Source organism: Micromonospora sp. Mcm103, from assembly GCF_024519755.1.
Taxonomy (GTDB): domain Bacteria; phylum Actinomycetota; class Actinomycetes; order Mycobacteriales; family Micromonosporaceae; genus Micromonospora; species Micromonospora aurantiaca.
Map to the genome: position 1 here is coordinate 1 of NZ_JALJRJ010000019.1, position 52,000 is coordinate 52,000.

The window sequence follows — 52,000 nt, forward strand, 5'->3', positions numbered from 1 at the left end:
CGCCGATGGTACTGCACTCGGGAGGGTGTGGGAGAGTAGGACACCGCCGGACAATATTTCAAATTCAGGGCCACCCCCACCGGGGTGGCCCTGAATTGCGTTGCCGGCCCCGATGCGGGTGATGGGCGCATCGGTCACTTCGCCGAGCTGGCGAATCGGCCACCACTACGCCGAAGTGGCGGCAACGAACTGCCCCGGATCCAGCCACCTCGCCGAACTGGCGAATCGTCCCGCCACCTCCCCGAAGTGGCGGCACGGCCTGCGCGGCATCCACCCACCCCGAACAGGCGGCTGGGCAGCCCCTACCCCGGAACCGGTGGCATGGAGGGGAAGGGACCGCCGGCACGGCGACGTGGCGGGGACGGGGCAAGGCGTTTGTGGTCACCTCGCCCGTACCGGCGCGGACGAGTGAGCGCCGAGGTCGCGGGTCAGCGGCGCTGGACGGACTCGCGGATGTCCCGGAACAGGGCCGCTGCGTCGTCGACCCGGCGGCCCGGGAACATGCCCATCACCACGCTGCCGTGGTCGGCCCACCCGCACACCGCGAAGTCGCCGCCGTCGCCGCTCGTCGTACCGCACTTCATCACGCCGCCTAGGCGACCCGCGTCCACCTCGCGCAGCCCTGCCACCCGGCCGGTCTCGTCGGCCATCAGGCCGAACAGGGTGTCCAGGTCACGTTCGGGCTGCCAGAGCAGCGTGGTGCCGCCGAACAGCAGCACCGAACGCTTGGCGTCCCCGGGGTCGGAGTAGACGGCGCCGTAGCCGCGGTCCAGCTCGATGTCGGCGGCCAGTCCGTCGCGCAGGTAGTCGGCGGTGCTGCGGGCCCGTTCGCTGTCGTCGCGTACCAGCCCGGCCACCTCGGCCGGCTGACCGAGCGTGGTGTCCTTCTGCTGGATCACCCGCCAGCCGCCCAGCCCGAGCGCGCCGGCACCGGCCAGGCCGGCCGCCAGCAGGGAGGCGAGGACGATCTTCCGGCGCCGGGACATGGGACGGCGTTCGGGCTCCTGCGCGGGATCGCGGCGGCTCAGCTCGATCGGCTCATCGGTCAGCTCGACCGGATCGGAACCCCCGTCGACCGGGCGCTCGGTGAGATGCGCGTCGGACATGACCGCCACCGTACGCGAATCACAGGTGGTGCACGTCGGGTCCCCGAAAGCGCTCCGTAGACTTTCAGGGTGACCGAGAGACTGGATGCCCGACGCCCCGACGCCCCGACCCTCGCCGGCCAGTACCAGCCCGGCGAGGTAGAGCAGCGACGGTACGAGCAGTGGGTAGCCGGCGGGCACTTCCGGGCGTCGGCGGACAGCGAGAAGCCGCCGTTCACCATCGTCATCCCGCCGCCGAACGTCACCGGCTCGCTGCACATGGGGCACGCGTTCGAGCACACGCTCATGGATGCGCTCACCCGGCGGAAGAAGATGCAGGGGTACGAGGCGCTCTGGCTGCCGGGCATGGACCACGCCGGCATCGCCACCCAGAACCTGGTCGAGCGGCAGCTCGCCGGTGAGGGGCTGTCCCGGCACGACCTCGGGCGGGAGAAGTTCGTCGAGCGGGTCTGGCAGTGGAAGGCCGAGTCCGGCGGCGCGATCCTCGGCCAGATGCGCCGGCTCGGCGACGCGGTCGACTGGGACCGTGAGCGCTTCACCATGGACGAGGGCCTGTCCCGGGCCGTGCAGACCATGTTCAAGAAGCTCTTCGACGACGGGCTCATCTACCGGGCCAACCGGATCATCAACTGGTGCCCGCGCTGCCTCACCGCGTTGTCCGACATCGAGGTGGAGCACACCGACGACGAGGGCGAGCTGGTCTCGATCCGCTACGGCGACGAGGTCGTGGTGGCGACCACCCGCGCGGAGACCATGCTCGGCGACACCGCGGTGGCGGTGCACCCGGACGACGAGCGCTACAAGCACCTGATCGGCACCGAGGTGGAGCTGCCGCTCACCGACCGGCGGATCCCGATCGTGGCCGACGAGCACGTCGACCCGAGCTTCGGCACCGGCATGGTCAAGGTGACCCCGGCGCACGACCCGAACGACTTCGAGATCGGCCAGCGGCACGACCTGCCCTCGCTGACGATCATGGACGAGCGCGGCGTCATCACCGCGCCCGGCCCGTTCCAGGGCCTGGACCGGTACGAGGCCCGCCCGGCCATCGTCGCGGCACTTCGCGAGCAGGGCCGGATCGTGGCCGAGAAGCGGCCGTACCTGCACGCGGTCGGCCACTGCTCGCGGTGCAAGACGACTGTCGAGCCGCGCCTGTCGTTGCAGTGGTTCGTCAACACCGCGCCGCTCGCCAAGGCCGCCGGTGACGCGGTGCGCGACGGCCGGGTGAAGATCGAGCCGGCCGAGCTGGCCAAGCGCTACTTCGCCTGGGTCGACAACATGCACGACTGGTGCATCTCCCGCCAGCTGTGGTGGGGCCACCGCATTCCCGTCTGGTACGGCCCGGACGGCGAGATCGTCTGCGTCGGCCCGGACGAGGAGCCGCCGTCCGGCGAGGGCTGGCGGCGGGACGAGGACGTCCTGGACACCTGGTTCTCCAGCGGGCTGTGGCCGTTCTCCACGCTCGGCTGGCCGGAACAGACTCCGGACCTGGCGAAGTTCTACCCGACCAGCGTGCTGGTCACCGGCTACGACATCCTGTTCTTCTGGGTCGCCCGGATGATGATGTTCGGCCTGTACGCGATGGACGGCGTACAGCCGTTCGACGTGGTGGCGCTGCACGGCATGGTCCGCGACGAGCACGGCAAGAAGATGTCGAAGTCGTTCGGCAACGTGGTCGACCCGCTGGACTGGATCGACCGGTTCGGCGCCGACGCCACCCGGTTCACGCTGGCCCGGGGCGCCAACCCCGGCCAGGACGTGCCGGTCAGCGAGGAGTGGTGCCAGGGCTCCCGCAACTTCTGCAACAAGCTCTGGAACGCCACCCGGTTCGCGCTCCTCAACGGCGCGCACACCGACGGGCCGCTGCCGGCCGCCGCCGACCTCTCCACCGTCGACAGGTGGATCCTGTCCCGGCTGGCGCACGTCACCGCCGAGGTCGACGAGCAGTTCGAGGCGTACGAGTTCGCGAAGGTCTGCGACCTGCTCTACCACTTCGCGTGGGACGACGTCTGCGACTGGTACGTGGAGCTGAGCAAGCCCGTGCTGGCCGAGGGCGGCCCCGCCGCCGACGCCACCCGCCGCGTGCTGGGCCACGTGCTGGACCAGCTCCTGCGGCTGCTGCACCCGGTCATCCCGTTCGTCACCGACGAGCTGTGGGCCGCGCTCAGCGGCGGCGAGACCGTACTGTCGGCGTCCTGGCCGGTCGCCGACCGTACCCTGATCGACGACGCCGCGGAGGGCGAGGTCGGCACCCTCCAGCGGGTGGTGACCGAGGTCCGGCGGTTCCGGTCGGACCAGGGGCTGCGGCCGACCCAGCGGGTCGCCGCGCGGCTCGACGGCCTGGCCGGCGCGGGCATCGCGGCGCACGAGCCGCTGGTGCGCTCGCTGGCCCGGCTGGACGCGCCGGGCGTCGACTTCCAGGCGAGCGCCACGCTGGCCATGCCCGGCGCGGTGAGCGTCGCGCTCGACACCCGCGGCTCGATCGACGTGGCCGCCGAGCGCGCCCGGCTCACCAAGGACCGGGCGGCAGCCGAGAAGGAGGCCACCCAGGCGCGGGCGAAGCTGGACAATCCGGCGTTCGTCGGCAAGGCGCCCGAGCCGGTGGTGGCGAAGATCCGCGAACGGCTGGCGGTGGCCGAGGCGGACCTGGTCCGGATCGACGCCGCCTTGGAGGCGCTACCCTCGTGAACGACCGCACCGAGTTCGCCGAGGTGGAGGCCGCGCTCAACGCGCGCGGCTTCACCCGGATGCACTTCGAGCTGGAGAAGATCGAGACCCTGCTCGACCTGCTGGGCAGCCCGCAGCGGGCGTACCCGTCGATCCACCTGACCGGCACCAACGGCAAGACCTCGACGGCCCGGATGATCGACTCGCTGCTGCGGGCGTTCGGGCTGCACACCGGCCGCTACACCAGCCCGCACCTGGAGACCGTCCGGGAGCGGATCAGCCTGGACGGCGAGGCGGTGAGCGAGGAGCGGTTCGTGTCCACGTACCGTGAGATCGCGCCGCTGGCCGAGCTGGTCGACCAGCGGTTCGCCGAGCCGCTGACGTACTTCGACATGACCACGGCGCTGGCGTTCGCCACGTTCGCCGACGCCCCGGTCGACGTGGCGGTGGTGGAGGTCGGGCTCGGCGGCGCGGAGGACGCGACGAACGTGATCCAGGCCGGCGTCGCCGTGATCACCCCGATCGGGCTGGACCACACCGAGTGGCTCGGCGACACGATCGAGGACATCGCGCTGCACAAGGCCGGCATCATCCATCCTGGCGCCACAGTGATCGCGGCGGCGCAGGAGGAGGAGGCTGCTCGTCCGATCCTGGAACGCTGCGCCGAGGTCAACGCCACCGTCGCCCGCGAGGGCGCCGAGTTCGGCGTGCTGCGCCGCGCGGTCGCGGTCGGCGGCCAGGTGCTGACCATCCAGGGCCTGGGCGGAGTGTACGAGGAGATCTTCATCCCGCTGCACGGCGCGCACCAGGCGCAGAACGCGGCGGTCGCGCTGGCCGCCGTGGAAGCGTTCCTCGGTGCCGGCGCCCGGCGGCAGCTCGACATCGAGGCGGTCCGTGAGGGATTCGCCGCGACCAGCTCGCCGGGCCGGCTGGAGCGGGTGCGTAGCGCCCCGACGGTGCTGCTCGACGGCGCGCACAACCCGCACGGGATGGCCGCGACGGTCGCCGCCGTGCAGGAGGAGTTCGCGTTCAGCAAGCTCGTCGGCGTGCTGGCGGTGCTCGGTGACAAGGACGCGGCGAGCCTGCTGGAACTGCTCGAACCGGTGCTCGACTCGATCGTGGTGGCGGAGAACAGCTCGGCCCGGGCGATGCCGGTGGACGAGCTGGCCGCGCTGGCGCGGGAGATCTTCGGGCCGGAGCGGGTGCAGGTGACCCGGGAGATGCCTGACGCCATCGAGGCGGCGGTGGCGGAGGCCGAGGCGGACGTGCCGGGCGAGCTGTCTGGGGTGGGCGTGCTGATCACCGGATCGGTGGTGACAGTGGCCGACGCCCGCCGGCTGCTCAAGCGATGACCGGCCCGCAGCAGCGCCCGACCGGCGCTGAGCAGCCGACGGACCCGGAGCAGGCGGCCGGTTCGGAGCAGGCGGGTGGCTCGGAGCCGGTGGGCGGCGTCCGCCGGTCCGGGCTGCGGAACCCGGACAAGGCGGTACGCGGACTCGGCGCCGGCACGATGTCGCTGGAGGCGCTGGTGCTGCTGCTCGCCATCCAGCCGATCCGGGTGGTCGGCGGTGACCTGAGCGGCGCGGCGATCGGCGCGATCGTGACGCTGGCGGTCGCCTGTGTGGTGCTCGCCGGGATGATGCGCCGCCCGTGGGCATGGCACGCCGGCACCGTCATCCAGGGACTGCTGCTGCTCTCCGGGCTGCTGCACTGGTCGCTGTTCGCGCTCGGCGTGATGTTCGCGCTGGTGTGGGCGTACGCACTGCACGTGCGGCGGGTCATCCTCGGCTGAGCGCCGTCGCGCTGTCGCGGGTGTTGAGAAGGGGGCCTTCCTTACACCTGGGCGAGGGTGCGCCACTGAGTCAGCGCGACGCCGTGGCCGTCGGGGTCGCGGAAGGCAGCCGCCCACACCTCCAGCTTGGTGCCCCGGTTGACCACGCGCGGGGCGTACGTGAACCGGACGCCGGAGTCGCGCAGCCGCTCGTACGCACCCTGGATGTCGTCCACCTCCAGGTTGACGTGCACCAGGCGGCGGCTGATCGGGGCGGCGCCGGTCACCCGGCGCAGCACCAGCCGGGTCGGCCCGGAGACGAGCACGGCGTTGCCCTCGCCCCGGTCCAGCTCCTCGAAGCCGAGCTCCCGGTAGAAGTCGAGGGACCGGTCCAGGTCGGTGACGAGCAGCGTGATGCCGACGCCGCTGATCGGGCTGGCCAGCTCGTCCGGCTCGGTCGCGCCGGACGGGCCGAAGATCGCCTCGTCCAGTTCCTCGGGCGTCGGCGGCGCGTCGGAGCGCCGAGGGGCGTCCGCGGGGTCGTCCAGCGCCACGTCGATCGGGTCGGTCTCGGTGTCGGCCGGCCCGATGTCGGCCCGTCCGGCGTCGGCCGGCCCCGAGCCGGCCGGCCCGGAGTCGACGAGCACTGTCTCGACCGGCACGGTGTCGACCGGCTCCTCGGCCGGCGAGCGGGGCGCCGGGGCGCGGCGGGGGAGCGGGTCAGGGCCGGCCGTGCGTTCGGCCCGCTCGACGAGCTGGCCCTCCAGCACCACCGGGCCGCCGGGGCTCTGGTGCAGCACCACCGGCTCGCGGTCCTCGGCCCGGGGCGGGACGTCGTCCAGGTACGGGTCCGGCGCGGGCGGGTAGTCGTCGCGGAAGTCGTCCTCCGGCGCGCGCCCGGCCCACGGCGGTGCCTCCTGCGCGATCAGCGGCTCGTCCAGCGGGTCCGGCTCGGTGGCGTACTCGGGTGGCAGGTCGGCGACCGCGGCGGCGCTCTCCGCGTGCGTGGGCACCTCGTCCCAGAGCACGCGGACGTGCCGCTGGTCGTCGAGCGCCACCCGGACCGGCAGCGCCTGGCCCAGCGAGGGCCACTTGGCGACCGGCACCCGAGGCTCGATGATCTTCTTGGAGCGGGGCGGCAGCCCCGGTGCGTCGATCACCAGTTGCAGCTCGCACCGGCCGAACGCGTACTGGGTGGGCGGCTCGGATGCGCTGTGCACGTGCCCGAGGCCGATCACCCAGGTGCGGCCGCCGCCGCGTACCGTGGCCAGGGCGATCGCCAGCACCAGCAGCGCGACGCCGAGCGCCACGATGGCCCAGCTGGTCATGCCGAGCCCGAACACGGTCACGAAGGTGGCGACGGTGCCCAGCACCGCGCCGATCAGTTTGCGTACCGGCGCGATCGTGCGGTTCCCGCCATTCGCCACAGTGGACCTCCCAGGGGTTCCAGGGCCAGGCTAGGCCGCCGCGGCGGGCCAGGGAAGACGCAGCCGCCGCGCCGGCGCCGGGACCGGGTCGCTACGCTGACCGTACCCAGCCGAACCCCGTTTGAGTGCGCAGGAGGAACCCAGCGTGTCCAGCAGCAGCCCGGACGAGCGGTCGCTCGTACTGATCAAGCCCGACGCGGTGCGCCGCGGTCTGGTGGGCGAGATCCTGTCCCGTTTCGAGCGCAAGGGCCTGCGGATCGACGCGATGGTGAGCCGGACCATGGACGGCGGCTTCGCCGACCAGCACTACGCCGAGCACGTCGACAAGCCGTTCTACCCGCCGCTGAAGACGTTCATGACCAGCGGCCCGCTGGTGGCGCTGGTGCTCTCCGGCGACCAGGTGGTCGAGGTCGTGCGCGCGATGATCGGCAGCACGGACGGCCGCAAGGCCGCCGCCGGCACCATCCGCGGTGACCTGTCGCTGTCGAACCGGGAGAACCTGGTGCACGCCTCCGACTCGGCGGACAGCGCCAAGCGCGAGATCGCGCTCTGGTTCCCCGAGCTGGCCTGACCGACGCGCCGACGGCCCCGGCCCGCTCCTGGCGGGACCGGGGCCGTCGTGTGTCAGCGATCAGACCTGCGCCGGCGGCTGCGTCTGGCAGGTCACCGCGACCCGGTTCCACACGTTGATGGTGGCGATCGCCATCACCAGGTCCGCCAGCTCCTTCTCCGACCACACCTTCGCCGCGGCGTCCCAGACGTCGTCCGGCACGCCGTGCTCGCCGAGCCGGGTCACCGCGTCGGTGAGGGCCAGCGCGGCCCGCTCCCGCTCGTCGAAGAACGGCGCCTCGCGCCACGCCGCGACCGCGAACAGCCGGCGGCTGTCCTCACCGGCCGCCAGCGCCTCGCGGCTGTGCATGTCGACGCAGAACGCGCAGCCGTTGCGCATCGACGCCCGCAGCTTCACCAGCTCCAGCACGGTGTGGTCCACGTTCGCCCGGACGTACTTCTCCAGGCCCAGCACGGCCTGGTACGCCTCCGGTGCCACCGCCGCCATGTCCATCCGGCTCATCGCCGCCTCCTTGAGGTTCGGGTACGCGCACAGGACGGGGCACGGCGGGTGCGGTGTGACGGCCCGGCGGTGTGACGGTGGTCATGCCGGGGCACCGGACAGCAGTCGTTGACGTGCCGGTCACCTCGACCGGAGTCCCCGGCCACCTGCGGCCGGTAGACCGGGCTGGCGACACTGCCGAGACCGGGAGAACCCATGACGCACTTCGATCGACGTACCCTGCTCCGCGCCGGCCTGGTCGCCGGTGCCGGAGTCGCCGGCGGCGCGCTGCTCGGCGCGCCCGGCGCGCCCGCCGCACCCGGCCTGCGGCGCAACGGCCGGCCGCTGCTCACCCACGGCGTGCAGAGCGGCGACGTGACCGCCGACTCGGCGCTGGTCTGGACCCGCGCGGACCGGCCCGGCCGGATGCTGGTCGAGGTCAGCCGCCGGCCGGACCTGCGCGGCGCCCGCCTGGTGCGCGGCCCGGTGGTCGACCCCACCGGCGACCTCACCGGCAAGGTCCGCCTGCGCGGCCTGCCCGCAGGGGAGCGGCTGCACTACCGGGTACGGGTGGAGAGCCTGGACCGGCACGGCCTGTGCAGCGAGCCGCTGACCGGTTCGTTCGCCACCGCCCCCGGCCGGCACCAGCGGCGTGACGTGCGGTTCGTGTGGACCGGCGACATCGTCGGGCAGGGCTGGGGGATCAGCACCGACTTCGACGGCCTGGCGATCTTCCGGGCCATGCGGGAGCGCCGCCCGGACTTCTTCCTGTGCAGCGGTGACACCGTCTACGCCGACGGACCGCTGGCCGAGAGCGTCGTCCTGCCGGACGGCCGCACCTGGCGCAACGTGGTGACGCCGGAGAAGAGCAAGGTGGCCGAGACGCTCACCGAGTACCGGGGGCAGTTCGCGTACAACCTGCTCGACGAGCACCTGCGGGCGTTCGCCGCCGAGGTGCCGCAGATCAACCAGTGGGACGACCACGAGGTGGTGAACAACTGGTACCCGGGGGAGATCCTGACCGACGAGCGGTACGGCGAGAAGCGGGTGGACGTGCTCGCCGCCCGGGCCCGGCAGGCGTTCCACGAGTGGCTGCCGGTGCCGTCGGGCGGGCCGATGTACCGCAAGCTGTCGTACGGGCCGCTGCTGGACGTGTTCGTGCTGGACATGCGCACCTACAAGGACCCGAACGACGGCAACACGTACGCCGACCGCAACCGCGGCCTGCTCGGCCGGGCGCAGCGGGAGTGGCTGATCCGGGAGCTGAGCGCGTCCCGCGCCACCTGGAAGGTGATCGCCAACGACCTGCCGATCGGCGTGGTGGTGCCGGACGGGTCCGCCGCGCAGGAGGGCGTGGCGCAGGGCGATCCCGGCGCGCCGGCCGGCCGGGAGCTGGAGTTCGCCGAGGTGCTGCGCGTCTCGCACCGGGCCGGGGTGACCGGGCTGGTGTTCCTCACCGCCGACGTGCACTACACCGCCGCCCACCACTACGACCCGGCGCGCGCCGCGGTGCGGGACTTCAGCCCGTTCTGGGAGTTCGTCTCCGGCCCGGCGCACGCCGGCGCGTTCGGCCCGAACGCGCTGGACGGCACGTTCGGCCCGAAGGCGGTCTTCGTGCACGCGCCGCCGCGCGCCAACACCTCCCCGGCCGAGGGCTTCCAGCACTTCGGCGAGGTGACGATCGACGGCCCGTCGGCGGCCCTCACGGTCCACCTGCGTGACCGCGCCGGCACCTCCCTCTGGACCACCACCCTCCCGGCCCCCACCTCCCGCTGACCCCTCGGGCCTTCACCCAGGCTCTCGTTGATCATGAAGTTGGCGGCGATGTGGATCTCGGATTCCGCCGTCAACCTCATGATCGGCGGGGCGGAGGCGGGGCGGAGGCGGGGCGGAGACGGGCGGGAGATACTCGGCGGCGCGGTGGGCGGGGGGTCGAGTACGCTTGACGGGCACAGGCGACGACCCGGCCATCACCGGCGAGCCTCCGGAAGAACGGCCGGGTGACCGGCTCAGTAGAACCGGACGGGACGGCCCGTCACAGCCGGCCAACGAGCGGGCGGTCGCACCTCGGCCGCCAAGCGGGGTGGTACCGCGGGCCACGCCCGGGACGCCGGTCACGGCGTACCGGATTCGGCTCGTCCTCGCAGACCACAGACGAGTGAGCTGCTGAGGGAGAGCGACAGGCGATGGCCTATCCGTTGCACGACCCGACCGGCGCCGGTGTCCCGGCGAGCCCGGACCTGCCCGCGGTCGAGCGCCGGGTGCTGGAGCACTGGACGGCCGACAAGACCTTCGAGGCCTCGGTCGAGGCCCGCGACGCGGGCCGGAACGGCGAGAACGAGTACGTCTTCTACGACGGCCCGCCGTTCGCCAACGGCCTGCCGCACTACGGCCACCTGTTCACCGGCTACGTCAAGGACGTGGTGCCGCGCTACCAGACCATGCGTGGCAAGCACGTCGAGCGCCGGTTCGGCTGGGACTGCCACGGCCTGCCCGCCGAGGTGGTGGCCGAGAAGCAGCTCGGCATCACCACCAAGGCGGAGATCCTCGACCTCGGCGTGGCCCGGTTCAACGACGCCTGCCGCACCTCGGTGCTGGAGTTCACCCACGACTGGGAGCGGTACGTCACCCGGCAGGCCCGCTGGGTCGACTTCGCCAACGACTACAAGACGCTCGACCTGGACTACATGGAAAGCGTCATGTGGGCCTTCAAGACCCTGCACGACAAGGGTCTGGTCTACGAGGGCTTCCGGGTGCTCGCGTACTGCTGGCGGTGCGAGACGCCGCTGTCGAACACCGAGACCCGGATGGACGACGTCTACCGGGACCGGCACGACCCGACGCTCACCGTCTGGTTCGAGCTGACCGCCGACGAGACCGCGCCGGAACCGCTGCGCGGGCCGGTCAAGCTGGGCGTCTGGACCACCACGCCGTGGACGCTGCCGTCGAACCTGGCGCTCGCCGTCGGCCCCGACATCGAGTACGCGCTGCTGGAACGCGACGGCGAGCGCTACGTCGTCGGCGCCGCGCGCCTCGGCGCGTACGCCAAGGAGCTGGAGGGGTACGAGCAGGTCGGCACCGTGTACGGCCGCGACCTGGTCGGACGCCGCTACACGCCGCTGTACGACTTCCTCGTCGAGCCGGCCGGCCCGAACGCCTACCAGGTGCTCGGCGCGGACTTCGTGACCACCGAGGACGGCACCGGGATCGTCCACCTGGCGCCCGCCTTCGGTGAGGACGACCAGAACACCTGCAACGCCGCCGGTATCCCCACCGTCGTGACGGTCGACGACCACACCCGGTTCACCGCGCTGGTGCCGCCGTACCAGGGCGAGCAGGTCTTCGACGTGAACAAGCCGGTGATCCGGGAGCTGAAGGAGCGGGGGGTGGTGCTGCGGCAGGACACCTACACCCACTCCTACCCGCACTGCTGGCGCTGCGACACCCCGCTGGTCTACAAGGCGGTGTCGTCGTGGTTCGTCGCGGTGTCGACGTTCAAGGACCGGATGGTCGAGCTGAACCAGCAGATCAACTGGACGCCCGGCCACATCAAGGACGGCTCGTTCGGCAAGTGGCTGGCGAACGCCCGGGACTGGTCGATCAGCCGGAACCGGTTCTGGGGCTCGCCGATCCCGGTGTGGAAGTCCGACGACCCGAACTACCCGCGGGTGGACGTCTACGGTTCGCTGGAGCAGATCGAGCGGGACTTCGGCGTACGCCTGACCGACCTGCACCGGCCGGCGGTGGACGACCTGGTCCGCCCCAACCCGGACGACCCGACGGGCAAGTCGATGATGCGCCGGGTGCCGGAGGTGCTGGACTGCTGGTTCGAGTCCGGCTCGATGCCGTTCGCCCAGGTGCACTACCCGTTCGAGAACCGCGAGTGGTTCGAGCACCACTACCCGGGTGACTTCATCGTCGAGTACATCGGGCAGACCCGCGGCTGGTTCTACACCATGCACGTGCTGGCCACCGCGCTGTTCGACAGGCCGGCGTTCCGCAACTGCCTGAGCCACGGCATCCTGCTCGGCTCGGACGGCCGCAAGATGTCCAAGAGCCTGCGCAACTACCCGGACGTCTACCACGTGTTCGACTCGTACGGGTCGGACGCGATGCGGTGGATGCTGATGTCCTCGCCGGTGCTGCGCGGCGGCGACATGGCGGTCACCGAGTCGGGCATCCGGGACGCGGTGCGCCAGGTGCTGCTGCCGCTGTGGAACGTCTGGTACTTCTTCTCGCTCTACGCCAACGCCGACGGCTACACCGCGCGTCGTCGTACCGACTCGGCGAACGTGCTCGACCGGTACGTGCTGGCGAAGACGAACGAGCTGGTCGCGACCGTCGGCGCGCAGATGGACGCGTACGACATCTCCGGCGCCTGCGCCACCGTGCGGTCCTACCTGGACGCGCTGACCAACTGGTACGTGCGCCGGTCCCGGGACCGGTTCTGGGCCGGCGACGCGGACGCGTTCGACACGCTGTGGACCGTGCTGGAGACGCTCTGCCGGGTGGTGGCACCGCTGGCGCCGCTGACCGCCGAGGAGATCTGGCGCGGGCTGACCGGCGAGCGGTCGGTGCACCTCACCGACTGGCCGCAGGCGGACGAGTTCCCGGCCGACCACGAGCTGGTCTCCGCGATGGACAACGTCCGGGCGGTCGCCTCGGCGGCGCTGTCGCTGCGCAAGGCCAAGGGCCTGCGGGTACGGCTGCCGCTGGCGACGCTCACCGTGGCGTCGCCCGTCGCCGCCCAGCTGCGGCCCTTCGCCGACCTGGTCGCCGACGAGGTCAACGTCAAGGAGGTCGTGCTCACCGACGAGGTGTCCGCGTACTGCCAGCAGGTGCTCACCGTGGTGCCGCGGGCGCTCGGCCCGCGCGTCGGCAAGGCCGTCCAGCAGGTCATCAAGGCGGTCAAGGCGGGGGAGTGGGAGCTGCGCGACGGCGCCCCGGTCGCCGCCGGGGTCACGCTGGCCGAGGGCGAGTACGAGCTGCGCCTGGTCGCCGCCGACGCCGAGCACTCCGCGCCGCTACCAGGCGGTGAGGGAGTGGTCGTGCTGGACACCGAGGTCACGCCGGAACTCGCCGCCGAGGGGCTGGCCCGGGACGTGGTCCGGGTCGTGCAGCAGGCCCGCCGCGACGCCGATCTGGACATCTCCGACCGGATCACGGTGGCGGTCTCGGCGTCCGAGGAGGTGCGCGCGGCGGTCGCCGCGTACACCGGGTTCGTGGCCCGGGAGGTGCTCGCCGACAGCATCGACTTCGCCGAGGGCCTCGACGGCTTCTCCGGCGAGGCCGGCGAGGGCGAGCGCGTGACGGTGACGGTCCGCAAGGTGTGAGCGGACCGGGCCCTCCTGCACCCTCTCGGGTGGAGGAGGGCCCGCACCCAGCGAGTGGACTGCGGGCCACCCGCTCGGTGGCGGACGGCCGCGTCGGCTACCGTGACAGCGCCTGTTTCACGTACGACCGCCGGAGGACCCGTGCCCCTGCTCTACACCATCGGCAAGCTCACCGTGGCGCCCGCGCTCCGGTTGGCCTTCCGTCCGCACGTGGAGGGTTTGGAGCACATCCCGGCGACCGGCGGCGCGATCTTCGCCAGCAACCACCTCTCCGTCGCCGACGAACTGCTCCTCGGCACCGTGGTGCCCCGGCACCTGGCGTTCTGGGCCAAGTCGGAGTACTTCAAGGGCACCGGCCTCAAGGGCGGCTTCTCCAAGTTCGTGCTCACCGGCCTGGGCGCGATCCCGGTCGAGCGGGCCGGTGGCCGGGCGGCGCTGACCGCGTTCGACGCGGCGATCCCGGTGCTCAAGGCCGGCGACCTGGTCGCCGTCTACCCGGAGGGCACCCGCTCCCCGGATGGGCGGCTCTACCGCGGGCGTACCGGCACCGTCCGGCTGGCCATCGCCGCCGGTGTGCCGATCATCCCGGTCGGCGTGACCGGCACCGACAAGGCCCAGCCCATCGGTACGCGGATCCCGCGACCGGGCCGCGCCAAGATCACTATGAAGTTCGGCAAGCCGCTGGACTTCACCGGCCGTCCCGACGACCGCACGTCGCTGCGCACGATGACCGACGAGATGATGGCCGAGATCCAGAAGCTCAGCGGCCAGGAGTACGTGCCGCGCTACGCCCCGAAGCGCGCCGACCAGGCCGGCGGCGAGCAGACCGCCTGAGCGGTCAGGACTTCGGCACCACCACGCGCTGGCGCAGGTCGTTCAGCAGCCGCCCGCTGTCGTCCACCGACAGCCGGGTGAACACGCCGGTGGTGAGGCTGCCGTGGTCGGCCGAGACGCAGACCACCACCGAGTCGCCGTCCGCGCGGCCGACGGCGCAGCGCTCGTGGCGTCCCCGTACACCGGTGTCCACCACCACCGACTCCTGCAGGGCGTAGTCCCCGGCGAGACGTTCGATCTCCGACTTGGCGTCCGACTCCGGGCTGAACCGCAGCCCGGTGGTGCCGAACAACGTCACCCGCTTGCCGTCGCTCGTGCTGTAGATGCCGGCGAACGTGTCCTCGGCCAGCAGGTTCGACTCGCGTACCCGGGACTTCAGCTCCTCGGCGGCGGCCCGGCTGCTGTCGTCCTGACGTAGCCGCATCGAGTCGATCTGGTCCGGGAGGGTGGCGCTGGCCGGGTACTGGGTGGAGATCGGCTGGAACCACCAGAGCGGGAGCCCGCAGCAGCAGGCGACGGAGAGCAGCAGCACCCAGGGCCAGCGGCGCCGGCGGCGGGTCCGCTTCGGCGGCTGCTGCCAGCCCGGCGGCGGTGCGACAGGCGGACCGGCCTTGCCCCGGCGCTGCTTCGGCGGCCGCCCGGGCTTCGCCGGCGGCGCGACGGGCGCCGCGGGCGGCAGGGGCCGGGCGGCGGGCGGAGCGGGATGGTGCGGCGGCGAGACCGGCTGGGCCGGTCCGGGGTACGGGGCGCTGTGCGGCGGGGGCGAGACCGGCCGGGCGGCGGGCGGCGCGGGACGGGCCGGTTGCGGGGCAGGGTGAGCGGCCGGGTGGGCCGCCGGTGGCGCCGGGTGCGCCGGGTGCGGGTTGTTCGGCACGGCCCAGGGCGCGGTGTACGGCAGCGTCGGCGTCGGTGGCGGCAGCTCCGGGGCGTGCAGCTCCCAGCCGGTGGTGTCCACCCCCGCCCACGGGTCGACAGGCGTGGCGTGTTCCGGCGACGCGAGCGGCGGCACCGGGGTGGGCTCGGCGGACTCGCCCCAGGCGGGCCGGCGTGCCGGCGGTGGCGGGACGGCTGCGGAACCGCTCCAGCGGGGCGCCTCGGCCCGGGTCGGGTTCGGGGCGTTCTCCACGCGGGTCGGGTCCGGCGTGTTCCCGGCCCGGATGGAGGCCGGGACGTTCTCGACCTTGGTGGGATCCGGCGTGGTCGCGGCCCGGGGTGGCTGCGGCGCGACGTCGATGCGGGTCGGATCCGGCCGGCCCCCGGTACGCGGAGTGGGGACGGGCGTGGTGCGGCCGGGAACCGCTGCGGATCCCCGCGCCCGGGTCACCGGTACGGGCGGGGTGGCGTCGATGCCGGCCGGTGTTCCGGCGTCGGCGGTCGGGGCCTCGCTGTCTGTGGGCGCGTCGGCCGCGTCGGCCGGCGTTCCGGCGTCGCCGGTGGGGGCGTCGGCGGTCGTCGTGCTCGCCGGTGGGTTCGGGCTCGTGCCGTCGAGCGCGGTGGTGTCGGCCGGGTCTGCCGGCTCGCCCGCCGGTTCGGCGCGTTGGTCCCGCCGTGCCGGTTCGGCCTGCTCGGACGGCTCGGGGCGGTCCTCCGGCAGCGCCCGCCCGTCCTGCCGCGCGGGTTCGGCCTGCTCCGACTGCTCGGCGGGGGCCGGCTGCGGGCCGGTGGTCGAGGCCGCCGGGCTGGGCGTGACCGGGACGTCGGGCGGGGAGGCGGGCGCCGCGCCGCCGGACGGCTGGTCACCGGGATCGGCGCAGTGCGGCTGCTCATCCGGCGCGACGGCGGACGGCGGGCGGTGGGGCGTACCGTCGTGCGGCCTGCTCTCGGCGGCGCCGGACGGCTGCTCGGCCGGAACGTCGGCAGAGGTCGGGTCGTCGGCGGAGGTCGGGTCGTCGGCGCCCTCCGGCGTGGTGGACGGGGACGCCGGAGCCGAGGCGCCGGTGGCGTCCTCGGTGTCGGCGGCGGTCGCCGGCTCGGTGACGGACGGCATCTCGGCCCCGTCGGCCGGCCGGTCCGCCCCCGGCTGCGGCTGCGGCATCGCGGCTATCTCCTCTCGCGCCCGTTGCGAGGTTAGTACCGCCCCGCCACCCGGGACGAATCCCGCCCGCCCCGGGCCCCCACTCCGGTGATCAAGGAGTTCGTGTCCGGTGGGAGCGTGGGACAGTCCGCAAACTCCTTGATCAACGCGGTGGACACGGGCGCGGGCGCGGGAGAGGGCGGGGGCACCGCGTACGCTTGGGCATCATGAGTGCCCCGTCCACGACCCCGCGTCCCGCCGCCGCCAACTCGGTCTGGCCCCGGCTGGAGCCGTTGCTGCCGCAGGTGACCAAGCCCATCCAGTACGTGGGTGGAGAGCTGGGCGCGGTGGTGAAGGACTGGGACGCCGCGACCGTCCGGTGGGCGCTGATGTACCCGGACGCGTACGAGGTGGGCCTGCCCAACCAGGGCGTGCAGATCCTGTACGAGGTGCTCAACGAGCTGCCCGACGTGCTGGCCGAGCGGACGTACGCGGTCTGGCCGGACCTGGAGAAGCTGATGCGCGCCCACAGCGTGCCGCAGTTCACCGTCGACGCCCACCGCCCGGTGCGTGACTTCGACGTGTTCGGCGTCTCGTTCTCCACCGAGCTGGGCTACACCAACCTGCTCACCGCGATCGACCTGGCCGGCATCCCGATGCTCGCCGCCGACCGCACCGACGCCGACCCGGTGATCGTGGCCGGCGGGCACGCCGCGTTCAACCCGGAGCCGATCGCCGACTTCGTCGACGCCGCGGTGCTCGGCGACGGCGAGGAGGCGGTCCTGGAGATCACCGCCATCGTGCGGGAGTGGAAGGCGGAGGGCTCCCCGGGCGGCCGGGACGAGCTGCTGCTGCGGCTGGCCCGGACCGAGAGCGTCTACGTGCCGCGCTTCTACGACGTCGACTACCTGCCGGACGGCCGGATCCAGCGGGTCGTGCCGAACCGACCGGACGTGCCGTTCCGCGTGCACAAGCGCACGACCATGGACCTGGACGCCTGGCCGTACCCGAAGAAGCCCCTGGTGCCGCTCGCCGAGACGGTCCACGAGCGGTACGCGGTGGAGATCTTCCGGGGCTGCACCCGGGGCTGCCGGTTCTGCCAGGCCGGCATGATCACGCGCCCGGTGCGGGAGCGGTCGATCACCACCGTCGGCCAGATGGTCAAGGAAGGGCTGGAGTTCTCCGGCTTCCACGAGGTGGGCCTGCTGTCGCTGTCGTCGGCCGACCACTCCGAGATCGGCGACATGTGCTCCGGCCTGGCCGAGCAGTACGCCGGCACCAACGTCTCGCTGTCGCTGCCGTCGACCCGGGTGGACGCCTTCAACATCGACCTGGCCCAGGAGCTGTCCCGCAACGGCCGCCGGACCGGTCTGACCTTCGCCCCCGAGGGCGGGTCGGAGCGGATCCGCAAGGTGATCAACAAGATGGTGTCGAAGGAAGACCTCATCCGCACCGTGGTCACCGCGTACTCCAACGGCTGGCGGCAGGTGAAGCTCTACTTCATGTGCGGCCTGCCCACCGAGACCGACGAGGACGTCCTGGAGATCGCCGACATGGCGCACGAGGTGATCCGGGCCGGCCGCGCCGCCACCGGGTCCAAGGACATCCGCTGCACGGTCTCCATCGGCGGGTTCGTGCCGAAGCCGCACACCCCGTTCCAGTGGGCCTCGATGGAGCGGCCGGAGGTCATCGACGGCCGGCTCAAGCTGCTCAAGCAGGCGATCAACAGCGACCGGTCGCTGGGCCGGGCGATCGGCTTCCGCTACCACGACGGCGAGCCGTCGCTGATCGAGGGCCTGCTGTCCCGGGGCGACCGCCGGGTCGGCTCCGTGATCCGCAAGGTCTGGGAGAACGGCGGCCGCTTCGACGGCTGGAGCGAGCACTTCTCGTACCAGCGGTGGGTGGACGCCGCCGCCGAGGTGCTGCCCGCGTACGGCGTGGACCTCGACTGGTACACCACCCGCGAGCGCGAGGAACTGGAGGTCCTGCCCTGGGACCACCTCGACTCCGGCCTGGACAAGGACTGGCTCTGGCAGGACTGGCAGGACTCGCTGTCGGAGTACGAGCAGGACGACTGCCGCTGGACGCCCTGCTTCGACTGCGGAGTCTGCCCGTCCATGGACACCGAGATCCAGATCGGCCCGACCGGCCGCAAGCTGCTGCCGCTCACCCCGGTCAACGGGCTGAAGCTGCCCGCCGCCGCCCAGGGCTGAGCCCGCCCGTACGCACCGGAGCGCGGGAACCCGACACGGGTTCCCGCGCTCCGTCGTCTCCGGTGACCGCCGCGGTACGCGGGGTGGGGGTGCCCCGACTGGTCCTTCCTCGATACGCTGCGTCCGTAATGGACCGGCCGCGCCGGTAGCGGGGAGGACAGGCAGCATGGGCATCAATCCGCCGGACACCGGCGATCTGCACGTCAGCGTCGAGGACCTGGATGCGGCGGCCGAGTACATCGAGCGCCTCAAGCAGTACGTCGAGGACACCATCTCCTGGGAGATGCAACGCATCAAGGAGGACATGAAGGGCGACAGCAACAGCCCGCAGATCATGCCCAACGGCACCCCGTTCGGCGCGTTCGCCGACGCCCGGTTGCAGTGGCAGGCGCTGGAACGCTCGACGGCCAACATGGAGGCCCACCTCAAGGGTCTCTCGGCCAAGCTGGCCGGCCTGAAGAAGGGCACCGAGGACATCGCCAAGGCGTTCCGCGACGCCGAGGAGCGCAACGCCGCGAACGGCAAGGACATCGAACGGCTGCTGGAGTCCGCGGCTCCGCCGCCCGGTGGCGCCGAGCCGCCCACCTACCCGTACCCGGCCTGAGAGAGGAGACGGTCATGGCTGGAGCCACCTGGGAACGCTGTGTCCGCGAGGTGACGCTGTCGGCGGATCCGTACACCGTCGGCGTGGTCGGCTCGGGGTGGAGCAACCTCTCCACCGCTCTGGGCCACCTGCGCGACTCCCTCGTCGGCCGGTCGTTCGTCGGTCCGATCGCGGCCGGCCAGGAGCGCCCGCACACCGGCGGCCTGCCCGGGATGCTCGCCGGCTGGAAGGGCAGCGGCGGCGACGCGTACCGCGAGCACCTGTCCGAGATCGGCAAGGACATCGAGGACCTCATCACGCACGCCAGCAACGTCAGTGGCGCGCTGTCGCGGATCGAGGGTGACATCCGCAAGACGGTGGCGAGCATCCCGATCCCGCTGATGGACAACTTCGGCTGGAACGAGTGGAGCCTGCCCGGCGGCACCGAGCTGGACGACGCCCGCGACGGGGAGAGCCAGTCCGGCTTCCTCGCCGCCCTGCGCAGCGACTACCAGGGCAACCAGTCCCTGTACGCCGACGGCGCGTTCCGCGACAAGGCCGACGACCTCGAAGCCACCATGAAGATCGACGGCAACGCCAGCGACCAGAAGCGTGGCGGCTGGTGGGACACCAAGTCGCACCTCGACAACTGGTACAACGACAACCAGAAGGCGGCCAACGCGGCGATGTCGCCGTTGCCGGCGGCGGTCGAGGCCGAGCGCCCCAAGCTGGCCGTACCCCAGCCCAAGAACGACTTCGGCGACGGCTACCGGGGCGACCCGCGTGTTCCCCCGTCGGGCGTACCCGGTGGTGGCCTGCCCGGTGGCGGCGCACCCGGCGGCGGTATGCCCGGCGGCGGTATGCCCGGCGGTGGCATGCCCGGCGGCGGCCCGATGCCGTCCATCGGCAGCACCGGCATCGGTGGCGGCACGCCCGGTGGTGGCTCGTACACGCCGCCCCCCGGTGGGCCCGGCGGCGGCCTGCCGGGCGGCGGCTCCTACACCCCGCCGACCACCGGGGGCATCCCCGAGCTCGGTGGCGCCCCCGGCTCGGGCACACCGGAGTACGGCAGCGGTCTGGCCGGCGCCGGCGGGCCCGGCACGGTCACCGCCGGCGGGCCCGGCACGCTCGGCCTCGGGGCCGGTGGCGTCGGCGGTGGCGCGGGTGGACTGAGCGCCGGTGGCGGCGGCTTCGGCGGCGGTGGCGCCGGCCTGGGCTCGGCCGGTGGGATCGGCGGCGGTGGGATCGGCGCGGCCGGCGGCATGGCCATGGGCGGCCTGCCCGGCATGGTCGGCGGCGGCAACGGCAAGGTTCCGCCGCTCACCAGCGCGGCCAGCGCGCTGAAGGCCGCGGCCGCGGCGGGCCCGGGCGGCGCGGCCGGTGCGCGTGGCGGGATGGCCGGCGCCGGAATGATGGGCGGCGGGATGATGGGCGGTCACGGCGGCGCCGGTCACGGCGGCGACGCGGCAGGGCACTCGTCATGGTTGACTGAGGACGACGATCCGTGGGGCACCGGTGACGGTGCGTCCCCGGGCATCCTGCGATGAGGACGGACGGATGAAGGTGCACGTCGGCGCGCTCCGGCCGGTGGCTGCCGGTCTGTTTGCCGGACTGATGCTGCTGGGCGCCGCCCAGCCGGCGGTCGCCGCTCCGCGTCGCGCCGAGCAGTGGTATCTGGACGAGCTGCGGATCGACCGGGCGCACCAGATCTCCACCGGCCGGGGCGTCGTCGTGGGCGTGGTGGACACCGGCGTCGACGCCGGGCACCCCGACATGCGGGGCCAGTTGCTGGCCGGGGGAAGCACCCGCGATTCCGGCGACGGGCGGCGCGACCCGGACGGTCACGGCACCCACATGGCGGGGATCATCGCGGCCAACGGGACCGGGGTGGTGGGCATCGCGCCCGACGCCCGGATCCTGCCCATCCGGAAGCCCGCCGGCGACGCGTTCACCTCGGACGACTCCGCGCGGGGCATCCGGATGGCCGTCGACGGCGGGGCGAAGGTGCTCAACCTGTCGTACGGCGGTGCCGGAGCCGTGGAGGAGGTCGAGGAGGCCGCGATCCGGTACGCGCTGGAGCGCGACGTGGTCGTGGTGGCCGCCGCAGGCAACGCCCGGCAGGCCGGCCCGGACGTCACCTCACCCGCCAAGATCCCCGGCGTGATCGCGGTGACCGGCACGGTCCGGGGCGGGGGCTTCTGGTCCGGATCGGCCTCGGGGCCGGAGGCGGTGATCGCCGCGCCCGGTGACGAGGTCTACAACATCGGACCGGACCGGGGCTACGGCTGGGGTGACGGCACCTCCGACGCCGCCGCCGTCGTCTCCGGCGTCGCGGCGCTGATCCGGTCGAAGTACCCGAAGCTGTCCGCGCCCGACGTGATCAACCGGATCATCCGCACCGCCCGGGACGCGGGCCCGCCCGGTCGGGACCCCCGGTTCGGCTTCGGCCGGATCGACCCGGTGGCGGCGCTCACCGCCGACGTGCCGGGGGTGTCGGCGAACCCGCTGGTCGGGGCTGCCGCGCCGAGCGCGTCAGCGCCACCGGCCGCCGCCGAGGACGACAACTTCGACGTGACGAAGTACGGCGACCGGGGCGGCCCCACCGACCAGCAGGTGATGGTCATCGGCATCGGCATCGCCGTGGCGCTCGTGGTCCTGCTGGCGCTCGTGGCGTTCCTGATCTGGAACCGCCGCCGTCACCGGCGCGAACTGGCCCGGGCCGGCGCGATCCCGGACGAGGACTTGGACCGGCTGAACGGTCAGGGCCCGCCGGTGCCCGCCGGTCAGGCGGCCGCCCAGCCGCCCGGCTACGGCACACCCGGCGGCTACCCGCCGCACGGCGCGCACCCTCAGCAGGGCGGCTATCCCCAGCAGGGCGGATACCCGCAGCCGGGTGGATATCCCCAACCCGGTGCGTACCCGCCGGGCGAGGGCGCCTATCCGCCGCAGGGCCAGGCCCACCACGCCCCACCCGGCCAGAGCCCCTACGCCCCACCCGGCGACAACCGCTCCTGACCCACACCCCTACCGCCCCGCCCTGCACCGCCCGCGCCCGCCCGCCCACCCGGCACGCCCTCGGCCCGACGACCATGAAGTTGGCGGCACATTCGGAGATCGACTTCGCCGCTAACTTCATGATCAGCGAGGCGAGCGCGGGGTGGAGCGGGGGCCAGGGTGGGCGAGGGCGGGGTTTGGGTGGGTTTGGGGTGGGTGGGGTGGCCCCGGGTGTGGGGCGTGGTGGGCGCTGCGTCAGGATGAGACCGATACGCAGGCACAGCCGAGGAGCTCACGATCGCCAGAAAGCCTCAACCCGAGGGCGGCCAGGCCCCCGTCGTCCAGCGGGTCCGTATCCGGTACGCCAAGCGTGGGCCGCTGCGGTTCACCTCGCACCGGGACTTCGCCCGGGCCTTCGAGCGCGCGCTGCGCCGGGCCGGCGTGCCGATCGCCTTCTCCCAGGGGTTCACCCCGCACCCGAAGATCTCCTACGCCTCGGCCGCCCCGACGGGTGTGGCGAGTGAGGCCGAGTACCTGGAGATCGGGCTCCGTGAGCCGGTCGACCCGGCGAAGCTGCGCGAAGCCCTCGACGGCGCCCTCTCACCCGGACTCGACGTGCTCGACGCGGTGGAGGCCACCGGTGGCAGCCTGGCCGACCGGATCGAGGCGTCGTACTGGCGCATCGAGTTGCCCGAGGTCGACCCGAAGGTGCTCGCGCAGGCGGTGGCGGCCTTCACCGCCGCCGACGAGATCCAGGTCGAGCGGATGACCAAGCAGGGGCGGCGTACGTTCGACGCCCGAGCGGCAGTGGTATCAATCGATGTGATGGCTCCGGCTGAGACGCCTTCCGGGGCGGCGGCCGTACCGTGTGCGATACTCGAACTGGTCGTGCGGCAGGTCACCCCGTCCGTTCGGCCCGATGACGTCCTGTCCGGCCTCCGCGCGGTGGCCGCCCTGGAGCCGCCGGTCACCCCGAAGGTGATTCGGCTGGCGCAGGGCACGCTGACCGCGCAGGGCGAGATCGTCGATCCGTTGGAAGCGGATCGCGACGGGGCAACCATCGGAGAGCGCTGACCGTCGGTCAACGCTCTGGCAGGCAGACTTCGGCGGTCGCGCGTTTGCGCGCCCGGCGGAAACACCTTTGCGGCAACCCTGCGTGGCAGCGCTCACCCGCGCCCGGGGCGGCCAGAACTGGAGAACGTCCATGCTCGAGAACGAGCCCGAGGGCGGCGAACGGACCGGCGCAGAGCCGACCGGGACGACCGCCGACAGTGCCGCCACCGCCTCCGGCAGCGCCGCGAGCGCGACCCCGGCCGGCGCCGAGGGAGCCACCACGGAAGGCACCGTGGAGGGCGTCGCCGAGACCAAGCCGCCGGCCCGTAAGCGGGCCAGCCGCCGCAAGGCCGCTCCGCTGAACCAGCCGGAGCAGACCGACGCGCCGGTCGAGGCGTCCGGCACGGTGACCGGCAGCGGCGAGTCGCCGCAGGCCGAGGTGTTCGCACCGATCGCCGGTGAGTTGGACACCGCGCCCAAGACCACCCGGCGGCGTCGTAAGGCGACGCCGGCGAAGGCGGTCGAGGAGCCGGTGGCCGCAGCCGGGGTGGAGGCCGCCTCGGAGGAGGTCGTGCCGCCGGTCAAGGTGACCCGGACCCGTCGCCGCAAGGCCACGCCGGCTGCCGAGACCGTCGCCCCGGACGAGACCGCCGCCGCGGGGCAGGCGCCCGCGGACGGCATGATCGACGGGCCGGTGTCCGCGCCCGGTGGCGATCTGATCGCCGAGGGACGCGCCGACATCGACGGCGGCGAAGCCGCCGCCCCGGCCGGGACCGCCACCGAAGAGACCGCCGGTACCGCCGGCCGGACCCGTACCCGCCGGCGCGCCGCCGCCAAGACCACCGCCGCCGGCGACAAGACCACCAGCGGGAGCAGGGCCGCCGCCGGTACGGCGAGCACCGGCGCCGCCGAGAGCACCGTCGAGGACATCGAGGACGAGGACGCCGAGAGCGAGACCGGCGGGACCGTCGAGGACGCGGGCGCCGCTGCCGCGCGTACCCAGGAGGTCGACCTGGCCCGCAGCGGCGGCCCGGCGGACGCGACGGGCGTCGTGTCGACGGGCGCCGCCGTGCCGCGCGTGGCCGAGGAGCCGGCCGAGACGCCGCCGCCCACCAGCCGCCGCCGTCGTGCCGCGCTCTCCGCGCCGACCGTCCTGTTCATGGCGCCGCAGCCCGACGAGGCGCCGGCCGTCCAGGTGACGTACCCGGCGGCGGAGGAGCCGATCGAGGAAGCGGTCGAGACCGGCCGGCGCCGCCGTCGCGGCCGCCGTGAGGTCGAGCCGGTCGAGGCCGAGGTCGAGCCGGAGGCCGCCGAGGAGGAGTCCGCCGCCGAGGCCGAGGAGGCCGTCGAGGGGGACGAGGACGACGAGACGGCCGCGGGCCGGCGTCGCCGTCGCCGGGGCCGCCGGGGTCGTGGCCGGGGCAAGGGCGGCGCGGACGAGGCCGACGACGAGGACGGCGAGGAGCCCGTCGCGGCCGAGGCCGCCGAGGGCGAGGCCGAGGAGTCCGCGGAGGACGAGGAGGCCGAGGAGGCCGAGGGCGAGGGGATGACCCGTCGCCGTCGCCGTCGTCGCCGCCGGGGAGCGGGGGAGGCGGACACCGCCGCCGAGGACGGTGTGCCGACCGTCGTCAAGATCCGTGAGCCGCGCAAGCCGGTCGACGAGGTGCAGGGTGTCTCCGGCTCGACCCGGCTGGAGGCCAAGCGGCAGCGGCGGCGGGACGGCCGCGAGCAGCGACGTACCCGCCCGCCGATCCTGAGCGAGTCGGAGTTCCTGGCCCGCCGCGAGGCGGTGGACCGGGTGATGGTGGTCCGCCAGCGCGGTGACCGTACCCAGATCGCCGTGCTCGAGGACGGCGTGCTCGTGGAGCACTACGTCACGCGGAACTCGTCCGGCACCATGGCCGGCAACGTCTACCTGGGCAAGGTCCAGAACGTCCTGCCGAGCATGGAGGCGGCCTTCGTCGACATCGGGCGCGGGCGCAACGCGGTCCTGTACGCCGGTGAGGTCAACTGGGACGCCACCGGCCTGGAGGGCCGGGCCCGCTCGATCGAGCAGGCGCTGCGCTCCGGCGACTCGGTGCTGGTGCAGGTGACAAAGGACCCGATCGGGCACAAGGGCGCGCGGCTGACCAGCCACATCGCGCTCTCCGGCCGGCACCTGGTCTACGTGCCGAACGGCAACGCCTCCGGGATCAGCCGCAAGCTGCCCGACACCGAGCGCAAGCGGCTGCGGGACGTGCTGAAGAAGCTGGTGCCGGACGGCGCCGGGGTGATCGTCCGGACCGCGGCCGAGGGCGCCAGCGAGGACGAGCTGGCGCGTGACGTCAAGCGGCTCCAGGCGCAGTGGGAGGACATCCAAGCCAAGGCGACCGAGGGCGGCGCCCCGGTGCTGCTCTACGAGGAGCCGGACCTGGTCATCCGCGTGGTCCGGGACCTCTTCAACGAGGACTTCCGCGAGCTGGTCATCGAGGGCGAGCCGGCGTACGACCTGGTCGAGTCGTACCTGTCGCACGTCTCGCCGGACCTGGTGGCGCGGCTGCGCCGGCACGCCGGGGTGGCGGACGTGTTCGCCGAGTACCGGATCGACGAGCAGATCCTCAAGGGGCTGGACCGGAAGGTCTTCCTCCCCTCGGGCGGCTCGCTGGTGATCGACCGCACCGAGGCGATGACCGTCGTCGACGTCAACACCGGCAAGTACACCGGCTCCGGGGGCAACCTGGAGGAGACGGTCACCCGCAACAACCTGGAGGCGGCCGAGGAGATCGTGCGCCAGCTGCGGCTGCGTGACCTCGGCGGCATCGTGGTGATCGACTTCATCGACATGGTCCTGGAGTCGAACCGGGAGCTGGTGCTGCGCCGGCTCACCGAGTGCCTCGGCCGGGACCGTACGAAGCACCAGGTCACCGAGATCACCTCGCTCGGCCTGGTGCAGATGACCCGTAAGCGCATCGGCGCGGGCCTGCTGGAGGCGTTCAGCGAGACCTGCGAGTGCTGCAAGGGCCGGGGCGTGATCATCCACACCGAGCCGGTGCCGGAGAAGCCGCGCGGCGGGGCGGGGGAGAAGGTCAAGGCGGTCGCCTCGGCTGTCACCGCACCGGTCGAGGAGAAGAGCGGCCGGCGCCGGGGCCGCAAGGCCGCCGCGGAGAAGCCCGCCGTGGAGGCCGCGCCGGAGCCCGCCGCCGTGCAGCCGCCGGCCGTCGAGCCGCCTGCCGCGCCGGCCGCCCCGGAGCGGACCGTCGCCGAGGTGGTCGAGACCGACGACGACTACTACGACACCCAGGGCTACGACTTGTCCCGGTTCGAGACGGACACGCCGGCCGCCCCGGCGGTCGCGGACAGCCAGGAGGGCGACTCGGCCCGGCTGGCCGCCGCCGACGACCCGGACGCGATCGGTGACGGCGACAACGACGACGACAGCGGCGCCCCGCGCCGGCGGGCACGCCGTGGTGGCGCCCGGCGGCGTACCCGGCCGTGAGGCTCTGACCTGCTCGAACAGGACCCCTGAATCCGCGCGCTATGGGTGGATTCAGGGGTTCTGTCGTGTCCGCCGGCCGCCGGGAGGCCGCGGACCGCGGGCCCGGTTTGGGGGGCGGGCCGGGTATGGCGTACCCTTGCCTGCGGCGCACTTTTGGTGTGCCGAGTTCCCGCGTGCCCGCGCTGCCGGTGTCACGGCTCCCGGCGAGACGCCGTGGGAACGACCGCGAACGGTGTGACAGCCGACTGCGGTGGAATAGACGCCAGTAGCCTCAACGACAGGGAGTCCGCCTCCGATGTACGCGATCGTCAAGACCGGCGGCAAGCAGTACAAGGTCGCCGAGGGCGACGTGATCGAGGTCGAGAAGCTCGCCGGTGCCCCCGGCGACGCGGTGAAGCTCACCGCGGTGCTCCTCGTCGACGGTGACGACCTGGTGACCGACGCGGCGAAGCTCGCGAAGGTCGCGGTGTCCGGCGAGATCGCCGCGCACACCAAGGGCCCGAAGATCCGGATCCACAAGTTCAAGAACAAGACCGGCTACCACAAGCGCCAGGGTCACCGCCAGCCGCTGACCCAGGTCAAGGTGACCGGCATCTCCAGCGGGAAGTAGGTCGTCCTCCAATGGCTCACAAAAAGGGTGCGTCCAGCTCGCGTAACGGCCGTGACTCCGCGGCCCAGCGGCTCGGCGTGAAGCGCTTCGGTGGTCAGGTCGTCAGCGCGGGTGAGATCCTCATCCGTCAGCGTGGCACCAAGTTCCACCCCGGTGACCTGGTCGGCCGTGGCGGCGACGACACGCTGTTCGCGCTGGCCGCCGGTTCGGTTCAGTTCGGCACCAAGCGCGGTCGCAAGACCGTCAGCATCGTGCCGCAGCAGTAGTTCTGAAAGCGTTGCGGGCCGCGGACCTCGAGTCCCGGCCCGCTTCGCTTTTTCACGTGCGGGGCGGACCCCGCTGGAAGGATTGGCGTCGTGACGACGTTCGTTGACCGGGTCGTCCTGCACATGCAGGCCGGCGACGGCGGGCACGGCTGTGTCTCGATCCACCGGGAGAAGTTCAAGCCGTTCGGCGGGCCGGACGGCGGCAACGGCGGCCACGGCGGCAGCGTGTCGCTGGTGGTCGACGCGCAGGTCACCACGCTGCTCGACTTCCACTTCCGGCCGCACCTGAAGGCCGAGAACGGCAAGGGCGGCGCCGGCTCGAACCGGGACGGTGCCAACGGCCGCGACCTGCTCATCAAGGTGCCGAACGGCACCGTCGTGCAGAGCCTCGACGGCGAGGTGCTGGCCGACATGGTCGGCGTCGGCACCACGTTCGAGGCGGCCCGGGGCGGCCGGGGCGGGCGCGGCAACGCCTCGCTGGCGAACGCCCGCCGCAAGGCGCCGGGCTTCGCCGAGCTGGGTGAGCCCGGCGACCGGCTCGACGTCGTGCTGGAGCTCAAGAGCGTCGCCGACGTGGGCCTGGTCGGCTTCCCCTCGGCCGGCAAGTCGTCGCTGATCTCGGTGATCTCCGCGGCCAAGCCGAAGATCGCCGACTACCCGTTCACCACGCTGGTGCCGAACCTGGGCGTGGTCCGGGTCGACAACCACACCTTCACCGTCGCCGACGTGCCGGGCCTGATCCCTGGTGCGGCCAGCGGCAAGGGCCTGGGCCTGGAGTTCCTCCGCCACGTCGAGCGCTGCGCCGTGCTGGTGCACGTGATCGACACCGCGACGCTGGAGCCCGGCCGCGACCCGCTCGCCGACATCGACGCCATCGAGTCCGAGCTGTCCCAGTACGGCGGCCTGGCCGACCGGCCCCGGCTGGTCGCGCTCAACAAGATCGACGTGCCGGACGGCAAGGACCTCGCCGACATCGTCCGCCCCGACCTGGAGGCGCGTGGCCTGCGCGTCTTCGACGTCTCCACCGCCACCCGCGAGGGTCTGCGCGAGCTGATGTACGCGATGGCGGAGCTGGTCGAGCAGGGTCGCCGCGCCGCCCCGCCGGCCGAGCCGACCCGGATCGTGATCCGCCCGAAGGCGGTCGACGACGCCGGCTTCACCATCGAGGCCGAGCCGGACGGCTCGTACACGGTGCGCGGCAGCCGGCCGGAGCGCTGGGTCAAGCAGACCAACTTCGACAACGACGAGGCGGTGGGTTACCTGGCCGACCGGCTGGCCCGCCTCGGCGTCGAGGAGAAGCTCGCGAAGGCCGGCGCGCAGGCCGGTGACCTGGTGCGCATCGGCGACCGGGAGTTCGACTGGCAGCCGACGCTCTACGCCGGCGTCGACTTCGTACCCGGTAACCGGGGCACCGACGTACGGCTCGAGGAGAAGTCGAACCGTCCGTCGGCGTCCGACCGGTTGGCGGCCCGCAAGGCCCGCCGGGTCCGGCCGGAGGACGAGGTCGAGGCCGCGCCGGTGGCGGAAGCGGACGCCGAGTAGCCGTTTCCGGGTCGGTGGCGGGAAACCTGCGCGAAATCAGGCCGATCTAGCGTACGGGCATGTTGATCGAGTCCCGTCCCGCCACCGATCCGGAGATCGCCGCGCTCGTCGTCGCCCAGCAGCGTGAACTGCGCGACGCGGACGGCGGGCTGGACGGGCAGGTCACAGTCGTGCACACCGACATCCACTACCTGGCCGCCGTGGTGGGCGGCCGGGCCGTCGGCTGCGGTGGGCTCCAGGCACTCGACGCCGACACCGGCGAGCTGAAGCGGATGTACGTGCGTCCGGCGTACCGGGGGCGGGGCATCGCCCGGCAGATGCTGGTGGCGCTGGAGGAGCTGGCGTTCCGGCACGGGCACCGCACGGTGTGCCTGGAGACCGGCACCTACCTGCCGGCCGCGATCGCGCTCTACCGATCAAGCGGTTACGAGCCGATCCCGGTGTACGGCGACTACGTGGACAACCCGTACAGCGTCTGCTTCGCCAAGCGGCTGCCGGTGGCGGCCTGACCGGTGGCCTGACGCTCGGGGCGGGCGTGGTCGCGGTTGTCCTCCGGCCCGGCGCCGGGCCGGGGCAAACGCCGCACCGGCGTGTCGCGCCTGGTCAGGGGCGGTCGAACGGGGCCTCCACCGGGGTGCCGGTGCCGAGGTTGTTGTTGAGCAGCAGACCGGCGGCGAGCATGCCGAACCCGAGGACCAGGTGCAGCCAGTTGTCGGCGTCGTTCACCGGCACGAAGTTGGCAGCGGTGTCGCGGTCGATGGCGAAGCCGTACAGCCACAGCACCAGGTAGAGCGCGCCGCCACCGGCCAGGAAGACCCGCGCCCCGGCCAGCCGCCGGGCCATCACGAGCCCGACCAGCCCGAACAGCAGGTGCACCAGGTTGTGCAGCACCGACACCTGGAACACCCCGAGCAGCTTCGCCTCGGAGTGGTGCCCGGCGAACGTCAGCTCGCCGTAGTGCGTGGTGATGCCGGGAATGAAACCGAGCACGCCGATGAGCGCGAAGACGGCGGCCGCCGCGAGGGCGACCTTCTGCACCGCAGGCCGGGCGGGCGCGTGTTCGCGCAGGTCACGTGCCATCCCTGTCACCCCCGTGGAACTCGCCGCCGCCCGGGCGGGCGGGCACCCCATTGTCTGACCGGGGCAGGGCACTCCCGCAGAGAATTCACGAATCAGGCATGGAGCCGCCGACCTGGGGTAGGGCGATTGTCACGCGGAAACAAATCCGCGTACCCCCCGAAGACACCCCGCTGGGAACACACGAGCGGAAGGGACACCATGACTCAGGATCTTTCCCCCAGTTCGGCCACGTACCAGTCGACGAACGGTGGTGGCGGCGTACGTGACCAGGCCCGCCAGGTCGGCTCCGACGCCGCGAACGCGGGCGGCGCCGTCGCGCAGACCGCCAAGGAGCAGGGCCGGGAGGTGGTCGGCGAGGCCAAGCGGCAGGCCCGCGACCTCTACGGCGAGACCCGCACCCAGGTCGCCGCCCAGGCCGGTCAGCAGCAGCAGCGCGCCGCCAGCGGACTGCGCTCGCTCGCCGACGAGATGCGCACCATGGCGCAGCAGGGCGGCGGCTCCGGGCCGGTCACCGAGCTGGCCCACCAGGCGGCCGAGCGCGTGCACGGCGTGGCCGGCTGGCTGGAGCAGCGGGAGCCGGGTGACCTGCTCAACGAGGTGAAGAGCTACGCCCGCCGCAACCCGGGCACGTTCCTCGTCGGCGCGGCGCTGCTCGGCGTGGTCGCCGGGCGGCTCACCCGCAACATCACCGCGCTCGGCGACGACAGCGCGGCGCGGCCGGCGTACGACCCGGACCGCACCGCCGTCATCCCGACCGCGCGTGAGGTGCCGGACCAGGTGCCGCCGGGCGGCTACCTCGACCCGACGCCGGGCAGCTACGCCGAGCCGGACCCGGGCTACTCCGCGCCGGGCGCGACCTACCCGACCGGCGGCGCCCCGAACACCTGGGCCGACCCGGCGGGTGGCACCGGTCAGCCGCTGCCGCCGCCGGAGCGCACCGACCCGCTGCCGGGTGTCCCGTCGACCGGCGCTCCCCGCCCGTGACCGGCCGCACCGGCAGAAGGGAGGCGACGGCATGACCGTACCCACGCAGGACCCCGGCTATCAGGCGGCGGGTGCCCCGCCCCACGCCGACGAGGTGCGCGGCAGCTCGCTCGGCGACCTGATGCGTCAGGTCACCACTGACCTGTCCACGCTGATGCGCCAGGAGGTCGAGCTCGCAAAGGCGGAGATCCGCCAGGAGGGCAAGAAGGCGGGCAAGGCCGCCGGACTGTTCGGCGGCGCCGGCTTCGGCGGCTACATGGTGGCGCTCTTCGTCTCGATCGCGATCTGGCAGTTCCTCGACAACGTCATGGACTCCGGGCTGGCCGCGCTGATCGTGGCCGTCATCTGGGCCGCTGTCGCGGCGGTCCTGTACTCGATGGGCAAGAAGAACGCCGAGCGGATCCGCGGCCTGAAGCAGACGAACGACAGCGTGCAGCGCATCCCCGACGCGCTCAAGCCGCACCCGGAGGGAGTCATCCGATGAGCACCGATCCCGAGCAGATCCGCCGCGAGATCGAAGCCACCCGCAACAACCTCAGCTCGGACGTGGACGCCCTGGCGTACAAGGTCAGCCCGAGCCGCATCGTCGACGACCGCAAGCAGCGCGTCCGCAGCGCGCTGACGAACGTGAAGGACAAGGTGATGGGAACCGCATCGGATCTCGGCCACGGCACCGGCCACGCCGCCCACTCGGTGGGCGACCACGCCTCCTCGATGGCGTCCACGGTGGGCGACAAGGCGCAGTCCGCCGCCGCCACGGTGAGCGACGCCGCGCACCGGGCGCCGCAGGTGGTGCGGCGCAAGTCCGAGGGCAACCCGATCGCCGCCGGCGTGATCGCCTTCGGTGTCGGCATGCTGGTCTCCTCGCTGATCCCGGCCACCCGCCGCGAGCAGCAGGTCGCCGCGCAGGTCAAGGAGAAGGCCGCCGAGCACGGCGGCGTCGTCAAGGAGAAGCTGGGTGAGGTCGCCACCGAGCTGAAGGACGAGCTGCGCGAGCCGGCGCAGCACGCCGCCGAGTCGGTGAAGGCCACCGCGCAGGACGCCGCGTACGCGGTCAAGGACGACGGCCGCGCCGCCGCCCAGGACGTCCGGCACAGCGCCGAGCAGGTGCGGTCCTCCTGAAGGTCCGCGCTCTCGGTAAGGAAGGGCCCCTTTTTATCGCCTGGGCGACAAAAAGGGGCCCTTCCTTACACCTCGGCGCGCAGCGGCGGCGGGGGCACCGCCCCGGTCTCCACCCACAGCACCAGATCGTCGGGGCGGCGCCGCGCCATCCGCCGGCGCAGGACCCCTGTGGGGTGGGCCGCCGTCCGCAGCCGGGCGCCCGCGTAGGGCACCCCGCCGCGCAGCCGCCGGCCCACAGCCAGCCACGCGCACAGGCCACGTTCCAGCACCCAGGCGGGCGCGGCCAGGCTCGTGTGCGCCGGGAAGACCCGGGCGCCGCCGGCCCGTCGCCGGCCCAGCTCCGCCACGGCCACCGTCGCCAGTCCGGCGCGCAGCAGCAGCCCGGGCCGGCGGGTGGCGAGCGCGACAGCCGTCGCCGGCAGCACCGTCAGCGCGGCCAGCAGCCACACCGGCCGGGCCGTCTCGTCGTACGCCTGCCGGACGCGCTGCCCGAGGAAGTGCGCGACGGAGGGCGGTAGCCGCCGCACGTACAGCCACGCCGGGGTGGCGGTGCTGCCGCCGTACGCGCGCACGGTCCGGACCAACTCCAGGTTCTCGAAGAGCACGTCGGGGTCGTAGCCGCCCATCGCCAGGAACGTGCTCCGCCGCACCCCGAGCGTGCCCGGCCAGTCCCCGCCGAACACGCGGGCCAGCAGCGTCCGGCCGGTGTCCCACCAGGCGTGCCAGGGCAGCGGGTCGAAGTGGTTCTGCGGCCGGACCAGGTCCACCCCGTCCAGCAGCTGGTGCACCGCGCACAGGGCCGCCCGGTCGTACCGGACGTCGTCGTCGGCGATCACCACGTGCTCGTGCCGGGCCAGCGCGACGCCGGTGAGCACGCCGAGCACCTTGCCGTTGCGCCCGCGCAGCGCCGGGTCCGGCGGCACGTGCCGGACCAGTCCGCGCCAGGCTTCGGCGTGCCGGGCGAACGACTCTGGCGCCGATCCGTCGACCACCACCACGTCGACCCACCGGCTCAGCTCGCGCAGGTACCCGGTCAGCTCGTCCAGGCCGCCGTCGTCGTGGGCGCGCAGCGGCAGGACGTACGCCATCGGCAGCCGGACCGGCGCGGACGCGGTGCCCGCGTCGCGTGGCGGCGCGGCGGTCGGTCGGGTCATGTCGTCTCCCCTCGTGGCGGGTGACGCGACTTGCCCGGAATGCGGCTGCTGAAACCGTTCTGGCCGGCTGTGCCGGTTAGCGCAGCCGGATATCGCGGCCGGCGAGATCGACCCCGGCTCGGCCCGGTTCAGCGCAGCGGGCGTACCCCACCGGCCGGGCGTGCGCCGTCGGCCGGGCGTACCCCGTCGAGGACCAGCCCGCCGGGCGGCAACGCCGGCATGGCCCCGAGGTCGAGCGCCAGGTCCTGCGGCGGTACGCGGTAGCTCATCGCGCCGGTCAGGTTCGTCACCGCGCGTTTCATCAGCTCGATCGTGATCCACTCACCGGCGCAGCGGTGGCCGGTGTCGTGGTCGCCGCCGCCCTGCGGGACCAGGCCGAACGGGTCGTCGCGCCGGCCGGCGAAGCGCTCCGGGCGGAACCGTTCCGGCTCCGGCCACACGTCCGGGTGGTGGTTGGTGCCGTACAGGTCGAGCAGCACGCGCCGGCCCTGCGGGAACGCGTATCCCCGCCACGTGAACGAGCGGCGGACCCGGGCCGCGGCGACCGGGAAGAACGGGTAGTAGCGGCGTACCTCCTGCACGAACTGCTCGGTCGCGGCGTCGTCGCCGGGTAGCCGGTCCCGCCAGTGCGGGTGGTCGTGCAGCGCCAGCGCGGCGAAGACCACGTACCGGTCCACCGCGACGGTGGGGCGCAGCACGTTCAGCAGTTCCACAGCGGCGATCCGGCGCGGCAGCGGCAGCCCTCGTTCGTCCCGGTGCCCGGCCACCACCGCCAGCGCGCTGCCCTCCGGGGCGGGCACCGCGCCCGCGCGTACCCGCTCGATCAGCTCGCCGGCCCAGCGTTGCGCGTGCCGGCGGCCGAGGCGTCCGCGCCAGTGCCGGGGGCCCACCGCGGCCGGCGCCTCGATCATGGCGTGCATCTCGGCGGTGCGGCGCGGTACGTCTGCCTCGGCCAGCGGCACCCCGGCCCAGGCCCAGACCGTACGGGTCAGGATCCGGCCCACCTCGTCGTAGAGCACCACCGGGCCGCTGCCCGCCCAGTCGAGGATCCGGGCCCGCCACTGTTCGTCGAAGGTCTCCCCGAGGCGGCGGATCGCGGCCGGCGTCATGATCGACATGAACATCGCCTTGCGGACCAGGTGGGCCTGCCCGTCAAGGCCCTGCACGCCGCCGACGCCGGTGAGCGTGCGCTGTCCGCGCATGGGCATGGCGCCGCGCCTGACGAACCGCTCCTCGTCGTAGAACAGCTCGGCGGCCTCCCGGCCGCGCAGGCAGATCGTCGGCTCCAGCAGCAGCCGGGTCTGGAAGACGTCGCTGCCGAGGCGGTCGCAGCGGGAGCCGACGAAGCGGTAGCCCTCGCGGAGGAACGCCAGTGTGCTGTCCGGGCTCCGGTCGCTCGGCATGGTGCTCATCTCGGCTGCTCCTGACGCGGTTCGGCGGCGCTGCCTGCCTACCCGGGCCGGCGCGGCCGAACCCTCCATTCCAGCAGCTCCGGCCCTTCGGGGGAGGGGCCGGCCACGCGGGCGGGCGCTGGCCCCTCCCCGGTCGCGGAAAAGCTGGTTGGCTCGGGTTCGCGGACCGGCGGGCGACCGGCCCGCCGCCCGCCGGCGCGACGTCCGGCGGGCGTCACCGGCGACGGGGGAGGGCACCGATGCGTGACGACAGGGCGGCACGACGGCACCGCGAGGCGTCGGCCCGGCTGCGCGGCGACGGCCGCGACGGGCCGCTGATCGGGGCGCCCCGGCGCTCCGCGCCCCGCCCGCCGCGCCACTTCACCGTGCACCTGGGCTTCGCCGCCGCCGATCCGGCCGTCGCGCGGGAGCACGCCGTGGCGTACGCCGAAGCGCTCGGCCTGCTCCGCCCGGAGCTGGCGCTCGGTGCGGCGGCGCTGTCCCCGGCGGACGCCTGGCACCGCGCCGAGCGGCTGTTCTGCGACGCCGTCGGGCCCGACGGCGAGCGCTGCGCCGACGTGGCCGGTCACCCCGGCTTCCACCACGCGCCCGGCCCGGGCGGCCTCGGCTGGGGCAACGGTGACTGAGGCGCGCTCAGTCCAGGTCGAACTCGCCGTCCTGGGCGCCCGCGACGAACGCGTCCCACTCGGCCTGGGTGAAGACCAGCACCGGCCCGTCCGGCTCGGCGGAGTTGCGCATACCGATCAGGTCGTCGACGAAGGCCACTTCGACCGCTCCCTCGGAGGTGTCGCCCTCAGCCCGCTGCCAAACCGCCCGGGAGAGGTCGAAATCGCCCTTGGGGTGCTGACCCATCGCTGCTCCTCCATCGCCATGCGTAACGAGACGGCCCGAGCGGACCTCATCGGGCAGGATAAGCGGATGCCGAGCCTCACCCGTGCAGAGGCGACCGCGCGCCGCGCGTCGATCACCGTCGAGTCCTACGATGTGGACCTCGACCTGACCGGCGACGCCGAGCGGTTCCGCTCCGCCGTCACCATCCGGTTCCGGGCCACCCCCGGCGCCGAGACCTTCGTCGACGTCAAGCCGCGCCGACTCCTCGCCGCCCGCCTCAACGGCAACGACCTCGACCCGGCCCTGCTGGCCGGCGACCGGCTGCCGCTGACCGGCCTGGCCGAGGACAACACGCTCACCGTCGAGGCCGAGATGGCCTACTCCAACACCGGCGAGGGGCTGCACCGTTTCGTCGACCCGGCCGACGGCGAGACCTACCTCTACGCGATGTCCTTCCTGGACGACGGGCCGCGCATCTTCGCCGCGTTCGACCAGCCCGACCTGAAGGCGCCGGTGACGCTGACGGTCACCGCGCCGCCGGAGTGGACCGTCGCCGCCAACGGGCCGCTCGCCGACCGCCCCGCGCCCGGGCGCTGGGAGTTCGCCACCACCGAGCCGCTGGCGACCTACTTCGTCTCGCTGATCGCCGGGCCCTGGCACGTGCTGCGCGCCGAGCACGACGGCATCCCGCTCGGCCTCTACTGCCGGCGTTCGCTCGCCGCCCACCTGGACGCCGACGCCGAGGAGATCCTCACCGTCACCCGGCAGTGCCTCGACCGCTTCCACGAACTGTTCGCCGAGCGTTACCCGTTCGGCAAGTACGACCAGGCGTTCGTGCCCGAGTTCAACGCCGGCGCGATGGAGAACCCGGGCCTGGTCACGATCCGCGACGACTACGTGTTCCGCTCGGCGGTCACGGACACCCAGCGTGAGCTGCGCGCCACCACCATCGCCCACGAGATGGCGCACATGTGGTTCGGCGACCTGGTCACCATGAGCTGGTGGGACGACCTGTGGCTCAACGAGTCCTTCGCCGAATACCTGGGCACCCGGGTCACCGCCGAGGCGACCCGGTTCGACCGGGCATGGACCACGTTCGCCAGCCGCCGCAAGGCGTGGGGCTACACCGCCGACCAGCGTCCCTCCACCCACCCGGTGGCCCCGGAGGAGGTCGCCGACGCCGCGCAGGCGCTGCTGAACTTCGACGGCATCTCGTACGCCAAGGGCGCCAGCGTGCTGCGCCAGCTCGTCGCCTGGCTCGGTGACGAGGCGTTCCTGGCCGGGCTGAACGCGCACTTCGCGGCGCACCGGTTCGGCAACGCCACGCTCGCCGACCTGCTTGCTGCCCTGGGTACGGCGAGCGGTCGCGACCTGGGCGGCTGGGCGGAACGCTGGCTGCGCCGCGCGCAGGTGAACACACTGCGGGTCGACACCGCTGTGGACGCCGACGGGCGGTGGACCGACGTGGCGATCGTGCAGACCGCCCCGGCAAGCCACCCGGTGCTGCGGCCGCACCGAATCGGGGTGGCCCACCACTGCGCGGACGGCCCGGCGTACCGGTTCGAGGTCGACCTCGACCCGGACGCCGACGGTGGCCGCACGCCGCTGCCGGAGCTGGTCGGGCGGCCCGCCACCGGGCTCGTGCTGCCGAACGCCGGTGACCTGACGTTCGCGAAGATCCGGCTCGATCCGGCCTCGGCGGACGCGGTGCCGCTGCTGCTTCCCGGCCTCGACGATTCGCTGGCCCGGGCGCTGCTCTGGGCCGAGACGCTGGACGCGGTCACCGACGGGGAACGGCCGGCCGGCGCGCTCGCCGAGCTGATCGGGGCGGCGCTTCCCGCCGAGACCGAGGTGACGATCGTCGAGGACGTGCTGCTGCTCAGTCGCCGGCTGATCGACCGCTACCTCGATCCGCTCGCCCGTGACGCGGCGCTGCTGCGGGTGGCGACCGCCTGCACGGCGCTGCTCGACTCGGCGCCCGCGGGCGGCTCCCTGCAACTGGCGGCGGCGCGGGGCCTGATCGGCGCGACCACCGACACGGTCATGCTGACCGGCTGGCTCGCCGGCAAGGACGTGCCGCCGGGGCTCGCGGTCGACGCCGACCTGCGCTGGGCGGTGCTGCGCCGGCTCGTGGTGCTCGGCGCGGCCGGCGCGCCGGAGATCGACGCCGAGGCCGACGCCGACCGCAGCGCCACCGGCGCCGAGCAGGCCGCCGCGTGCCGGGCCGCGCTGCCCGACGCCGACGCGAAGCGCGCCGCCTGGGAGATCGTCACGCGCAGCACCGAGCTGTCGAACCGGCTCGTCGAGGCGACCGCCGAGGGCTTCTGGCAGCCCGAGCAGACCGAGCTGACCGCCGGGTACGTGGAGCGCTACTTCACCGACATGCCGACGGCTGCGCGGCTGCGTACCGCGTGGGTGGCCGACGCGGTCACAGTGGCCGCGTACCCCCGCTACGCCGTGTCGCAACCCACCCGGGAAATGGCCGCGGCGCTGCTGGCCCGCGACGACCTCACGCCCGGCCTGCGGCGATGGGTGACCGACCTGGACGACGACATGCGCCGGGCGCTGGTGGCCCGGACGGCGGTGGCCGCCGCGTCGGCCTGACCGGGGGCACGCCGGGCGGGGACCACCCGCCCGGCGTGGCCGACCCCGCCCGAGACCGCCCGCCGCGCGGCCTACGATCGCGGGGTGGAGGAAGACATCCAGCGGGTCGGCATCATGGGCGGCACGTTCGACCCGATCCACCACGGGCACCTGGTGGCGGCGAGCGAGGTGGCCGACCGGTTCGGCCTGGACGAGGTCGTCTTCGTGCCGACCGGGCAACCGTGGCAGAAGGCGGAGGAAGCGGTCACCCCGGCCGAGGACCGCTACCTCATGACGGTGATCGCCACCGCCTCCAACCCGCGTTTCCAGGTGAGCCGCGTCGACATCGACCGGGGCGGTCCCACCTACACCGTCGACACGCTGCGCGACCTGCACGCCGAGTACGGCCCGAAGGCCCAGCTGTTTTTCATCACCGGCGCGGACGCCCTGGAGCGCATCCTCTCCTGGAAGGACCTGGACGAAGCGCTCGAACTGGCCCACTTCATCGGCGTGACCCGGCCCGGTTTCGAACTCACCGACAAGCACCTGCCGGCCGACTCGGTGAGCCTGGTGCAGGTGCCCGCGATGGCGATCTCCTCGACCGACTGCCGCGCGCGGGTCGCCCGGGGGGAGCCGGTGTGGTACCTGGTGCCCGACGGTGTGGTGCAGTACATCGCGAAACGGCGTCTTTACCAGCGGTGATTCGCCCCCGTGTGTCCCGGTTCATGCCTGAAATCGACCAGAACTGACAAGTCGCCGCACCGCCGGGTGTGAGACGCTTGGAGGGTCGCACGGTTGATCGAAGGAGAACGGTGACAGTTTCCGAACGCGCGCACGAGCTGGCGATGGCCGCCGCCCAGGCCGCGGCCGACAAGAAGGCACAGGACATCGTCATCATCGACGTGGGCGACCAGCTCGCGATCACCGACGCGTTCCTGCTGGCCGCCGCTCCGAACGAGCGTCAGGTGCTCGCCATCGTCGACGCCATCGAGGAGCGCCTGCTGGAGCTGCCGGAGAAGGCCAAGCCGGTACGCCGCGAGGGCGAGCGGGGTGGCCGCTGGGTGCTGCTCGACTACGTCGACATCGTGGTCCACGTCCAGCACACCGAGGAGCGCGAGTTCTACGCCCTCGACCGGCTCTGGAAGGACTGCCCGCAGATCCCGTTCACCGATCGCGACCTGGCCGACTCGGCCGCCGGCACCGCCACCGCCGAATGACCCGCCTGATCGTCTGGCGGCACGGCAACACCGACTGGAACGCCGCGAGCCGGGTCCAGGGGCAGACCGACGTGCCGCTCAACGACCTCGGCCGGGAACAGGCGCGCGCCGCCGCGCCGGTGCTGGCCGCGCTGCGCCCGGACGCGATCGTCGCCAGCGACCTGCGCCGGGCCGCCGACACCGCCGCCGCGCTCGCGGCGCTGACCGGGCTGCCGGTCCGCTCCGACGCCCGGCTGCGCGAACGGCACTTCGGCCAGTGGCAGGGCCTCACCCTGACCGAGGCGGCCGAGCGGTTCCCCGACGAGTACGCCCGCTGGCGGGCCGGCGACCCCGACCCCGGCGCCGGCATCGAGCCCCTTGGTGACCTGGGCGCCCGGCTCGGCGCCGGGTTCCAGGACGCGGCCGACCTCGCCGTCGGCGGCACTGTCGTGGTGACCACGCACGGCGGCGGCGCCCGGCAGGGCGTCGGGCACCTGCTCGGCTGGGACCACACGGTGCTGCGCAGCCTCGGCTCGCTGGCGAACTGCCACTGGACCGAACTGCGCCACGACGACGTGCGGGGCTGGCACCTGCGTGCGCACAACGTCGGCCTGATCACCCAGCCGGCGCTCACCGACGCCGTCTGACACCTCCGGCCCCGGCAACTCACAGGGCCATCGGCTAGCGTGCCGGTCATGCCCGTCGCGGTCGTCACCGACTCCACCGCCTACCTGCCCCCCGACGTGGTCCGCGCACGCGGGCTCACAGTCGTCCCGCTGACCGTCGTGCTCAACGGCGCGGAAGGGCTGGAGGGCGTCGAGACCTCCCCGGCCGACGCCACCCGCGCGCTCAGCGGCCGGCGGGTCTCGGTGAGCACGTCCCGGCCCGCGCCCGAACAGTTCGCGCAGGTCTACCGCACGCTGCTCGCCGAGGGCGCCGACGGTGTGGTGTCGGTGCACCTGTCCGCCGAACTGTCCGGCACCGTCGAGGCCGCCCGGCTCGCCGCCGCCGAGGTCGGCGACGACCGGGTCACCGTCGTGGACAGCCGATCCACCGGCATGGGCCTCGGCTTCCCGGCGCTCGCCGCCGCCGCGGCCGCCGCGCGGGGCGCCGACCTGACCGGGGTACGCGACGCGGCGCTGGACGCGGTCACCAGGACCACCATCTACTTCTACGTCGACACGCTGGAGTTCCTGCGCCGGGGCGGCCGGATCAACGCGGCCGAGGCACTGCTCGGCACCGCCCTCTCGGTCAAGCCGATCATGCACATGCCTGACGGCGCGATCGTGGTCAAGGACAAGGTCCGTACCGCCAGCCGGGGCGTGGCACGCCTGGTCGACCTCGCCGTCGAGGCGGCAGGCGACGCCCAGGTGGACCTCGCCGTGCACCACCTCGCCGCGCCGCAACGCGCCGAGCAGTTGCTGACGGCGCTGACCGAGCGGCTGGGCGACCGCCTGCACGACACGTACGTCACCGAGGCCGGGGCCGTCGTCGCCGCGCACGCCGGGCCCGGGCTGGCATGCGTGGTGGTCCACCGCCGCACGCCCTAGGGTGGCCGGATGAGCCCTCTGTCGTACGTCGTCACCGGCGGCGGGCGCGGCGTCGGACGGGCCGTCGTCGAACGGCTGGCCGCCGACGGCGGCACAGTGGTCGTGGTCGAGCGGGACACCAGCGCGCTGGACTGGCTGGCCCGGCATACGCTCGCCGACCGGCTGCACGCCGTGACCGGCGACGCCGGCGACGAGGCGGTCACCGGCCGGGCCGCCGACCGCGCCGAGGCACACGCGCCGCTGGCCGGCTGGGTCAACAACGCCGCCGTCTTCCGCGACGCCGACCTGCACCGCGCGCCCGCGAGCGAGGTCGTCGACCTGATCGCGCTCAACCTGCGCCCCGCCGTGGCCGGGGCCGGCACCGCCGTACGCCGGTTCCTGGCCGCACGCACCGGCGGCGCGATCGTCAACGTCTCGTCCCACCAGGCCCGCCGGGCCGTGCCGGGTGCTCTGCCGTACGCCACTGCGAAGGCCGCGCTGGAAGGGCTGACCCGGGCGCTCGCCGTCGACTACGGTCCGCGCGGGATCCGCGCCAACGCCGTCGCACTCGGCTCCATCCACACCGAACGGCACGCCGCCTACCTGGCCGGACTCGACCCGGCCGGGGTGGAGCACGTCGACGCGGAGATGGCCCGACTGCACCCGCTCGGCCGGATCGGGCGTACCGACGAGGTGGCCGAGGTGGTCGCGTTCCTGCTCTCCGACCGCGCCTCCTTCGTCAACGGCGCGACGGTGCCGGTCGACGGGGGACGGGCCGCGCTCGGGCTGGACCCGGAGGCACGCTGAGCTTCGCCTCCCGGCTGCCCTAGCACAGTCAGGGCTCGATCGGGATCCTGTCCACAGTGCGCCCGCTGTCCACAGGTGAGAGTTCACCGGCCGACTGTTGACGAGCCGTCGCCGTAGCGTCCCGAGCCGTGCCAGACGACCAGGAGACGACGGTACGGCGGCGGCTCGCCCGGCTGTTCGGGTTCACGGATGCCGCCGCCGTCCCGCCGATCCGCGCCGGCCGCTTGGGCGAGTCCGGCCATCGAGCCGGAGAGGCCCAGCCCGGCCCGGATCTCGTCGAGCAGGGCGGCCGAGCGGCGCGGTCCTTCTGGCGGCCCGGCCTTTCCCTGCCCGGGCCGGACGATGCCGTGCCGATCTTCACCGGCGGGTCCGGCGCGAGCCTCGGGGATGCCCCTAGCCGGGCCGGCACCCGCGACCCACAGCCGCCGGGCGAGCAGGACGCCGGTCCGCCTGCTCGGCGTCGGCCCGGTGCCCGAGGGCGGCTCGGGCGTGCGCCGGACGAGATCGAGCCGGGTTTCGGGCTGCGCCCCGGATTCCCGGAGCGCTACGGCGGGCGGGAGCATCCGTTCGGGGCTGATCCGGCCTCCGCCGATCCGGACGCCGACGGCATAGGCGACGCTCCGGCAATCGAGCGCGGGCTCGCGTCGCGACTGCCCGGCCCCGGGGCGTTCGATCCCGGGCGCCGGGGCGTACGCGCGCTCGCGGCGGTGGCCGCAGTGGTGGTCCTGGTGGCCGCCGTCTGGGCGTGGCGCGCGCGTCCCAGCGCCGAGCCCGTCCAGCCGGTCGCGGCTTCCGCCGAGGCGCCGGTGAGTGCGGCGACCGAAACCGTTCCCGGGGTACCCGCGCCGGCCGGCTCACCCGGTCAGGTGGTCGTCGCGCTGGCCGGCAAGGTCCGGCGCCCCGGCCTGGTCCGCCTGCCTGCGGGCGCGCGGGTGGCCGACGCGATCGAGGCGGCCGGCGGTGCGCTGCCCGGCGTCGACGTGGCGCTGCTCAACCCGGCCCGCAAGGTCACCGACGGGGAGCTGATCCTGGTCGGCGTCACCGCCCCACCCGGGCAGGCCGCGCCCGGCCCGGCGGCCGGTGGTGGTGCACCGGGTGGCTCGGCGGCGCCCGCCGGACCGGTCAACCTGAACACCGCCACGCTGGCCCAGCTCGACGCGCTGCCGGGCGTCGGTCCGGTGCTCGCCCAGCGGATCCTCGACCACCGGGACCGCAACGGCGGGTTCCGGTCCGTGTCCGACCTGCGGCAGGTCGACGGCATCGGCGACGCCCGGTACGAGCAGCTCAAGGAACTGGTGACGGTGTGACCGCCAGACGCGGGCCACGCCCCGCGCCCCTCGATGGTGGCGCGGCCGACCGCGACGTGCCCGACCTGCGGCTGGCCGGGCTGGCGGTTGCGGCCTGGCTCGCCGCGTTGGCCGGGCTGCACCTGAGTGTCCGGTCGAGCGTGTGGATGGCCGCCGTCGCTGCCGCGCTGGCCCTGCTCACGGGCCTGCACCTGGGCGGCGTGCTCGGCCGGCCGGGTGCGGCGGTCCGCCGTTACGGCTGGATCGCGGTCGCCGTGCTGCTCGGCGTGCTCTGCGGCGCGGCGGCCACCGGCGCCCGGGTCGCGGTCCGCGACGCCGCCCCGGTCCGCGCGCTCGTCGCCGACAGTGCCCCGGTCACCGCCGAGCTGGTGTTGCGCGACGACCCCCGCCCGGTACGCGGCGCACCCGGCCGGCAACCGATGCTGCTGGTCCGTGCGGATCTGATCCGGCTCACCGGACCCGACGGCGCCCGCGTCACCGGCCCGGTACGCGCCCTGGTGCTCGCCACCGACCCGGCCTGGCGTCCACTGCTTCCCGGCCAGCGGGTCACCAGCCGGGGGAGGCTGGCCGCCCCGCGCGGCGGTGACCTGACCGCAGCCGTGCTCTCCACCGCCGAACCGCCCACGCTGCGCGGCGACGCGTCGTGGCCGCAACGGGCCGCGGGGGTGCTGCGGGCCGGGCTGCAACGGGCCTGCGAGCCGCTGCCCGACGCGCCGGGCGGTCTGTTGCCGGGCCTGGTGGTGGGCGACACCAGCCGGCTGCTGCCGGAGGTGGAGGAGGACTTCCGGGCCACCGGGATGACGCACCTCAACGCGGTGTCCGGCTCCAACGTGGCGATCGTCGTCGGAGCGGTGCTGCTGCTGGCGCGCTGGGCGCGCGCCGGTCCGCGTACCGCCGCCGTGCTCTGCGTCCTCGCGCTCGTCGGGTTCGTCATTCTCGTGCGGCCCTCGCCGAGCGTGGTGCGTGCCGCCGCGATGGGCGCGATCGGGCTCGCCGCGCTCGCCGCCGGGCGGTCCCGGTCGGCGCTGCCGGCGCTCGCCGCCGCTGTCACCGGCCTGGTCCTGTACGACCCGGATCTCGCGGACGACCCGGGTTTCGCGTTGTCGGTCTGCGCCACCGGGGGACTGCTGCTGCTCGCGCCGGGCTGGCGGGACGCGTTGCGGCGCCGGGGCGTACCGACCGGGCTGGCCGAGGCGCTCGCGGTGCCGGCTGCCGCGCAACTGGCCTGCGGCCCGGTGATCGCCGGGCTGTCCGCGACGGTGAGCCTGGTGGCGGTGCCGGCGAACCTGCTGGCGGTGCCGGCCGTCGCGCCGGCCACCGTGCTCGGCGTGCTGGCGGCGGTGCTGTCGCCGGTGTGGCCGGGCGGTGCGGAGTTCCTGGCCTGGCTGGCGAGTTGGCCGGCGCGCTGGCTGGTGGCGGTCGCCGCGTACGGGGCGGACCTGCCGGCCGGGAACCTGCCGTGGGCGGGTGGGGTGGCAGGCGCCCTGCTGCTGGCGGCGGTGAGCGTGGCGCTGCTGCTCGCCTTCCGCCGACGCCGGGCGAGGCGGCTGATCGCTGTCGTCGCGGTGGCGGTGGTGCTGGGCGCGGTGCCGATCCGGCTGCTCGCCTCGGGCTGGCCGCCGCGCGGCTGGGTGGTGGTGGCGTGCGCGGTGGGGCAGGGGGACGCGGTGGTGCTGCCGGTCGCCGTCGGCCGGGCCGTGGTGGTCGACGCCGGCCCGGAGCCGTCCGGCGTGGACGCCTGCCTGCGCCGCCTTCGCGTACGCGAGGTGCCGCTGCTGGTGGTCAGCCACTTCCACGTCGACCACGTCGGCGGCGTGGCCGGGGTGTTCCGGGGCCGGCGGGTGGGTGCGGTGGTGGGTCCGTCCTGGTCCGAGCCGCCCTTCGGTGCCGCCCAGGTACGCGAGGCGGCCCGCGGGGCAGGTGCGCCGCTGACCCCGGTGCAGGCGGGCTGGCGGTGGTCAGCGGGTGCGGTGGACCTGGTCGCGGTCGGGCCGCCGTACCCGCTGCGGGGCAGCCGGTCGGATCCGAACAACAACTCGCTGGTGCTGGCCGCCACCGTGGGCGGGGTACGGATCCTGCTCACCGGTGACGCCGAGACGGAGGAGCAGCGGGCGATGCTGGAAACCACACCGGCCGCCGCGATCCGGGCCGACGTGTTGAAGGTCGCCCACCACGGGTCGCCGTACCAGGCGCCGGAGTTCCTGGCCGCGGTGCGTCCGGCGGTGGCGCTGGTGTGCGTGGGCGTCGACAACGACTACGGGCACCCCAACGCCGGGCTGCTGGACCGGCTGACCCGGGCTGGTGCGCGGGTGCTGCGTACCGACACCGACGGGGACGTCGCGGCGGTCCGGGGGGATGCCGGCCTCGCGGTGGTGAAACGCGGCGCCGAGTCGGGGCGGCCACGCTGAATCAGGGGAATCTTGTCGCGGTAGATGAGGAATCAAGTCAAATGTCTGGATTTGCGCTGTGTGCGGGCTGCGCCGTCACAGTCCCCGATGAGCAGGCCCGGCCGGGTCGGAGGGCGTGCGAGTATGGGCGACGTGACCCCCGCCGACCTGCCTCCTATTGTGCTCGTCCTCGGCGACGAGGAGCTGCTCGCCACGCGAGCGGTCACCGAAGCCGTCGCCCGGGCCCGCGAGGTCGACCCCGACGTCGACGTACGGGAGTACCAGGCCGGCACGCTCACCGTCGGTGAGATCGCCGAGATGCTCAGCCCGTCGCTGTTCGGCGGTCGCCGGGTGCTCGTGCTGCGCTCCGGGCAGGACGCCCGCAAGGACCTGTCGACAGCGCTGCTCGCGTACGCGAAGAACCCCGACCCGGAGGTGCAGCTCGTGGTGCTGCACCTGGGCGGGGCCAAGGGCAAGGCGTTTGCCGACGGTCTGCGGGCTGCGGGCGCCACAGTGGTGCCGGCGGTGAAGCTGAAGGGCGACCGGGAGCGGGCCGCCTTCGTGCGGGACGAGATCCGCCGCATCGGCGGCAAGTGCACGCCCGACGCGGCCGACGCGCTGGTCGCCGCCGTCGGGAACGACATGCGTGAGCTGGCCGCCGCCTGCTCGCAGCTGGTCGCCGACACCGACGGCCGGATCGGCGCGGACACCGTCGCCCGCTACTACCGGGGGCGGGCCGAGGTCACCGGCTTCACCGTCGCCGACGCGACGATGGTCGGTGACGTACCAGGCGCGCTGGAGGCGCTGCGGTGGGCGCTGCACGTCGGCGTCGACCCGGTGCCGATCGCCGACGCGCTGGCCGACGGCGTACGGACCGTCGCCCGGGTCGCCGCCGCAGGCCGGGGCAGCGCCTTCCAGCTGGCGAAGACGCTCGGCATGCCGGCCTGGAAGATCGAGAAGGCCCAGGTACGCGCCCGGGGCTGGACGCCGGAGGGCCTGGTCGAGGCGATGCGGGTGGCGGCCGAGTGCAATGCGGCGGTCAAGGGCGGCGCCGACGACCGGGCGTACGCGCTGGAGCGGGCCGTGTTCTCGGTGGCCGCGGCCCGGCAGGGCGGCGCCCGGTGACCCGAGCGTGGTCGACGGTGGCCACGGACGAGGAGCGGTACCGCCCGCTCTACGCCCGGGTGCTGGGACTGCGCTTCGTCAACCCGGGTGGGGTGCTCTGCTTCCTCTTCTTCGAGGGCGCGGTGGCGCTGGCTGTCCTGCTCGCGCTCGCCGAACTGGTGAGCTGGTGGGCGGTGCTGGTGCTGCCGATCGCGGTGGCCGCGATGGTCAAGCTCAACGACGTGGTGGCCGAGATGGTCGTCCGCACTGCGGCGCAGGTGCCCGAGCAGGAGCGGGACCGCTTCCGCCGCCAGATGGAGCCGGTGGTCGGCCGGGCCCGGGTGCCCACGAGTGCCCGCGCACTCCCGGGCGGCGCGACCACCGACTCCCGGGGCGTCCGCTACCACCATCCGCAACGCGCGACGTTCGACCACCCGAACGAGCAGTAGCGGCCCCGCGCTGCGCCTCCCCGACACCCCGCGCTGCGCCCTCCATGAGACGCCCGGCGTTGCGCCTCCCGACGCCGCGCACCGCGCCCTCCGGACGCCCCGTGCCGCCCGGGCTGGCGATCATGGGTTCGGTGGTGGGGCGTGTCGGGTCAGCCGGACTGGCTGCTGGGTCCGGTGCCCGCGTCGCCTCCCGACACCTCCCGCTCGCCCTCCGGGCGCCCCGCGCTCTCCCGCCGGAACGACCGCCGAAGACGCCGCTGGCCGCGATCACTCCGCAGATCTTGGTACGAAACGGCCCCCAGAGGGGCCGAAATCGTCCAAGATCTTCGGCGCGCGCGGCGCGTAGCGCGCCGAGGCGGGGGAGTGCGGACAGGCGGAAGCCCCGTGGCTCGTGGCCCCGGGGCTTCCGGTGGAATCTGTAGCGCTGGTCAGGCAGAGAACGAGGCGACGCGCTTGGCGATCGCCGACTTCCGGTTGGCCGCCTGGTTCGAGTGGATGACACCCTTGCTGGCAGCCTTGTCCAGCTTGCGGGTGGCCTCACGCATGAGCACGGTGGCCTTCTCGGTGTCGCCCGCCTCCGCAGCCTCGTGGAACTTCCGGATGGCGGTCTTCAGCGACGACTTGACCGACTTGTTACGCAGCCGGCGCTTCTCGTTCTGCCGGTTGCGCTTGATCTGGGACTTGATGTTCGCCACGCGACAGCCTCGTCTTGATAGCTCGGGTTGGTCTGCTTTCGCGCACGACGAGCATGCGTCATCGCCGCGCGAAAAGCCAGGCTACCAGGTCGGCCCCGGACGAGCCAAAACGCCTCCGGCCGGGGCCCACCCGACCCTCGTCACCAGCATGCCGCCGCACCCATGGACGCCGCCAGGCCGACCGGCGTTCCCAGGCTGGTCGGGCGGCGCGCCAGTTCGGGGAGGTGGCGGGGTCAGAGCCCGTGTGATGCCGCCTTTTCCCCGTGCTGGTGTGGATCAAGGGTGAGGGTCGGTGGACTGGTTCGCCAGGTCGGGGAAGTGGCGGGGTCGGGGGCAGTGTGATGTGGCCACTTCCCCGTGCTGGTGTGGATCAAGGAGGCGATGGGATGCGGCCGCCTTGCCGAACCGGGGTGGATCACGGGGAACCGGCGGGGTGGGGCCGGCTCGCGGACCAGGTTGCTTGTTGCCATGGCTGTCCCTCGTCAGTCAGGACCAGCCCTGCCGCTCGGCCAGCCAGGCGAGCGCCTGCTCCCCGCTCCACCGCTGGTGGGCGCGCAGGTGCGGGGAGGTGTTCGACGGTCCGGCGGCGGCACCGGTCAGGAAGTACCCGGCCAGTGCGGCGAGCGTCACGTCCAGCGCGTCGGCGGGCGCTCCCGCCGTCGCCGGGTGACCGGCGAACGCGGCGTCGGCGTCCAGGTCGCTGGCGTACGCGGTGAGCAGCAGCCCGGCCAGGTCGAACCAGGCCGGCCCGTGGCAGAGCCAGGGCCAGTCGCACAGCCAGGCCCGGCCGTCGGGGTCGATCAGGAGGTTGTCCACCCGCAGGTCGCCGTGGGCCAGCCCGGGGGCCGCGTCGGCGTACCCGGGCAGGCGCGACTCCAGCGCGACCAGCTCGGCCAGCGGGGCGCCGGCCGCCTGCTCGGGCAGCGGCTCGCGGCCGGCGGCCACCTCGCCCCACCAGAGGATGTCGTCGCGGGCCAGGTCCGCGAGGCGGGGGAGCCGGAGCGCGGCCAGCTCCGCGGGCGGGCCGGCGAGCGCGGCGGCCACCTCTGCGTACGTGGCGAGTGCGGCGTCCAGCTCGGCCGGCGCCCAGGGCAGCGCGGGGGTGTGCCCGTCGATCGCGTCGAGCGCGAGCGCGTACCAGCCGGACTCGGTGAGCGCCCAGCGCGGCCGGGGCACCGGCAGCCCGGCCGGGAGCCGGGCCAGGATCGCCGCCTCGTGGGCGTACCAGTCGACCAGGTGCCGCTGCCCGTGCAGTGCCGCCGCCTTGACGAACACGCGCTCCCCGGCGGGGCCGGTCAGCACGGCGGCGAAGCCGCTGGTGAATCCGCCGCCCGTCACCCGTACCGCCGCGGGTGGGCCGCCGATCCGGGCGGCCAGCGCGTCGCGCAGCCCGGCCGGCAGGTCGGCCCAGCCGGGCCGGACGGCTGTCGACCCGTACGGGACGGGCGGTAGGGAGATCGGGCGCACCGCACCATGCTGCCGCACCGGCGGCGCGCACCATGCTGCCGCACCGGCGGCGCGCGGCGAACCGGCGCGTCGGTGGGCTCTGCCAGACTGCCTGCCATGAGGACCGACGAGTTCTGGCAGCTGATCGACGACGCCCGCGCCGGTGCCGGGGGAGAGCCCGACGCAGTGGCCGCCCGGGCAGTCGCGCTGCTGGCTGAGCGCGACCCGGAGGAGATCGTCGGCTACGCCCACCACCAGCGGCGGGTGCTCGCCGCCTCCTACAAGGTCGACCTCTGGGGCGCGGCGTACCTGATCAACGGCGGCGCCTCGGACGACGGCTTCGAGTACTTCCGGGGCTGGCTGATGACGCAGGGGCGGGCGGTGTTCGCGCGGGCGGTCGGCGATCCGGACGCGCTGGCCGAGCTGCCGCAGGTGCGGGCCGCGGCGCTCAGCGGCGAGGAGTTCGAGTGCGAGGAGATGCTGGCGGTGCCGTGGGACGCGTACCGGAAGGCCACCGCGTCCGACCTGCCGGCCGAGCGTGACCCGGTTCCGGTGCCCGACCTGAACGACTTCTGGGACTTCGACGACGAGGAGGAGGCCCGCCGCCGCCTGCCGAGGCTGGCCGCCCTCTTCGTCGAGCCACCCGTGGAATAGCCGAGCCACCCGTGGAATAGCGGTGGAGTGAAGGGGGAGCCCGGGCGCGCGCCGGGCGACGTGGGACCATGGAGGGGGCCGGCGGCGCGCCGGCCCGCTCACGTCAGCCGACCAGAACGGACCGCTGTGCCACCGACGCTCGATCCCGGCGCGAACGCTCCTGGTGCCACCGACCCGGCGCGCATCCGGAACTTCTGCATCATCGCCCACATCGACCACGGGAAGTCGACCCTGGCCGACCGGATGTTGCAGCTCACCGGTGTGGTCGACCCGCGGCAGATGCGCGCGCAGTATCTGGACCGGATGGACATCGAGCGCGAGCGCGGCATCACCATCAAGAGCCAGGCCGTGCGGATGCCGTGGACGATCCGCGAGGGCGACCGGGCCGGCGAGACCGCCGTGCTCAACATGATCGACACCCCGGGTCACGTGGACTTCACCTACGAGGTGTCCCGTTCGCTCGCCGCCTGCGAGGGCGCGATCCTGCTCGTCGACGCCGCGCAGGGCATCGAGGCGCAGACCCTCGCCAACCTCTACCTGGCGCTCGAGAACGACCTGCACATCATCCCGGTGCTCAACAAGATCGACCTCCCGGCCGCGCAGCCGGAGAAGTACGCCGAGGAGCTGGCGCACCTGATCGGCGGCGACCCGGCGGACTGCATCAGGGTCTCCGGTAAGACCGGCGAGGGCGTGCCCTACCTGCTGGACGAGATCGTCCGGCAGTTCGTGCCGCCGGTGGGCGAGGCCGAGTCGCCGGCCCGCGCGATGATCTTCGACTCGGTGTACGACGTCTACCGGGGCGTGGTCACGTACGTCCGGGTGATCGACGGCCGGATCTCGGCCCGGGACCGGATCAAGATGATGTCCACCGGCGCGGTCCACGAGTTGCTGGAGATCGGCGTCATCTCGCCGGAGATGGTGAAGGCCGACGCGCTCGGCGTCGGCGAGGTGGGTTACCTCATCACCGGCGTGAAGGACGTGCGCCAGTCCCGGGTCGGTGACACCGTCACCATCAACAACAACCCGGCCAAGGAGGCGCTCGGCGGCTACAAGGACCCGAAGCCGATGGTCTACTCGGGTCTCTATCCGATCGACGGCTCGGACTACCCGAACCTGCGCGAGGCGCTGGACAAGCTCAAGCTCAACGACGCCGCGCTGGTCTACGAGCCGGAGACCTCCGGCGCGCTGGGCTTCGGTTTCCGCTGCGGCTTCCTCGGCCTGCTGCACCTGGAGATCATCCGGGAGCGGCTGGAGCGGGAGTTCAACCTCGACCTGATCTCCACCGCCCCGAACGTGGTCTACCGGGCCATCCAGGAGGACGGCGAGGAGATCGTGGTCACCAACCCGAGCGAGTACCCGACCGGCAAGATCGCCGAGGTGTACGAGCCGACGGTGCGGGCCACGGTGCTGACCCCGAACGACTACGTCGGCGCGGTGATGGAGCTGTGCCAGGGTCGCCGGGGCAGCCTGCTCGGCATGGACTACCTCTCCGCCGACCGGGTGGAGCTGCGCTACACGCTGCCGCTGGCCGAGATCATCTTCGACTTCTTCGACCAGCTCAAGAGCCGCACCAAGGGTTACGCCTCGCTGGACTACGAGCCCTCCGGCGAGCAGGCGTCCGACCTGGTGAAGGTCGACATCCTGCTGCACGGTGAGCCGGTCGACGCGTTCAGCGCGATCGTGCACAAGGACAAGGCGTACACGTACGGCACGACGATCGCGGCGAAGCTGCGCACGCTGATCCCGCGCCAGCAGTTCGAGGTGCCGATCCAGGCGGCCATCGGCAGCCGGGTGATCGCCCGGGAGACCATCCGCGCGATCCGCAAGGACGTGCTCGCCAAGTGCTACGGCGGTGACATCAGCCGGAAGCGCAAGCTGCTGGAGAAGCAGAAGGAGGGCAAGAAGCGGATGAAGATGGTGGGCCGGGTGGAGGTCCCCCAGGAGGCGTTCATCGCGGCGCTCTCGTCCGACTCCGGCGACGGCAAGCCCGCCGGCAAGAAGTAGGCCGCCGGAGCCACGAACCGGCCGGCGTCCCCTCGCAGGGGCGCCGGCCGTTCGCGTACCCAGGAAATTTTCAGCTGCTGGCAGCGCTCCCACCTGCGGGTTCGTCCCGGCCGGGGAGCGGCGGTCGATGCCGCCGGTTTCGGTTTTCGATGCGTCGGGCACTTAGCGGTCACGACAGTAACCGCACAGAACGTGCGAAATCGCTTTAGGAGGACCGACCGTGGAGTTCACCGTCTGGGGCATCGTCACCGCGCTCGTCGTGGGTCTGATCGTCGGCGCGCTGGGCCGGCTGGTCGTGCCGGGCCGGCAGAACATGC

43 protein-coding genes are annotated in these 52,000 nt (G+C 73.5%); 33 read left to right on the forward strand and 10 right to left on the reverse strand.

Going from position 1 to position 52,000, the window contains the following annotated elements; genetic code table 11:
* Positions 1-428: 428 nt before the first annotated feature.
* On the reverse strand, positions 429-1,106 hold the full coding sequence (locus OC439_RS22145; protein WP_262015110.1) for a hypothetical protein: 678 nt from the start codon (positions 1,104-1,106) through the stop codon (positions 429-431).
* A 69-nt stretch (positions 1,107-1,175) separates the two neighbouring features.
* Here OC439_RS22145 and OC439_RS22150 point away from each other — a divergent pair, with 69 nt between their 5' ends.
* The 3 genes from OC439_RS22150 to OC439_RS22160 are packed head-to-tail and all read left to right on the forward strand — an operon-like array spanning position 1,176 to position 5,565.
* A complete protein-coding gene (locus OC439_RS22150) occupies positions 1,176-3,794 on the forward strand; it encodes a valine--tRNA ligase (RefSeq protein ID WP_262015111.1) in 2,619 nt (872 codons plus the stop codon).
* Positions 3,795-3,853: 59 nt separating this feature from the next.
* A complete protein-coding gene (locus tag OC439_RS22155; protein WP_410054949.1) occupies positions 3,854-5,125 on the forward strand; it encodes a bifunctional folylpolyglutamate synthase/dihydrofolate synthase in 1,272 nt (423 codons plus the stop codon).
* Positions 5,122-5,565 (forward strand): DUF4233 domain-containing protein, encoded by a 444-nt coding sequence (locus tag OC439_RS22160; RefSeq protein ID WP_262015113.1) that lies wholly within the window; start codon positions 5,122-5,124, stop codon positions 5,563-5,565. Before OC439_RS22155 ends, OC439_RS22160 begins: the two co-directional genes overlap by 4 nt.
* Before the next feature lie 41 nt (positions 5,566-5,606).
* On the opposite strand, the gene OC439_RS22165 is transcribed toward OC439_RS22160, so the two are convergent.
* Complete coding sequence (locus tag OC439_RS22165) at positions 5,607-6,971, reverse strand: VOC family protein (RefSeq protein ID WP_262015114.1); 1,365 nt, start codon at positions 6,969-6,971, stop codon at positions 5,607-5,609.
* A 145-nt stretch (positions 6,972-7,116) separates the two neighbouring features.
* Here OC439_RS22165 and ndk point away from each other — a divergent pair, with 145 nt between their 5' ends.
* Complete coding sequence (gene ndk / locus OC439_RS22170; protein ID WP_013475497.1) at positions 7,117-7,542, forward strand: nucleoside-diphosphate kinase; 426 nt, start codon at positions 7,117-7,119, stop codon at positions 7,540-7,542.
* A gap of 60 nt (positions 7,543-7,602) precedes the next feature.
* Here ndk and OC439_RS22175 read toward each other — a convergent pair whose 3' ends face one another.
* Positions 7,603-8,043, reverse strand: coding sequence for a carboxymuconolactone decarboxylase family protein (locus tag OC439_RS22175; RefSeq protein ID WP_262015115.1), 441 nt, complete (start codon positions 8,041-8,043; stop codon positions 7,603-7,605).
* Positions 8,044-8,238: 195 nt separating this feature from the next.
* On the opposite strand from OC439_RS22175, the gene OC439_RS22180 reads away from it, so the two are divergent.
* The 3 genes from OC439_RS22180 (at position 8,239) to OC439_RS22190 (ending at position 14,189) form a co-directional block, all read left to right on the forward strand.
* Positions 8,239-9,798 (forward strand): alkaline phosphatase D family protein, encoded by a 1,560-nt coding sequence (locus tag OC439_RS22180; protein WP_262015116.1) that lies wholly within the window; start codon positions 8,239-8,241, stop codon positions 9,796-9,798.
* Between the two features lie 410 nt (positions 9,799-10,208).
* Positions 10,209-13,355 carry an isoleucine--tRNA ligase gene (gene ileS / locus OC439_RS22185; RefSeq protein WP_262015117.1) on the forward strand — a complete coding sequence of 1,049 codons (3,147 nt, stop codon included), beginning with the start codon at positions 10,209-10,211 and terminating at the stop codon, positions 13,353-13,355.
* A gap of 141 nt (positions 13,356-13,496) precedes the next feature.
* Entirely contained in the window at positions 13,497-14,189 is a 693-nt protein-coding gene (locus OC439_RS22190) for a lysophospholipid acyltransferase family protein (protein ID WP_262015118.1), read from the forward strand.
* A gap of 4 nt (positions 14,190-14,193) precedes the next feature.
* Here the strand turns inward: OC439_RS22190 and OC439_RS22195 are convergent, their stop codons facing one another.
* Complete coding sequence (locus tag OC439_RS22195; RefSeq protein ID WP_262015119.1) at positions 14,194-16,224, reverse strand: hypothetical protein; 2,031 nt, start codon at positions 16,222-16,224, stop codon at positions 14,194-14,196.
* A gap of 206 nt (positions 16,225-16,430) precedes the next feature.
* Here OC439_RS22195 and OC439_RS22200 point away from each other — a divergent pair, with 206 nt between their 5' ends.
* From OC439_RS22200 to OC439_RS22250, 10 genes are all read left to right on the forward strand, one after another.
* Complete coding sequence (locus tag OC439_RS22200) at positions 16,431-18,416, forward strand: TIGR03960 family B12-binding radical SAM protein (protein WP_262015120.1); 1,986 nt, start codon at positions 16,431-16,433, stop codon at positions 18,414-18,416.
* A 166-nt stretch (positions 18,417-18,582) separates the two neighbouring features.
* Complete coding sequence (locus tag OC439_RS22205) at positions 18,583-19,020, forward strand: hypothetical protein (RefSeq protein WP_262015121.1); 438 nt, start codon at positions 18,583-18,585, stop codon at positions 19,018-19,020.
* Positions 19,021-19,034: 14 nt separating this feature from the next.
* Positions 19,035-20,546 carry a hypothetical protein gene (locus OC439_RS22210; protein ID WP_262015122.1) on the forward strand — a complete coding sequence of 504 codons (1,512 nt, stop codon included), beginning with the start codon at positions 19,035-19,037 and terminating at the stop codon, positions 20,544-20,546.
* Between the two features lie 10 nt (positions 20,547-20,556).
* Positions 20,557-22,014, forward strand: a complete 1,458-nt coding sequence (mycP, locus tag OC439_RS22215) for a type VII secretion-associated serine protease mycosin (protein WP_315985945.1) — start codon at positions 20,557-20,559, stop codon at positions 22,012-22,014.
* Positions 22,015-22,347: 333 nt separating this feature from the next.
* On the forward strand, positions 22,348-23,067 hold the full coding sequence (locus OC439_RS22225; RefSeq protein WP_135241611.1) for a TIGR03936 family radical SAM-associated protein: 720 nt from the start codon (positions 22,348-22,350) through the stop codon (positions 23,065-23,067).
* Between the two features lie 130 nt (positions 23,068-23,197).
* Entirely contained in the window at positions 23,198-26,521 is a 3,324-nt protein-coding gene (locus OC439_RS22230; RefSeq protein WP_262015123.1) for an Rne/Rng family ribonuclease, read from the forward strand.
* A 295-nt stretch (positions 26,522-26,816) separates the two neighbouring features.
* Positions 26,817-27,131 carry a 50S ribosomal protein L21 gene (gene rplU / locus OC439_RS22235; RefSeq protein ID WP_018787289.1) on the forward strand — a complete coding sequence of 105 codons (315 nt, stop codon included), beginning with the start codon at positions 26,817-26,819 and terminating at the stop codon, positions 27,129-27,131.
* Positions 27,132-27,142: 11 nt separating this feature from the next.
* Positions 27,143-27,397, forward strand: a complete 255-nt coding sequence (gene rpmA / locus OC439_RS22240) for a 50S ribosomal protein L27 (RefSeq protein WP_013288010.1) — start codon at positions 27,143-27,145, stop codon at positions 27,395-27,397.
* A 90-nt stretch (positions 27,398-27,487) separates the two neighbouring features.
* Entirely contained in the window at positions 27,488-28,939 is a 1,452-nt protein-coding gene (obgE, locus tag OC439_RS22245; RefSeq protein ID WP_262015124.1) for a GTPase ObgE, read from the forward strand.
* Positions 28,940-28,998: 59 nt separating this feature from the next.
* The gene (locus OC439_RS22250; RefSeq protein ID WP_262015125.1) at positions 28,999-29,448 is read left to right on the forward strand and encodes a GNAT family N-acetyltransferase; all 450 of its coding nucleotides are present in this window, start codon (positions 28,999-29,001) and stop codon (positions 29,446-29,448) included.
* A 94-nt stretch (positions 29,449-29,542) separates the two neighbouring features.
* On the opposite strand, the gene OC439_RS22255 is transcribed toward OC439_RS22250, so the two are convergent.
* Entirely contained in the window at positions 29,543-30,007 is a 465-nt protein-coding gene (locus OC439_RS22255) for a DUF4383 domain-containing protein (protein WP_262015209.1), read from the reverse strand.
* Between the two features lie 210 nt (positions 30,008-30,217).
* Here OC439_RS22255 and OC439_RS22260 point away from each other — a divergent pair, with 210 nt between their 5' ends.
* From OC439_RS22260 to OC439_RS22270, 3 genes are read left to right on the forward strand one after another with little or no spacing between them, the layout of a single operon-like run.
* Positions 30,218-31,003, forward strand: coding sequence for a hypothetical protein (locus tag OC439_RS22260; RefSeq protein ID WP_262015126.1), 786 nt, complete (start codon positions 30,218-30,220; stop codon positions 31,001-31,003).
* Positions 31,004-31,034: 31 nt separating this feature from the next.
* Positions 31,035-31,487, forward strand: a complete 453-nt coding sequence (locus OC439_RS22265; protein ID WP_013288004.1) for a phage holin family protein — start codon at positions 31,035-31,037, stop codon at positions 31,485-31,487.
* Positions 31,484-32,125 (forward strand): DUF3618 domain-containing protein, encoded by a 642-nt coding sequence (locus OC439_RS22270; protein WP_262015127.1) that lies wholly within the window; start codon positions 31,484-31,486, stop codon positions 32,123-32,125. Before OC439_RS22265 ends, OC439_RS22270 begins: the two co-directional genes overlap by 4 nt.
* A gap of 65 nt (positions 32,126-32,190) precedes the next feature.
* On the opposite strand, the gene OC439_RS22275 is transcribed toward OC439_RS22270, so the two are convergent.
* Both OC439_RS22275 and OC439_RS22280 read right to left on the reverse strand, forming a co-directional pair.
* Entirely contained in the window at positions 32,191-33,279 is a 1,089-nt protein-coding gene (locus OC439_RS22275; RefSeq protein ID WP_262015128.1) for a glycosyltransferase, read from the reverse strand.
* Positions 33,280-33,407: 128 nt separating this feature from the next.
* Positions 33,408-34,691 (reverse strand): cytochrome P450, encoded by a 1,284-nt coding sequence (locus tag OC439_RS22280; RefSeq protein ID WP_262015129.1) that lies wholly within the window; start codon positions 34,689-34,691, stop codon positions 33,408-33,410.
* 239 nt (positions 34,692-34,930) lie between these two features.
* Here OC439_RS22280 and OC439_RS22285 point away from each other — a divergent pair, with 239 nt between their 5' ends.
* Positions 34,931-35,317 carry a hypothetical protein gene (locus tag OC439_RS22285; protein ID WP_262015130.1) on the forward strand — a complete coding sequence of 129 codons (387 nt, stop codon included), beginning with the start codon at positions 34,931-34,933 and terminating at the stop codon, positions 35,315-35,317.
* Between the two features lie 7 nt (positions 35,318-35,324).
* On the opposite strand, the gene OC439_RS22290 is transcribed toward OC439_RS22285, so the two are convergent.
* Complete coding sequence (locus OC439_RS22290; protein WP_013287999.1) at positions 35,325-35,543, reverse strand: DUF397 domain-containing protein; 219 nt, start codon at positions 35,541-35,543, stop codon at positions 35,325-35,327.
* Positions 35,544-35,609: 66 nt separating this feature from the next.
* Here OC439_RS22290 and pepN point away from each other — a divergent pair, with 66 nt between their 5' ends.
* The 10 genes from pepN (at position 35,610) to OC439_RS22340 (ending at position 46,884) form a co-directional block, all read left to right on the forward strand.
* Complete coding sequence (pepN, locus tag OC439_RS22295; RefSeq protein ID WP_262015131.1) at positions 35,610-38,126, forward strand: aminopeptidase N; 2,517 nt, start codon at positions 35,610-35,612, stop codon at positions 38,124-38,126.
* A gap of 84 nt (positions 38,127-38,210) precedes the next feature.
* The gene (gene nadD, locus OC439_RS22300) at positions 38,211-38,807 is read left to right on the forward strand and encodes a nicotinate-nucleotide adenylyltransferase (protein WP_262015132.1); all 597 of its coding nucleotides are present in this window, start codon (positions 38,211-38,213) and stop codon (positions 38,805-38,807) included.
* A 110-nt stretch (positions 38,808-38,917) separates the two neighbouring features.
* The gene (rsfS, locus tag OC439_RS22305) at positions 38,918-39,322 is read left to right on the forward strand and encodes a ribosome silencing factor (RefSeq protein WP_013287996.1); all 405 of its coding nucleotides are present in this window, start codon (positions 38,918-38,920) and stop codon (positions 39,320-39,322) included.
* The gene (locus OC439_RS22310) at positions 39,319-39,948 is read left to right on the forward strand and encodes a histidine phosphatase family protein (protein WP_262015133.1); all 630 of its coding nucleotides are present in this window, start codon (positions 39,319-39,321) and stop codon (positions 39,946-39,948) included. Before rsfS ends, OC439_RS22310 begins: the two co-directional genes overlap by 4 nt.
* 48 nt (positions 39,949-39,996) lie before the next feature.
* The gene (locus OC439_RS22315; protein WP_262015134.1) at positions 39,997-40,851 is read left to right on the forward strand and encodes a DegV family protein; all 855 of its coding nucleotides are present in this window, start codon (positions 39,997-39,999) and stop codon (positions 40,849-40,851) included.
* Between the two features lie 9 nt (positions 40,852-40,860).
* On the forward strand, positions 40,861-41,637 hold the full coding sequence (locus OC439_RS22320; protein ID WP_262015135.1) for an SDR family NAD(P)-dependent oxidoreductase: 777 nt from the start codon (positions 40,861-40,863) through the stop codon (positions 41,635-41,637).
* 503 nt (positions 41,638-42,140) lie between these two features.
* Complete coding sequence (locus OC439_RS22325; RefSeq protein ID WP_262015210.1) at positions 42,141-42,944, forward strand: ComEA family DNA-binding protein; 804 nt, start codon at positions 42,141-42,143, stop codon at positions 42,942-42,944.
* Positions 42,941-45,352 carry a ComEC/Rec2 family competence protein gene (locus OC439_RS22330; RefSeq protein WP_262015136.1) on the forward strand — a complete coding sequence of 804 codons (2,412 nt, stop codon included), beginning with the start codon at positions 42,941-42,943 and terminating at the stop codon, positions 45,350-45,352. Before OC439_RS22325 ends, OC439_RS22330 begins: the two co-directional genes overlap by 4 nt.
* Positions 45,353-45,475: 123 nt before the next feature.
* The gene (gene holA / locus OC439_RS22335) at positions 45,476-46,456 is read left to right on the forward strand and encodes a DNA polymerase III subunit delta (protein ID WP_262015137.1); all 981 of its coding nucleotides are present in this window, start codon (positions 45,476-45,478) and stop codon (positions 46,454-46,456) included.
* The gene (locus OC439_RS22340; RefSeq protein WP_410054947.1) at positions 46,453-46,884 is read left to right on the forward strand and encodes a hypothetical protein; all 432 of its coding nucleotides are present in this window, start codon (positions 46,453-46,455) and stop codon (positions 46,882-46,884) included. Before holA ends, OC439_RS22340 begins: the two co-directional genes overlap by 4 nt.
* Positions 46,885-47,312: 428 nt before the next feature.
* On the opposite strand, the gene rpsT is transcribed toward OC439_RS22340, so the two are convergent.
* Entirely contained in the window at positions 47,313-47,579 is a 267-nt protein-coding gene (gene rpsT, locus OC439_RS22345; RefSeq protein WP_013287988.1) for a 30S ribosomal protein S20, read from the reverse strand.
* Positions 47,580-48,065: 486 nt separating this feature from the next.
* A complete protein-coding gene (locus OC439_RS22350) occupies positions 48,066-49,046 on the reverse strand; it encodes a phosphotransferase family protein (RefSeq protein ID WP_262015139.1) in 981 nt (326 codons plus the stop codon).
* 96 nt (positions 49,047-49,142) lie between these two features.
* Here OC439_RS22350 and OC439_RS22355 point away from each other — a divergent pair, with 96 nt between their 5' ends.
* Both OC439_RS22355 and lepA read left to right on the forward strand, forming a co-directional pair.
* Complete coding sequence (locus OC439_RS22355; protein ID WP_262015140.1) at positions 49,143-49,679, forward strand: DUF4240 domain-containing protein; 537 nt, start codon at positions 49,143-49,145, stop codon at positions 49,677-49,679.
* A gap of 126 nt (positions 49,680-49,805) precedes the next feature.
* Positions 49,806-51,683 (forward strand): translation elongation factor 4, encoded by a 1,878-nt coding sequence (gene lepA / locus OC439_RS22360; RefSeq protein WP_013287985.1) that lies wholly within the window; start codon positions 49,806-49,808, stop codon positions 51,681-51,683.
* Positions 51,684-52,000: the final 317 nt, after the last annotated feature.

Coding starts and splice junctions, on each gene's coding strand:
- mycP (WP_315985945.1), top strand. CDS start 20,557: ATGAAGGTGCACGTCGGCGCGCTCCGGCCGGTGGCTGCCGGTCTGTTT.
- OC439_RS22145 (WP_262015110.1), bottom strand. CDS start 1,106: ATGTCCGACGCGCATCTCACCGAGCGCCCGGTCGACGGGGGTTCCGAT.
- holA (WP_262015137.1), top strand. CDS start 45,476: ATGGGCGACGTGACCCCCGCCGACCTGCCTCCTATTGTGCTCGTCCTC.
- OC439_RS22320 (WP_262015135.1), top strand. CDS start 40,861: ATGAGCCCTCTGTCGTACGTCGTCACCGGCGGCGGGCGCGGCGTCGGA.
- OC439_RS22205 (WP_262015121.1), top strand. CDS start 18,583: ATGGGCATCAATCCGCCGGACACCGGCGATCTGCACGTCAGCGTCGAG.
- rpmA (WP_013288010.1), top strand. CDS start 27,143: ATGGCTCACAAAAAGGGTGCGTCCAGCTCGCGTAACGGCCGTGACTCC.
- OC439_RS22275 (WP_262015128.1), bottom strand. CDS start 33,279: ATGACCCGACCGACCGCCGCGCCGCCACGCGACGCGGGCACCGCGTCC.
- OC439_RS22155 (WP_410054949.1), top strand. CDS start 3,854: ATGCACTTCGAGCTGGAGAAGATCGAGACCCTGCTCGACCTGCTGGGC.
- OC439_RS22285 (WP_262015130.1), top strand. CDS start 34,931: ATGCGTGACGACAGGGCGGCACGACGGCACCGCGAGGCGTCGGCCCGG.
- rplU (WP_018787289.1), top strand. CDS start 26,817: ATGTACGCGATCGTCAAGACCGGCGGCAAGCAGTACAAGGTCGCCGAG.
- OC439_RS22175 (WP_262015115.1), bottom strand. CDS start 8,043: ATGAGCCGGATGGACATGGCGGCGGTGGCACCGGAGGCGTACCAGGCC.
- OC439_RS22200 (WP_262015120.1), top strand. CDS start 16,431: ATGAGTGCCCCGTCCACGACCCCGCGTCCCGCCGCCGCCAACTCGGTC.
- OC439_RS22280 (WP_262015129.1), bottom strand. CDS start 34,691: ATGAGCACCATGCCGAGCGACCGGAGCCCGGACAGCACACTGGCGTTC.
- OC439_RS22265 (WP_013288004.1), top strand. CDS start 31,035: ATGACCGTACCCACGCAGGACCCCGGCTATCAGGCGGCGGGTGCCCCG.
- OC439_RS22290 (WP_013287999.1), bottom strand. CDS start 35,543: ATGGGTCAGCACCCCAAGGGCGATTTCGACCTCTCCCGGGCGGTTTGG.
- OC439_RS22210 (WP_262015122.1), top strand. CDS start 19,035: ATGGCTGGAGCCACCTGGGAACGCTGTGTCCGCGAGGTGACGCTGTCG.
- OC439_RS22355 (WP_262015140.1), top strand. CDS start 49,143: ATGAGGACCGACGAGTTCTGGCAGCTGATCGACGACGCCCGCGCCGGT.
- OC439_RS22180 (WP_262015116.1), top strand. CDS start 8,239: ATGACGCACTTCGATCGACGTACCCTGCTCCGCGCCGGCCTGGTCGCC.
- pepN (WP_262015131.1), top strand. CDS start 35,610: ATGCCGAGCCTCACCCGTGCAGAGGCGACCGCGCGCCGCGCGTCGATC.
- OC439_RS22160 (WP_262015113.1), top strand. CDS start 5,122: ATGACCGGCCCGCAGCAGCGCCCGACCGGCGCTGAGCAGCCGACGGAC.
- OC439_RS22260 (WP_262015126.1), top strand. CDS start 30,218: ATGACTCAGGATCTTTCCCCCAGTTCGGCCACGTACCAGTCGACGAAC.
- OC439_RS22195 (WP_262015119.1), bottom strand. CDS start 16,224: ATGCCGCAGCCGCAGCCGGGGGCGGACCGGCCGGCCGACGGGGCCGAG.
- OC439_RS22315 (WP_262015134.1), top strand. CDS start 39,997: ATGCCCGTCGCGGTCGTCACCGACTCCACCGCCTACCTGCCCCCCGAC.
- OC439_RS22310 (WP_262015133.1), top strand. CDS start 39,319: ATGACCCGCCTGATCGTCTGGCGGCACGGCAACACCGACTGGAACGCC.
- ileS (WP_262015117.1), top strand. CDS start 10,209: ATGGCCTATCCGTTGCACGACCCGACCGGCGCCGGTGTCCCGGCGAGC.
- OC439_RS22250 (WP_262015125.1), top strand. CDS start 28,999: ATGTTGATCGAGTCCCGTCCCGCCACCGATCCGGAGATCGCCGCGCTC.
- OC439_RS22230 (WP_262015123.1), top strand. CDS start 23,198: ATGCTCGAGAACGAGCCCGAGGGCGGCGAACGGACCGGCGCAGAGCCG.
- OC439_RS22270 (WP_262015127.1), top strand. CDS start 31,484: ATGAGCACCGATCCCGAGCAGATCCGCCGCGAGATCGAAGCCACCCGC.